Genomic DNA, 43,292 nt, shown 5'->3' with positions numbered 1-43,292 from the left:
AACGCGCCCTCAACCACCAGACCCCCATCGAGGCCCTGAAAAAATGGCACGCCTCACACCCCAAGCTCTTCACAAAACGTGTGAATGATCTCCCGGGGCTTGACAGTTAACCACAAACAAACCGTCACCAAAGGGAATAATGCGATACCCGTCCCCGGTACCGCTGAAATTCACCGATTTATCAATAATACTGGTGGCGGCCTGGAATTTAAAACTCAAAAACCATTTCACAGCCGTGACCGCCGCACCCGTGGCTGGTTCTTTATCCGTCCAGGCGCCGTTCACCTGCCACTGTATGGAGGTGTTGGCGGGCTTGCGCACCGAGCCCGCCACCCAGGTATGACCCGGTGGCAGGGTCAACACACCTTCGGTCTCAAAAGGGCTGTTGATGCGGGTGTTGAAGTAGGTGGTCCAGCGGACCACATCGAAGGGCTCGAGGTCGTAGGTGCTGTTGATGGCACTGGACGTGCTGGGGGCGATCACCTGCCCGCCGAGCTCCAAGTAGCTACCCAACTTCGAGGTCACCTGGCTCTGTGCCACCGCCCAAGCGATGAGGCCAAAGGTGGCCACGCCCCCCCAGCCAACGCAGTACGTTGATTATCTTTTTTCTTGACTGCGCCATGTACAACCTCAGATCAAACCCGCACACCCAAGTGCAATATTTGAATTATTCCAAGGGGCTGTCGTGAGCGGTTAACGGCGCAAGACCGGATGCGGCACTATTTGACAAATAGACCAGATCACTCCAATACTCTTATTGACGTGCGAATTTGGTTGATTTTTGTTTTATCTCTTGGCGAAGAGAGTTTTGCAACCTTGCCCTTATTGATCGTTCGATCATTCAGCCCAAAGACTCAACGCCGCAGCGATTGGCTCTCGTTGGCGCGACGTAACAGGGCAAGTGCGTTGTACGTTCAAGCCGCACGCAGGCTCTGCAGTTTGTACAACATGCCGCCCATCATCCCTTCAACCGGAAATCGGCTGATACGCACCGCATTGCCTTGGTTGCCGCCCAGCACGTTCACCTGCTCGCCCCCCTGAGCAAAGCCCATAAAGATGCCCACATGGCCACCATCCACCCCCAGGCCGGTGCGCCGGAACACGGCAATGTGCCCGGGCTTGGCGTCCTTATATGCCACGGTATTGCGCCATTGCGTCCACGAGCGCGCCCAAGCCGTGTTGGTGCCGTCCAGGCCCACCTGTTCCACGCACCAGTTCATGAAGCAAGAGCACCAAGCAGTTTCATCGCGTGAGGACGCAATCCCCTTCAGGTCGTCCACGCTGGCCAGATACTCTTGGATGCGCGGGTGGTTTTCTGCCGGGCCAGGCATCTCGCGCACCCCAATCTCCCTCATGGCCACCTCCAACCACAACGAATGGGGCGCCGCGCCTGTGGGCATCAGGTACTTAAGGCTGCACCAGCCCGCCCGGCCGTCGTCGGCCTTCACCTTCGCCCAGGTGCCAGAGTCATCCAACTCCAGCACCTCCAGCGTCTGGCCCTGATTCAGCAGACCCAGGCTTTCATGGGCGGTGCCCGCCTGCTGGCGCAAGTGCAGCAAAGCGGCCTTGACGATGGTGGTGGGGTAGCTCACAGCAGTCTCCTCAAGTATCTTGGAATGACCGCACTCTGCCCGGCGTGCGGGCGGCGCGCATCCCATGTCTTGAGGAGGCTGCGAGGGCGTGTCAGTTGGTCACTGTCCCCACACACGGCCCAAAGCCGATGGCCACCGCGCCCTCGCGCTGGCAGCGGCCGCGCAGCGTGATGCTGTCGCCGTCTTGCAAGAAGACACGGGTTTCGCCGTTGGGCAGGCTGAGAGCCTGCTTGCCGCCTTGGGTCAGCTCCAGCAGGGAGCCGCCTTGTTCAGGCTTGGGGCCGCTTTGGGTGCCCGAGCCCAGCAGGTCGCCGGGCTGCAGGTTGCAGCCGTTGCTGCTGTGGTGGGTCAGCATCTGCGCCACCGTCCAGTAGGCGTCGGCGAAGTTGCTTTGCATCAGGCGGTGCGGCGCTTGGCTCGCTTTTCGCATTGCCGCTGTTTGCAGGTGAACTTCCAGCTCGATTTGCAGACCGCCTTGGGCGCGGTTGGCGGGGCTGTCCAAGTAGGGCAGCGGCTGCGGGTCAGTCGCCGGGTGCTCAAAAGCGGCGCGGAAGGGAGCAAGGGCTTCTTGCGTGACGATCCACGGCGAGATGGTGGATGCGAAGTTCTTGGCCAAGAAGGGGCCCAAGGGCTGATATTCCCAGGCTTGCACATCGCGGGCCGACCAGTCGTTGAGCAGCACCATGCCAAACCAGTCGCCTTCGGCCTGCGCCATGCTCATGGGCTCACCCAGGGCGTTACCGGCGCCGACAAACACGCCCACTTCCAGCTCGTAGTCCAAGCGCTTGCAGGGGCCGAAGCTGGGCAGCTCGGCATCCGGGGCTTTGGTTTGGCCCAAGGGGCGGCGGAATGTTTGGCCGCTGACGCCAATGGAGGACACCCGGCCGTGATAGCCGATGGGCACCCACTTGTAGTTGGGCAGCAAGGGGTTGTCCGGGCGGAAGAGCTTGCCCACCGTGGTGGCGTGGTGAATGCCGGTGTAGAAGTCGGTGTAGTCGCCGATCTGGCAGGGCAGCGTCATCTCGGCTTGGTCTTGCGCCAGCAGCACCTGGGCCGCAGCGGCCTGCAGGGCTCGGGCGTTGGCCGACCCGGTTTGCGTGGGGTCACGCAGAGCGTCAAACAAAGCGGCTCGCAGGGCCTTGCGGGCCACCGGGCCTTGGGCCATGAAGCGGTTCAGGTCGCCCTGGGCCAAGGGGTGCAACAGGGTCTGGATGTCGGTGGGCCAGCGGCCGAGTTGAGCGGCGGCTTTGAGGTCGAGGATCTGGTCGCCAATGGCGATGCCAATGCGCCAGTCTTGTTGGCTGCCCGCACGCCTAAAGCGCCCGTAGGGCAAGTTTTGCAGCGGAAAGTCGGTGGTGCCGGTGTTGGCAGAGGCCACCCAAGCGGTGGCGGCGGTGTCGTGGGTGTGGTCGATCATGAGAGAGTCTGCGTTCAATCCAGCTTGATGTTGGCGGCCTTGATGACTTCGCCCCACTTGGCCTGCTCGCGCTGCCAGTAGGCTTTCATCTGCTCTGGCGTGCCGCCCAGGCTCTCCAAACCCAGCACTTGGAAGCGGGCCTTCACTGTGGTGTGTGCCAGAGCCTCTTGCAAAGCCTTGTTGAGTTGGGCCACCACTGGCGCGGGTGTGCCGGTGGGCACCACCAGGCCTTGCCAGGCATAGGCCTCGAAACCCTTGAGACCTTGCTCGTCCAGCGTGGGGATGTCGGCAAAGGTTTTGATGCGGGCGGGGCTGGCCACGCCCACGGCGCGCAGCTTGCCGGACAGGATGTGCGGGTAGGCCGCAGCGGTGTCCAAGAACATGAAGGGCACTTGGCCGCCGATCACGTCTTGCACGGCAGGCGCCGCGCCCCGGTAAGGCACATGGCCTGCGGCAATGCCGGTCTTCTCGCGCAGCAGGGCCATGGCCAGGTGGTGCGGGCTGCCGGTGCCGGGCGAGGCGTAGTTCAGCGTGGGCTGGTTGGCGGCCCAGAGGCGAAACTCTTTCCAGTTCTTGGCGGGCACGTTCTGTGGGTTGACCACCAGCAAGAGCGGGAAGCGGGCGATCAGGCCCACCGGCGCCAAGTCTTTCTCGGCGTTGTAGCTGAGCTTGCTGAAGAGCCAGGGGTTGGCGGCCAGGGTGCCGGTGTCAGCCGTCAGCATCACATGCCCGTCGGCCTTGGACTTGGCCACATAGTCCGCACCGATATTGGTGCCCGCACCCGGCTTGTTGTTGATGATGACGGTCTGGCCCAAGCTCTTGGCCATCTGCTCGCCCACGGTGCGGGCCACCACGTCAGAGCCACCACCGGCGGGGTAAGGCACGACCCACTCGACGGGCTTGTCGGGGTAGGCCCAGGCGGCGGTGGTGCACAGCGCCAGCAGCGCGGCGCCCAAGGTGGTGCGGCGGGAAACAACAGTCATCGAAAACTCCTTGTGGGATGGGTTGGGGCTCAAACAGCGAGGGTGTTGCTGCGAGCCAGGTGAACGGCTTGGTCCAGCACGGCACGGTCCCCGACCTGATTGGCCAGGATCAGCACCAGCTTGGCGAGAAAGAGGTCGGCCTGATCATCGCTCATGCCACGCTGGGCATGGATGAGGCTTTCATAGAAGCCATCGACCTGCGGGATGTTGGGTTGGCGGTTCAGGGTGGCGGTCATCAGTGGGCTCCTTTTGCGCCGCCGACAGCGCGCTGCAGGGCGGCTTGCACGGCCGCCGCATCAAACTGCCGCCAGCGGGCAGCCACGTGTTGGTCAGGGCGGATGAGGTAGACCGTGCCGGGCTGGGCGTCGTAGCGGGCTGCGAGAACACCCTGCGGGTCTTGCACGTCGGTGCCTACGCGCAACACGCGCACAGGGATGCGAAAGTTCAGCGGCTCGGGCAAATCGCCAAACACCAGCACGGCAAAGGGTGAGTCGCCCTCCCCCAGCACATCCAGCAGCCAAGCGGCTTGGCCGTGGCGCATCAGCGGTGCATCGGCACAGACGGTACCGGGCTGCATCAGGCCCGCAAAGGTGTCGGTATCTGGCGTGTTGAGGGGGCTGTCCAGATAAGGCGTGGGCAGAGAGAGGCGACCGCTGTTGACCATGGGCCGCGCAAAGGGCTCGGTGCGGGCCAGCTCCAACACGGCGTTGCGCAGGCGCAGCGAGGCGCGGCTCTTGGGCGTGATGAAGTCGGTCGAGCGGGTGGAGTTGGCGATGTTGTCGTCGGCCGCCAGCGAGCGCTCATGGTGATAGCTGTCCAAGAGTGACTTGGGCGCTTGGCCACTCACCACCAACTGTAGTTTCCAGGCCAGGTTGTCGCTGTCTTGCACGCCGGAGTTGGCACCGCGTGCGCCGAAGGGCGAGACCTGGTGCGCAGCGTCGCCCGCAAACAGCACGCGGCCATGGCGGAATTGGTCCATGCGGCGGCAAGCGAACTGGTAAACGGACACCCACTCCAGCTCAAAGTCCACGTTCTCACCCAGCATGGCTTTGATGCGGGGCAGCACGTTCTCGGGCTTTTTCTCTTCCACAGGGTCGGCGTCGCGCCCGAGTTGGAAGTCGATGCGCCAGACCTTATCGGCCTGCTTGTGCAGCAGCACCGACTGGCCCCGGTGAAAAGGCGGGTCGAACCAGAACCAGCGCTCGGGCTCCGTGCTCAAACGTTGGGCTCCCGAGGCCTCATTGACGGGCTGGGTGCTGGGATCCATCACCACATCCGCAATCAAGAAGCGGTCGTTGAAGACTTGGCCGCTGAAGTCGGCGCCCAGCATGCGGCGGGTGTCGCTGTTGGCACCGTCGCAGGCCACGACCCAGTCGGCCAGCATGTCAAAGCGGCCGTCGGGGGTTTCCACGGTCAGGCGCGCATGCGGATCGTCTCCGCCCACTTGCTCCAGGCCCACCACCTTGTGCTTCCAGTTCAAGGTGACATGCTCGTCGGCCTCACAAGCCGCCACCAAGGTCTCTTCCAGGTAGTACTGTTGCAGGTTGACCATGGCCGGCATGTGGTGGTGTTGCTCAGGCAAGAGGTCGAACTGATAGGCCAGGGTGTCGCCGTAGAAGACCTTGCCGATCTGCCAGCGCACACCGCGTTGCAGCAGCGGGCCATCAACGCCTAAGCGGCGCCAGATCTCCAGCGGGCGCTTGGCATAGCAAACGGCGCGCGAGCCGATGCTGACGGTGTTGTTGTCGTCCAGCAGTTGCACGGCCAAGCCACGCCGGGCGGCGTCCAACGCCAAGCTCAAGCCCACCGGCCCACCACCGATCACCACCACCCCAAAGCGTGGCGTCTGGCCCAGGCGCTGGGCCTCACTTTGGCGGTAAAGAAACTCGGCGTAGGAATAGGTCTTCAGCATGGGCTTGTCCGTGGGTCAGGCTGCGGTGCTGTGGTTGAACTCTTTGTCGTGCATCCAGGCGGCGTGCTTGGGGGCTTGCTTGGTTTGGGCCCATTCGTTGAGCATGTCCCATTTGCAGGCGTCGAGCTTGGCGTACATCTCGGGCGTGCCCACATCGGCCGCCAACTCCAGGCGGTGGCCGTTGGGGTCGAAGAAGTAGATGCTCTTGAAGATGGTGTGGTCGGTCAGGCCGATCACCTCAATGCCCGAGGCCTCCAGCCGCGCCTTGATCTCTTCGAGCTTTTGCACGCTCTCGACCTTGAACGCAATGTGCTGCACCCAAGCCGGGGTGTTGTCGTCGCGGCCCATCGGGGCTTGAGTGGGCAGTTCAAAAAACGCCAGCACATTGCCCGCACCGGCATCCAAGAAGACGTGCATGTACGGGTCTGGCGCCTTGGTGGACGGCACTTGGTTCTCCGCAATGGCCAGCACAAAGTCCATGCCCAGGTGTTTGACATACCACTCGACGGTGGCCTTGGCATCTTTGCAGCGGTAGGCCACGTGGTGGATGCGTTGAATGCTCATGGGGTTCTCCAAAAATGCCTCTCGTGAAGGCGTTCTGACTCGTCTGAATTCCTCTGTGTCTCTGTGCCTCTGTGGCGGTATTCAGAGCCTCACCCTTCCAGGGCCTGCCACATCTCAATGTCGCGCTGGGCCGTCCAGATGCGCGGGTCGGCAATGCCGCTGGCCTCGTCATAGGCACGGGTCACGTCAAAAGGCATGCAGTGGTTAAAGATGACCCAGTGGCCATAGCGGGGCTTCAGGCGCGCAAAGGTTTCTTCATAGACGGCGCGCAGGGGCTTGCCTTCGGCCGCACCGGCTTTGACGCTGGCGAACAGCTCACTGACAAAGGCTTGAGTGCCCTCTAAACCGGCCCGGACCTGGGCCTCGCCGCTCAGCGCAGCGCCCCGGCCGGGCACCAGCTTTTCAGGCTTCAGCGCTGCGATGTTGGCCAAGGTTTGAGGCCAGTCTTGGAAGTAGGCATCACCGGCATAAGGCGTGGCGTCAAACTCCACCAGGTCGCCCGAGAACAGCACTTTTTCTTGGGGCAGCCAGGCCACGGTGTCGCCCTTGGTGTGGCCGCGGCCCAGTTGCAGCAGTTGCACTTCGAGTTGGCCCAGCCACAGCGTCATCTTGCCGCTGAAGGTGATGGTGGGCCAGGTCATGCCCGGGGGCACGGACTCCACGTTTTGGAACAAGCGCGGGAAGCGGCCGATCTCGCTGGCTTTGTCTTGCTCGCCGCGCTCGACGATCAGGTCGCGCGTGTCTTGGCTGGCGATGATGTGCTCCAGGCCTTCGGCGCGGTAGCCCTCAGCCCCCAGCACGCGCACGGCGTGGTAGTGGGACATCAGCACGTACTTGATGGGCTTGTCGGTGACCTCGCGGATGCGGCGCACCACGTCTTGGGCCATGGCGGGGGTGGCCTGGGTGTCGATGACCATGACCGCATCGTCGCCAATGATGATGCCGGTGTTGGGGTCGCCCTCGGCGGTGTAAGCCCAGGCGTGCTCGGAGAGCTGCACAAAGCTGACTTTCTTTTCTTCCAGGTCGGCGTGAGAGGCAAAGGTCTTGGTGGTGGTCATGGCGGCAGCGGGGTGAGTGAGAAGCAGCGCGCTGAATTCATCTAAAGCAAATCAATTCAGCAGGAGCGAACGGGCTTGATCTTAATCAGCTTGTTCGATAATGTCTAATCAATTACGTTTAGTAAAAATACCTATGCCCTCCTCTTCCGCCCAGGACCACCCGCACGATGACAGCGCAGAGCGCGGCCCACGTGGCATCCAGAGCATTGAAGTCGGCGGGCAGTTGTTGCTGGCCCTGGCCCACCACGGCCGCCCGCTGCCGCTCAAAGACTTGGCCCGCGAGGCCGGCATGAGCCCAGCCAAAGCCCACCCTTATTTGGTGAGCTTTCAGAAGATTGGGCTGGTGGAGCAAGAGGCCGAGGGTGGCCGCTATGGCTTAGGGCCACTGGCGCTGCAGATGGGCCTGATCGGCCTGCAACAGTACGACCCGGTGCGGCTGGCCACACCCCTGATTGAAGAGCTGGCCTTTGAGACAGGCCTGACCGTGGCCATTGCGGTGTGGGGCAACCGTGGGCCAACGCTGGTGCGCATTGCCGAAGCCCCCAGCCCCGTGCATGTGAGCATGCGCCACGGTACGGTGATGAGCCTGCGCGACACGGCCTCCGGGCGCTTGTTTGCCGCCTGGCTGCCGCAGGCGCAGTGGCAACCCTTGCTGGCCTTGGAGGCTGAGCCGGTGTCTGCCAAGGACTTGGTGCCCATCTTGGCGGCCGTGCGGGCCGAAGGGCTGGCCCGGGTCGATGGCACTGCCGTGCCCGGTGTCAGCGCCATCGCCGTGCCCGTGCGCGACGGCAGCGGCCAGGTGGTGTTGGCGCTCACGGCCATTGGGCCGAGTGCCAAGGTGGACTTGGGGTTAGACAGGCCCCTGGTGGGTTTGTTGCGGGCGCAGGCCGCCAGCTTGTCGCAGCGCCTGGGCTACCGCGCCGACCAGGCGACCAAGGCCTGATCGACCGCGCCTAAGGCCGTCAGCACAGGGTCTAGCAGTTGGGCTAGGGCCTCGGCGCTCAGTGGCGCGGCAAGCGCCTGTTCCAAGTTCGAGACATGGTGCTCCAACTCAGTCAGCCCCAGATTGCCACTCACGCCTTTCAGGCGATGGGCAGCAGCTTTGAGCTCCGGAACCCCAGCCTCGGCGGCTTGGCGCAGGTCGCTGGGCCAGCGTTGCACCTGGGCTGCGAACATCACCAAGACTTTGCGCAGCACGGCCTCTTGGCCGCCACAACGGGCCAGTGCGCCCGTGCGGTCAAAGGCCGGAAGATCGGGCCAGTTGGTGGGGGGCACAGTCGGTGTGGGTGCAGGCGGCTGTGTAGGCGGAGTGAACCGCTGCACCGGCGACGGTGTGGGTGTGTTGCGTGCCACGGGAGGCAACAATGCGTCTTGGCCCGAGCGATGACGGCGCGGCAGGTGCTCGCCCAGCACTTGGGCCAATTCGCCCAAGTCCACAGGCTTGGTGATGTGGGCCACCATGCCCGCCTCCAAGCACTTGCGGCGCTGGTCTTCCAGGGCGTGGGCAGTCAGGGCGATGACGGGCATATCTGGCAGGCCATCGTGCAGCAGGCGGGTAGCTTCAAAGCCATCCATGCCCGGCATCTGCAGGTCCATCAGCACCGCGTCAAAGGCATCAGGCTGGGCTCGCAAACGGGCCACCGCCGCCTCACCACTGGGGGCGCCTGTGGCGCTGGCACCGCATTCACGCAACATGGCCAAGATGATGGTGCGATTGATCTCTACATCGTCGACCACCAATAGGCGCAGGCCTTCCAGCGCACCCGCGGTGGCCGCCGCCGCCACAACTTTGGGCGGTGTTGGCGCCACCAGCGGCCGCAGAGGTACCCGCAGCGTGAAGCAAGAGCCGGACTGGCTCTCACTTTGCACCACGATGTCGCCGTCCATTAACTCGGCCAAACGGCGGCTGATCGATAGCCCCAAGCCCGTGCCGCCATAGAGACGGGTCGTGGAGCTGTCCGCCTGCTCAAAGGGGTCGAAGATGCGTGCCAAATGCTCGGGCGCAATGCCGACGCCCGTGTCGCTGACTGAGAGGCAAAGCGTTTGGTCCTGGGCGCGCGCCTCCAAAGACACGCGCCCTTGCGGCGTGAACTTCACCGCATTGGACAAGAGGTTGACCAAGACTTGGCTGACGCGCAAGCCGTCCAAGCGCAGCCACGCAGGCACTTGCGCGTCGATGTCTATGCTCAGGGCCAAACCTTTGGCGCGCGCCCGCTCAGCCACCATATCGGCCGCATCTTCCAGCAGCACGGCCAACTCGCAGGGCTCGTCGCACACCTCCAACTTGCCGCTGTCGAGCTTGGAGTAATCCAAGATGTCATTGATGACCCCGAGCAGCAAGCGCCCCGAACGCAGAATGCGTTCGTAATCTGCGTGCTCAGGCGTCTCTACTGCAGTGCGCCGCACCCCGAGCTGGGCAATGCCGAGCACTGCATTCAGGGGCGTGCGAATCTCATGGCTCATATTGGCCAAGAACTCGCTCTTGGCTTGAGCCAGGCGCTCTGCCTCCTCTTTGGCCAGTGCCAGCTCGCGCTGCAAGGTCTTGAGCGAGGTCACATCCGTGCCCAGGTTCAGCACCGCAAAGGGTTGGCGATCAGCGCCCAGCAAGGGCACCGAGGTGATCAGGTAATCCAGGGGCCGCCCGGAAGGGTCGGGGATCACCCGCTCAAAGGTCTGCTCGCCCTCGCCGCCCAGCACCTTGCCGTCCCAATGGCGCATATCGGCCATCATGGCCGGTGGCAGGAAGTCACCTGCAGGACGCCCCAGCACGCGCTCACGGGCCAAGCCGATGGCCGTCTCAAAGCGCTTGTTGACCAAGGTGTAGCGTCCTTCTCGGTCGCGTATCGACAGCGTGATGGGCAAGGCCTCAATCACGTCTTCCATGCGTTTTTGTTCGCGCAGCAGTTGCTGGGTTCGGTCTTGCACCAGCGCCTCAAGCTGCTGCTGTTGATTGCGCAAAGCCGCTTCAGCGTTGACCCGCGCGGTAATGTCGTGGCCGAAACACACCACGCTGGGCACTTCGCCCAGCAGCATGTTGTCCAGCTTCATGTCCCACCAGATGTCCATGCCCTGCACGTCGTGGGTCTTCCAGGTGAACTGCCGTGGGCCTTCGTCCCGCGTCAAATTGACCAAGCGCATGGACTCCTCTGGCGTGTAAGGAGGCTCCGGGTACATCAGTCGGACATCAAAATCGTCCAAACTCTTGCAGCCGTGACGCTCTAAGACCTGGGCGTTGGCATAGCGGATGTTCCCGCTGTCCCTATCCAAGATCAACACCGCATTGAGCGAGTTATCGAGCAGCGCCCGCATGCGCGCCTCACTCAGTGCCAACTGCCGTGACGCGGATTGCTCGGCATGAAGAGTGGCTTCCAGCAGGCGTTTGGAGTTGTCCAGAGAGCCGATCATCTGCATGAACTGGCTGCCATAACGCGACACCATCCAGCCCACACAAAGGCAGGCGGTGATGTGGACGGCCCCGTAACCGGCCATGCGCTGGGGGTCCAGTTGGGCCATGCCTCCGGTATGCCCCAGGATGCTGGCCACCCACAGGGCCAGCAAATAGCTCACCGCAGCCAGGGTCAACCAACGGGCCATGTGAGGCCCGACCAAGAAGCCACCAATGGCAATCAAGGCCGAAAACGCCGTGAGGCTGGTGGAGGCCATGCCCCAGTCCATGGTCCAGGCGTAGACCATCAGAACCGCCATGGCTGACCAGCACAAGAAGAGCGCCCCGGCTGCCGCAGACCGGTAGCGTGCCAAGCCAGCGGAAACCGCTGCGATGCCCACCACTGCGAGGCAGGCCACCAAACGGCTGCTGCGGTCGTCCGGGCTGGCGCTAGGGTGGGTGAAGATGAACAGCAATTGAACGACGGCGGCCAGCACTGGCAAGCCCAGCACCAGCCCTGCAATGCGCATGATCGACCGATCCAGGCGCGATTTCAGCGCCTGGAGGCCATCGACCCCGGACGCTGCAGCGTCCTCTACGCGGGAGGTGGTCGACTCCTGATCGCTGATGCTCACACGTACTGCCCCAACTTCTGAACAATGCGTTGCAGATAATCTTGCAACTCTCGCCCCTGATCTAGTGCCTTGAGCACGTCTTCGCCGTGCTCTCGGATGATGCCGCTGACTTGGTCTTCTTGCGAGGCCGTTAACCCCAAGTGCAGAAAACTGGCCTCAACCTGCTCATTCAGGCGTTGCGCCAGTTGCTGCACTTCCATGCGCTGTGCATGGCTGCGTGCTTGGATGTCGGTCAGGGCATCTCGGGTCATGGTAACGAGTTTGCGGATTTCGTCCAGATCCCGTGCAGTGGCCCCGGCATCCAGCGCCGTGACCAGCGACAAGGCGCCCTCCACCAATAACGCAATGTTATCGATGGCGCGGCCCATGCGTTCAGATTCTGCGCGGTCCATGCTGCCTTCAGGGCGGTTCATGGCCAAATTGCGGACGAACACCAACACTTCACCGTAGACAAAGCCTGTGTGCGGACCGAGTGCATGAATGCCGCGGCTTTGGGTTTGCAGGTGGTCCAGCAATGTGGCCTCCAGCGCGGTGCACTCGCCCCTCGCATTCAGGTTGACAACCCGCTGGCGGCCACGTACCCGCACGCAGCCATCCCAGGCCCAGCGCGCCAGCGCCGCCAAGATCGCCTGAGCCAGAGCCGCGTGGCTCTTGCATTGATTGGCATCGCGCTGAAACTCCAGCACGACGCCTGCTTCGCCCATCATGTCGGCGGTGGAGAGCACCGCATTCATGGCCTCATCCAGCTGCCCGCTCAGCTCGCGGCGCGTGGCATGCTGCTGTAGCACCCGTACGATCTTGGCGCTCAGCTCGGCCGGGTCAAAGGGTTTGGCGAGATAGTCATCGCCCCCCACGCGATAGCCCTGAAGGCGCTCGTCGATGCTGGTACGCGCCGAGTGAAAGATCACCGGCACATCGGCCGTCTCCTTCAGGCGACGGCACACCTCATAGCCGTCGATGCCAGGCATCTCGACATCCAAAAGCACCAAGTCCACCGCTTGGGTGGTGGTCAGCGCCAAGGCACGCTCACCATCGGTGGCGTGAAGGATCTCGTAGTCCTGCTCCAGTGTCGCGGTGAGCATGTGCAAAGTCAGCTCATCGTCGTCCACCAGCAGAATGCGCGAGCGGTTTTCCATGTTTTAGGCTCCCTCTTAAACAAGAGCCCTGGCACTCAACCCATTGACGGTGGGCTGAGCGACACACCAGACGATAGGCGTGCCACCCCTTCTGTGCTGAAGGCTCACCGGGATATCGGCGAGCTTTCTTTGTTTCTTGAAAAACCTCTCGAATCAGGGGGCCACCCGATGACATCCCGTCACAGGGTCAGCGGGGCCATCAGCCCCGCTTAGGCCTCAGGCCGTCGCGCCGCCCTGGGTTTGGGTGAGTTGGCGCTCGATCAGGGCCGTCATATTGGCCATGGAGATCAGGTGTGCATGCAGCACGCCGGCCAGGCCTGAGCGGTGCAACTCCAGCGCTTCAGCGTCGCTCAGTTTGTTGAAACGCTCTTCGTCCAGCGCCAAGAAGCCATCCACCCGCAGGGGGGAGCCGTCCGGCAAGGTGGCGTCAAAGCGCTTCTCTTGCAGCAGCTTGAGCTCCATCAAGCGCTGGCCGGCAAAGCGGGTGCGCTCGACCTCAGCCTCCACGCGCTCGACAAAATCGCGCGCGTTGTTCAGCAGTTCGGTAGGCTCGCCCTGCTCGTCGAACAAAGCGCGGCCTTCGGTCTGGGACCAGCCATCAAAGCTCTGATCAATGCACACGGCCATTTGGTCTTCACTGACCCGCGCCATGGTGAAGGGGTAAGCACGCATCAGCGCTGGGGTGTAGCGGGCTGTCCAGCGCGTATCGGCGCCCTCGCCTGCCAAGAACAGGTTTTGGCCCTGCTTCAAGCCGAACACCGCCACAGGCGCCACCAACTCATTGCCCTTTTCATCCTTGCCCGCGCGCAGGAAGAAGATGGGGAATTCTTTGGCTGCATCACCAAACTCGGCCAGCGTCACAAACATCGAGTTTAGCTGCTTGACGCGGGTCAGGCTGTTGGCGCGCTCGCTGAGCTTGAGCGTGCGGTGGCCCACGCGGTCCAGTGCGATGGGTTGTGTATGCAGTTCTGGATTGATCATTCGTCGTCGTCCTCAGGGGTGGTTCTGGTGGCCAAGACCTTGTCCACGCGTTTGCCGTCGAGGTCCACGACCTCGAAGCGCCACACGCCCCACTCCACCGCGTCGGTGGTTTGGGGCAAGCGGCCCAGCAGCAGCATGATCATGCCGGCCAAAGTGTTGTATCGCCCTCGGTCTTCTTCGGGCAACTCTTTGATATTGAGCCGATCCTTCAGCTCGGGGACCGGAATCATGCCATCGACCAGCCAACTGCCGTCGGCGCGCTGCACCGCCCAGGCGTCTTCGTCGGTGTCGGTGCCAAATTCGCCGGTGATGGCTTCCAGCACATCGCGCACCGTGATCACGCCCTGCACGGCACCATATTCATCCACTACAAACACCAACTCTGCGCCCGAGGTGCGGAAGTGCTCCAATAGTTCCATGCCCGACAGGGTCTCGGGCACAAAGACCGGGGCTTGCAGGTGGTCCGCCAGCTTGACCGTCTGGCCACTGGCCATGGGCCGCAACAGGCTGTGCGCGGCCACCACCCCGATGACATCGTCCAGACCACCGCGACACACCGGGTAGCGTGAGTGCTCGTCCTCGGCCACGACGGTCAGCATCTCTTCCACAGTCGCCTCGGCATCCAACCAAGCGATCTCCGCGCGGGGAATCATCATGGAGCCGATCTGGCGGTCGTCCAGACGGAACACGTTGCGCACCATCTGATGCTCTTGGGCTTCAATGACCCCGGCGTCCAGGCCTTCTTCCAGGCTGGCGGCGATCTCTTCTTCAGTCACGCTGCGATTGCCACCCGCCTTGATGCCCAGCAAGCGCAACATGCCTTCGGTGCAAGCGGCCAGCACAAACACCAAGGGGCGGGTCAGGGCAGACAACCATTGCATGGGCGGCGCCACCAAGCGCGCCACCGTCTCGGGGTGCATTTGGCCCAGGCGCTTGGGCACCAGTTCACCAAAGATGATGCTGAGCACGGTAATGACCATCACCACCAAGGCGGTGGCAGATAGATCTGCCACATGAACGGTTGCCTGCAAAGTGGCCTGCAACCACTCAGAGACAGTGTCCTTAAACGCCGCCTCACCGACGATGCCGTTCAGCATCGTGATGGTGGTGATGCCAATCTGCACCGTGGAGAGAAACTTGGTCGGGTTGTCATGCAACTCGATGGCCGCACGGGCACCGTGCTCTCCGGACTCCAACATCACCTGAAGCCGCGCTTTGCGGCTGGCCGACAGGGCCATTTCAGACATGGCAAACACGCCATTGAGCAGAATCAGGAAGACTAAAAGCAGTATGTCCATGCGCAGCAGCGCCTGTTACCAGCGCCGCAAATGTGTCGAAACGGGGTGCGAGCGTAGCAGAATCGCACGATGCACTACTTTGTTGGCGATCTCCAGGGCTGTTGTGATGCGTTTGAACAGCTGCTGGCGACCTTGGATTTTTCTCCCTCTCGCGACCACGTTCATGTCTTGGGCGATCTGGTCAACCGCGGCCCAGCCTCCCTGCAAGTGCTGCAAAAGCTGCAGCGCTTGGGCGCCAGTGCCACCTGGCTTTTAGGCAACCACGACCTGAGCCTGCTGGCCGTGGCCGCGGGTGTGCGAAAGCCCGGCCGCAAGGACACGCTGGATGACATCCTGAACCACCCTCAGCGCGAGGCCTGGCTAGACTGGTTGGTGCAGAGAGGCCGTTTGGCCGACTGGACCCAAGGCTGGCTCACCGTACACGCGGGCGTCAACCCGGCTTGGACGACTGAGCAAACCTTGGCCCTGGCCGCCGAGGTCGAAGCCGTGTTGCGCGGCCCTGGTCGGGCCGACTTTTTGGCGCAGATGTTCGGTAACGAGCCGCCACTCTGGAAGCCCAGCCTGACCGGCGTGCCGCGCTGGCGCTTCATCGTCAACACGCTGACGCGCATGCGTTTTTGCAACGCCGAGGGCCGCATGGAGTTCGACACCAAAGAGGGCGCCGACCAAGCGCCCGAGGGCTACAAGCCTTGGTTCGAGCATGCTCAGCGCGCCACGGCGGGCCAGCCCATCGCCTTCGGCCATTGGTCCACCTTGGGCCTAATGAACCGCCCCGACCTGCTGGCCCTGGACACCGGCTGCGTTTGGGGGGGCCAGTTGACCGCCGTTCGGGTGGATGGCGGACGGCGCGAAGTGACCCAAGTGCAATGCGCCCAAGAACAAGCCCCAGGATGAGCCATAATGCGGCCCTTCTCTCCAGCCCGCCAGGGCTGCGACGAGACCCCAAGGAAGCGTGGCCGAGTGGTTTAAGGCTCTAGTCTTGAAAACTAGCGTAGGGGAAACCTTACCGTGAGTTCGAATCTCACCGCTTCCGCCAAACCCTGCCCGTTTTGACACGCTTCAGGGCGCGGCGCTGTAGATCAGCAGCCCCCACACCACCACATAAGCGCCAGCGGCAGCCATGAGCAAGCCACCGGGATGAGGCGCGCTGCGTCGCACCAACATCCAGCCCAGCCAAGGGAAAAGCTGCTGGGCATGCACCCCCAGGAAGTGCGCCGGCCGCGCATCGGCCTGCCCCCAATGCCAGCCCACCAGGGGCCAACCCATGCCAGCCGGTGGTTGTTGCGCGCCCAAGATGAAGCCGCTCGCGGTGGCCAGCACAAAGGTCAGCGCCAAGCCCAGCACGGCAGCCTGCACCAGGGTACCGCTGCCCAGGCCACAGTGGCGCAGCAGCATCCAAGCCAGCACGGCTTGGGTGGCCGTCAGCCCCACGGCGGCCAACGCCATCAAGCCGAACATCAGGGCATGGAAAGGCGTCGCCACGTTGTGGTGAGACCCTTGGCCCCATGCGGCCTGTAGGCTGATGTAGGCCACCTCGAAAGCGGACGTCAGCACAAGCGCCCAAGCCACAGCCCGCACAGATGACGAAGTACGAACGGCGCTCGGCAACAGACCCACGCACCATGCCGTCGTGGCCGCAAAAAGGGCTGTGGAGAGCATGAACTTCAAGGGCTTGGCCCAGATCGCCACCTCGCGGTAGATGCGCTCATCCGCCCATAGCAACACGGTGGTGGGCAAGGCCAGCAGCAGCATGAAGAGCGCATATCGAGTCAGCAGCGGCTGATTGATCAACAGGTCTTGGTAAAGCCTGCGCACGGCCAAGGGCAAGTCACTGGCGAGAGGGGACAGATGAGGCACGTCGCGCTTCCAATGTTGACAGTGTCAACTAGGATGCACTAAAGTTGTAGACACTGTCAACTTCGTTGTGGCAACAGCTTTCTGCGCTGCGGCCACCTCTCCATGAGCAAGACATCGTCGCCCACCACCTCGCTCAGGGAGGCCTGCGTACTCGCCGCACGCGAGGTGATCGCAGAAAGCGGGGTCGAAGGCCTGAGCATGCGCGATGTGGCCCGAACCTTGGGCATCTCCCACCAAGCCCCTTATCGCCACTTTGAAAGCCGTGATCACCTGCTGGCCGAAGTCATGCGCCGGTGTTTCGCCGACTTTGCGGCATACCTTGGCGTGCAGACCTCCGGGCAAGAAGGTGATGCCAAGCTGGAGGCCATGGGCCATGCTTACTTGGATTACGCCCAGCACAAGCCATTGGAATATCGATTGATGTTCGGCACGCCCTGGCCCGAGCCCGCCCAGCACCCTGAGCTGGTTGAGCACGCGGTTCGCGCCTTTAACCTGCTGCGCGACACCCTCCGCGCCCTGCCCGGCGCCCAGCATCAGCCCTCTGGCCATGCGGACCATCAAGCCATGTTCATTTGGTCGGCCCTGCACGGCATGGCCAGCATCAGCCAGGCCCATGTCATGCAACACCTGCAACTTGCGCCCGGGGTAGAAGTCGGTCTGCGTGCCGACCTGATGGCGCGCATGGCCTTGGGCTTGGGATACAACAGCCGAAGCACAGGTGAATGAGCACGCATGGCCTGCGCTTGCTGGGCGCCCTGCTGATCAGCCTCACTTTGGGCGCCTGTTCAGCCTTCAACTACACCGAAGCGGACAGCCCCCTGGCGCAGCCTTCGGTTCCGGCGCTCACGCCTCGGCCCAAAGTCGCCTTGGTGCTCGGTAGTGGAGGTCCAAGAGGCTATGCCCACATCGGCGTGCTTAAGGTCTTGGAGGAGGCCTGCCTGGACATTGACCTGATGGTGGGCTCCAGCGTGGGCTCGCTCATCGGCGCCTTTTGGGCTTGGGGCCACGACGCCCCAGCCTTGGAGGCCATTGCTCGCAGCGGCGGCCCCTTGACGCTGTTTGATGTGTCTCCCTTTGCGGACCGAGGCTGGATTCACGGCCAACGCCTGCAAGACTTTGTAAACCAGCGACTCGGCGATGCCAGCCTGGAGCAATTGCCGCGTCGCTTGATTGTGGTGGCAACGCGCCGAGCGGACAAGCAGCCCGTTTTCTTCAGCCAAGGCAATGCAGGCGTTGCTGTGCGCGCGTCGAGCGCAGTGCCAGGCGTGTTGTCGCCCGTTGGCATTCAGGGTGAGGAGTACGAGGACGCGGACGAATCTCTGCCCGTGGCCGTGTTGGCCGCTCGCCAAGCGGGTGCCCAATTTGTCATCGCCGTCGATGTGTCGGCACGGGCGGGCAAAGCGCCGGCAGACACTCCTGCAGCCCAACTTGCCAGAGATGCCAAGCGCCGCGCTCGCATTGACCCAGAAACCCAACAGGCAGACTTTCTGATTCACCCTGATATGGACTACGCAGCCGCGCCCAGTGAGCGCTACTTCAAGCAAGCGCAAGTGGCCGGCGAAGTCAGCGCGAGGGCATTGCTGCCAGGCTTGCTGGCACGTCTCCAGCAAGCTCAACTGAGCCCAACCTCCTCAGCGTGTCGGCCCTCTTCCCCGCGCTCCTGATTTTCCCGGCCCCACCCCACCGCGAAAGGCTCAACCCTGACGGGCGTGGGCCGATATCCCAGACAGAACCCCTGCCGACTGTGATGGATCGGCACCGCGCGCGCTGCGCACCTCTTTTCTGTTTGGGCCTACATGTCACGACTTCTAGATCATTTGGCCGACTTGGCGGGCCACCGCGACCGCGACGCCCTGGATGAAGCCGTGCTGGGCTTGATCGACGAGCTGATCTGCCCTCAGTACCTGGCCATCCACCGCACGGTGGGCAGCCTGGAAGCCCCGCGCTGGCTGACGCATGTGTTCAAGCGCCATCACGGCGAGCCACACCGATCCTATGACGCCTCCCGAGACGCTGGGCCCACCGTGCCGCTAGAAAGCCTGCCCTATCACCTGGCTTGCTTACAGTCGGGCGAGATCGTTCGCATGTCGGAGGCTCCAGCCCATTGGCTCTACCCTTTGCAGACTGATGGCGAGATTGTGGGGGTGCTGGAGGTCTGGCAGGTCAATGCCCCGACACAAGAAGAGTCGCGCATTCTGGGCGCCATCCGGCGCTACTACCGTCACCTTCGGGGCTTGCTGGACGAGAACGAACGCGATGCGCTGACCGGCTTGTTGAATCGCAAATCTTTTGACGAGACCTTTGTCCGAGCGGCCATGCAACTGGGCCACGATGTGCCCGCGCCGCAGTTCAAGGCCGACGAGCGGCGGCGCGCGCTGCGCAACACCCGCTATTGGTTGGGCGTCGTGGATATCGACAACTTCAAGCGCATCAACGACGAGTTTGGTCACCTGATGGGCGATGAGGTCTTGCTGCTCTTGGGCCAAATCATGCGCCACTGCTTCCGCCATGAGGAGCACTTGTATCGCTTTGGTGGAGAGGAGTTCTTGGTGCTGCTCAGCGGTGACCGACCTGCCGACGCGCGCCAGGCTCTGGAGCGGCTGCGCACCACCGTTGAGAACTATGCTTTCCCACGCGTCGGCTCATTGACCGTCAGCATTGGCTACACCGAACTGCGCAGCGCAGACACGCCAAGCGCCGCCTTTGAGCGCGCCGATCAGGCCGTCTACCAAGCCAAACGTGATGGGCGCAATTGCAGCGTGGACTTCGACAGGCTGGAACTTGAGCAGCCCCTGGCCGAACCCGCGAACACCGGGATGGTGGAATTCTTCTGAGGCTGGCCGTGCAGGGCCTCAGGCCATGCAGGTGCGGTTCTTGCCCGTGCGCTTGGCCTCGTAAAGCGCCTCGTCGGCCCGCTCCAGCGCATCACCCAGCGCCTCGCTGAAGCGGTAGGCCGTCACCCCTGCGGAGAACGTGACCAACACGTCCTTGCCTTCGTGCATGAACAGGCTGGCGCTCATCTGACGCTGCAGCCGCGTCAAGGTCTTCTGGGCTTCTTCAACGGGGGTCGAGGGCAAGAGCACCACGAACTCTTCGCCCCCAAAGCGGGCCACGATGTCGATGGGCCGCAGCGCATCGCGCACATACTGGGCCAGTGCAATCAAGGCCTGGTCGCCTGCGGCATGGCCCAGGCTGTCGTTGAGCTTTTTGAAGTTATCGATGTCGAGCAGGCCCACTGACAACTCACCGCCTTCGCGGCGCATGCGTGCCTGCTCGACCTCAAAGGCTTGCATCATGCCGCGCCGGTTGGCGATTTGGGTCAGGGCGTCAGTGGCCACCTCGTCAGACAGGCGGCGCAGCTCGGTTTCGAGCTCACGCACCCGCTCTTCCAGCTCGACGGCGCGAGCATGCTCGCCGTTCAAGCGTTCGCGGGTGCTGCTGACCAGGCCGTGCACTTCGCGGCCTTCGTCGAGCATCTCACGCACCACCCCGGCCAAGCTCTCCAAGGAGTCGGCTTGTTCAATGGTGCTCATGTATCGCTGCATGCCGTCGCTCAGACGGCCCGTGTGTTGGTCCAGCTCACCCAGCTCATGCAGCATGCGCCGAATCAACTCTTTCAGGGCCAGGCGGGCACTGTTGCGCTCCTGGCGCACATCGCGTTGCCGCAAGCGCGCCTCGGCCAGCAAGCTGCTGGCGGACTGGACGGCCCGGGCATTGGGCCGCTCGTCCAGGCGCTGGCGCAGGCTGTTGAGTTGGCCTTGCACCCAGCTGTCGTCTTCGGCCAGCTCCGCCAAGCTACCGGCCAGCTCTTGGCTGAGCAGATGCACTTGATCCAGCAAGTGATGGCGGTGTGAAAGCAATCGGCCGGCCTTGTCACACACCTCGGCCACGGCGCGGGCCAGCGGCGCAGTGGCACCGTGCTGAGCAATTTGGTCAGCCAATGCGGCCAATTCGTCGGCCAAGGCCACCGCACGTGGTTGGTCAGAAGGCAGGGCCAAGCGCACGGTGTGCTGCAACGGGTGCAGCACTTGCGGCCAAGACGTCGGCACGGCGGCTGCCGTGGATGGCGCCGCCTCGGGCATCTGTGCAATTGGGGCATGCTCCGCCGAGTCAGCCACCGGCTCCACGGGCATGTCGCCATCGTCCCAGGAATGAACCAGTTGCCGCAGCCTATGGGTCAGACGTTGCACGTCGCTGCGGTTGGCATCCAATACGCGTTGCAGGCTGTCTTTCTTGCGCGCCAAAGTCCATTGCTTGCCACCGCGCTCCAGGCCTTTGGCCATGCGGTCAATGACTTGGGCCAAGGCTTGGGCTTGGTGGGCTGAGGTCTCTCCGGCACGCTCCAAGACCCGCGAAGCCTCATTCCAATCGCCTTGTAGCAAGTGCTTGAGCAGTTCATCACGCGCCTCGGCGGCCTCCACCAGCCGCGCGGCCATGCGCTCCATCAGCGGCTTAGCTTGGGCAGGCAGGCTGGCTTGGGCACGGCCGTGTCCAGACTCTTCAGCCCAGGCTTGGGCATAGTTTTCGGGCGTGGGCTCTTGGCGGGCGAGGGCCAATCGGCGCAACGCGGCTTTGGCAATTTGCGCCGGGGTGAGTTCAGAGGAGGCGGTCATGGTCGAGCCGGGACATGGGTGTCGCTCGATATCGGCAGTCGGGGCTCAAACTGAACCGGCCTGATGTGGACAGACGGTGTCAGGCGCCAGCGCTGGTGATTTGTGCACGCTCGTCGGCCTCGTCCATACCGACTTCGACGCTGGCAATCCAAGGACCTTTGGGCGCCATGGACATGCGGCGCACCCAGTCGCCGATTTGATCGCCCGGGATAGGGCGGCTGAACATAAAGCCTTGCATGATGCTGCAGCCCTGCCGGTGCAACACTTCTTGCTGGCTGAGCGACCCCACGCCTTCAGCGATCACCCTCAGGCCTAGCGCACGCGCCAAAGCCACGATGGTGCGAATGACGGCCGTGCCCTTGCGGGTGACCACCAAGTCATTCACAAAGGAGCGGTCAATCTTGACCTCGGTGATGGGCAAGGTGGTGAGCCGTGACAGCGAGGAATAGCCGGTGCCAAAGTCGTCCACCGAGATCTGCACGCCAATCTCATTGAGCCGCTGCAGCGTGGGCAAGATGCTTTGCAAATCCTTCATCAGGGAATCTTCGGTGATCTCCAGCAGGATCATGCGGTGCGGGATGTCATGCGGCTCCACCGCAGCGCGCACCAACTCAACCAAATCATTGCGCAAGAACATGCGGTTGGGCATGTTGACGGCAATCGACTCGTTGAAGCCGAAATCATCTTTCCAGACCCGCGCTTGACGGGCCGCCTCACGCAGCGCCCATTCAGACAGCGGCACGATCAGGCCGGTTTCTTCGGCCAAGGGGATGAAGTCGCCCGGCGGCACCAACTGCTCGCCACGCTTCCAGCGCATCAGGGCTTCAACACCCACCATCTTGGCGGTGGCTACATCGACTTTGGGCTGGTAGTAGAGCACCAACTCATTGCGCTCAATGGCCTTGTGCAGCGCGGTTTCAAGCTCCAGCTTCTCGCGACCACGGCCGGCCAGTTGCGGCGTGTAGAGCATCATGCCGTTGCGGCCGCTGGACTTGGCCGCATACATGGCCACGTCGGCATTGCGCATCAGGTCGTGCACATTGGTGCCGTCGCGCGGATAGAGCGCGATGCCTACCGACGCTGTGGCAAAGCACTCTTGGCCTGCCACGTAGATGGGCACGCGCAGGGCCTCCAAGACGCGCTGGGCCACGCGCTCGGCATCGCGCTCGTCGTTGACCTCGGGCAGCAACGCCACAAACTCATCACCGCCCAGGCGCCCTACGGCCTCCAAGGCACGGTGGCTGCGGGTACCGACGGATTCCACCAGGCCGTCAAAAATCTGGTCGGAGTGGCGCACGCAGCTGCGCAGGCGCAAGGCCACTTCAATCAAAAGCTCGTCTCCGGCGGCATGGCCCAAGGTGTCGTTGATGTTTTTGAACCGATCCAGGTCGATCATCAACAGCGCCACTTGGTGGCTCATGCGGCGGGCTTGTTCCAAAGCCCGCTCGGTACGCCACATCAGTTGACGCCGGTTCGGCAAGGCGGTGAGCGAATCGTTATTGGCCAGGCGCCGGATGCTGTCTTCGGCTTGGCGCCTATCCGTCACGTCTTGAACGATGCCGGTGTAGCCCGTGCATTGACCGTACTCGCCAAACTCAGCTTCCGCTTCCACATGGATGATGCGGAAGCGCCCGTCTGGCAGGTTCATGGGAACATCGGTGTTGATCACCGTGACCTGGCGCAGCAGCATGCGGGTTTGGCGCAACAGGCCCCGACGGTCTACCGGCGGCACCATGTGCAGCAAGGCACGCAGCCCCAATCGCTCGTCGGGGGCGCAACCAAAAACCCGCAGGCCTTCTTCTGACAGGTCCAGCCCATGGCCCACACCCAAGGCCGGGTCGTACCACCAATCAAAGCTGCCCATGCGGGCCAAGTCTTGGGCGCGAGCTAACTTGGCTTTGCTGCGCACCAGCTCTTGGTGGGTGCGTGCAGCACGCAGCATGTAGCGCAGGCGCCCGGCCAACAGACTCCATTGGTTGGATTTGACGAAAAAGTCGGTGGCACCGGCCTGATAGGCCCGGTTGACAGAAGTTTCGTCGTCCAAGCCTGTGAGCATCAGCACGGGAACGTTTTCGAACCCGTACATCTCGCGCAGTTGGCGGCAGGTCTCAAAGCCATCTAGGCCTGGCATGCGGGCGTCCAAGACCACCAGATCAGGCGTCCAGTGGCGCAGCATACGCAGCGCACTCTCACCGCCCGTTGCTTCGGTCACTTCAAAGCCATGCTGGCTCAGCGCTGCAGACACCAACAAGAGGTTGACGTCATCGTCATCAACAAGCAGCACCTTCGGGTGCTCGGGCACTCCGTTCGCGTTGGTGCTGTAGGGATGCGTCATGCCGAGGTGGGACCTAACAGTCTCGCAGCTGCGGCTCGAACACGGGCCGCCTCTTGCTTGAACTCAACCATGTCAGCGGGAATGCCGCCGAGCTCTTGGCGCCGCACGGCATGCTCGATGCGCTCGCACAGGCGCGAGAACTTGAGTGCCCCCACACTGGCAGAGGCAGACTTCAGGCTGTGGGCCGCACGGGAAAGATCATCATGCTGCTCTGCAGCAAAAGCAGTCGAGGCCGACTCCACTTGCTTGTCCAGCGAGCGCAGATAGGTCTCCAAGACTTTGCGCAAGAACAGGTCGCCGCCTGTCGGGTCGAGCGAACGCAACTGGTTCAAGCTCGCGGCGTCGAGCACCGATTCTTCGGTAGGCGCGTCGGAGACAGGGGTGACGTTGAAGAGGTCAAGCATGGTCTGAGAAGCAGGGTCAGGCCGCAACGCAAACACGCAGGCACTGATGAAGACGATGCAGCATCCCCTTCCCTCAGCGCCCATGTGATGCACTCTGACGGCGCAATATACATCGACACAAGGTGAGAGCATCGGGCTAACGTCCATCGGCGTCAAGCCCGATAAGCAGGGTTGCGACCCGGCATCACTGCTCTTTGCCGTTTCTCAAGAACCACAGCCAGGGAGGCTGGCATCCTTACAATGAAGCTCATGCGTCTGCCCACCCGTGATCGTGCAGCAGGGACCGACTCGCCCAAGGGCCAGGTCGTGGGCTCACTGTCTGCGATTGCAGGGCTGTGGGCGACGCCGGCGTCAGCACAGGCTTTGGCGGCTCCTGCCGAGACAAGCGCCTGGGGCCTGTTGATGTGGCTGGGCTTTGGCGTCGCCTGCGCGGTAGCAGGCGCCTTGTGGGCGCAGCACCGCACACGCCCACAGCACCAGCAAGCGCAGGGCGATGTCGAGTCGCTCATGGCTTTGAGCGAACACGCCATTTGGCGCACCGATGCCCAACACCACCTGCTGATGTGGCGCCCGAGCTCGGAGGCCATCGGGCCGACGTGGCAGTTGTCCAACCAGCAAGGCCAGTCGCTGCCCAACCTGTTTGTGCTGGAAGACAGCCCGGAGGACGCGTTGGCCCTTCGCATGGCGGCCGGCGGCGCGCTCGGCCCTTTGCGCGCAATGCTCAAGGCGGATGGCTCGCGCTGGCTGTTGCGCGCGCAGGCCAGGCTGGATGCGCATGGGCGCGTCTTGGGCTATCTGGGCACCGCCCAACCTTTGGCCCCGGCCTTGCAAGCCCGGCAAGACAAGGTGCTGCTCTCTCGTCTGTGGGGCGTGATGGCGCAGCCGACCTTCTTGTTGCAGGCCGAAGCTCAGGGCTGGACGGTCCGTCAGCTCAGCCCCGCCGCCCAACAACTGGTGGGCGGCGAGCCCGGCGCGCTGCTGGGGCAGGCCTGGGAAACGGTCCGCAAAGGCCTGCCTCCGGACATGGCACAGGCTGTTGAGCGTCTGGAGCCGGGGGCCGTGGTGACCGTGGCCGGCTGGCAAGCCCGCTTGGTGGATGTTGACGCCGGCCCCGATTTGCCGGCCTCGCGATTGTTGTGCCTGAGCACCGAAGCAAAGCCTCAAGCGCAAGAGGACCAAGAGTCTTTTGTGTATTCCATCTCGCACGACCTTCGAGCGCCCATTCGCGTGGTCGAGGGCTTCTCGCGCATTCTCAAAGAAGACTACGGTCGCTTCTTGGACCGCATCGGCAACGACCACCTCGACCGGGTGCTGGCGGCCGCCGCGCGCATGAACAGCATGATCGACGCGCTCTTGGCGCTGTCGCGCCTGCAGTCCCAGCCCTTGGCCCGCAAGCCGGTGGACCTGTCGCAACTGGCCACCTACATTCTGGAAGACCTGCGCCGCGACCAACCCGAACGCGCCGCCGAGGTGCTGATCGAGCCGGGCATCATCGTGCAAGGCGACCCGACCTTGCTGCGCGTGGCGCTGGAGAACCTGCTGGGCAATGCCTGGAAGTACAGCAGCAAGTGCTCGCAGACCCGCATTGAGTTCAAGCGCGAGCTCACCGAGGGCCACAACACCTTGGTGGTGGCCGACAACGGCGCCGGTTTTGACATGCGTTTCGCCGACCGCCTGTTCGGCGTCTTCCAGCGCCTGCACAGCGCCAAAGACTTCCAAGGCACGGGCGTGGGCTTGGCCTCGGTGCGGCGCATCATCCGTCGCCACGGGGGCGACATCTGGGCCGAGTCCGAGGTCGGCCAGGGCGCCCGCTTCTACTTCACACTGTAGAGGCCTGCCGCAGGGTCTGCATCACCGGCCGGCGCAGCACCTCGCGCAGGCTCCACCAGCCCGCCAAGCCGGCCAGCACCGCACCGGCCAACATGCCCGCCAGCGGCACCCAGGGCGAGGCCGTCCAGGTGAACTCAAACACCCAGCGCGCCAAGCCCGCACCCACACCCATGGCCGCCGCACTGGCCAAGCCACCGGCCAGTGCGCCCAGCCCCATTAACTCGGCCCTCTGCACCTGGCCCAACAGTTGAGACGACGCCCCGCAGGCCCGCATGATGGCGGCTTCGCGAATGCGCGCGTCGCGCGTAGCACTGATGGTGGCCAACAGCACCATCAAGCCCGTGGCCACGGTGAAGGCAAACAAAACCTCCACCGCCCGGATGACTTGGTTGAGCACGTTCTGCACCTGGGCCACCGAAGCCGACACATCGACCACCGTGACGTTGGGAAACTGCCGCCCGATCTGGCTGTCAAAACCCGCGCTGCTTGGCGCCCTAAAGGCCGTCATGTACGTGGTCGGGACACCGGGCATTTCGGCCTGCGGGAACATCACAAAGAAGTTGGCGCGCATGGAGCCCCAATCGACCTTGCGAATGCTGTTGATGCGGCCTTCTTGGGTTTGCCCGCCCACATCAAAGCTGAGCACATCGCCCAGGCCCACACCCAGGCGCTCGGCCAAGCCCTCTTCAATGCTCAGGCCAGAGGCATCGGGCGCAGCCCACTGGCCCTTGACCAACACGTTATGGGCCGGCATCTGGGCGGCATGGCTGAGGTTGAGCTCGCGGTCAATGGTGCGACGAGCTTCTGGGTTAGAGGCGTACTTGGGGCCGGTGGGCGCACCGTTGACGGCCACGAGGCGGCCTCGGATCATGGGGTACCAATCATGGCCCGTCACCCCAGCCCCCTTGAGCAAGGCCTGGAAGGCCTCGGCCTGGTCGGGCTGGATATTGATGACAAAGCGATTGGGTGCATCGGGCGGCGTGGCCTTGCGCCATGAGTCCACCAAGTCGGTGCGCAGCAGCACCAGCAGCGCCAAGGCCATCAAGCCCACCGCCAGCGAGGCCACTTGCAACACTGCCAGGCCCGGCCGCGCCGCCACTTGGCGGGTGGCCAGCAGCAGCCAGCGCGGCGCCGTGGTTTCAGACACCAGCTTGCGCAGCACCAACACGGCACCCCAAGCCACCAGCGCAAATACGCCCAGCGCCAGCGCGAAGCCGCCCACCGTCAGCGCGCCCATCTTGGGGTCGCGGGCCACGGTCATCAGCAAAGCCCCTAGCGCCACCGCACCGGCAGAGATGGCGGCCAGCGACGCGGGGCGGATTTGGCCCACATCGCGGCGCATCACCCGCAAGGCTGGCACCTTGGCCAACTGCAAGACAGTGGGCAGGCCAAAGCCCATCAGCAAGGCCACGCCCACACCCAAGCCCAGGTAAGCCGCACGGCCGCTGGGCCAGGGCAGATCGGTGGGCACCAGGGTGCCTAGCAAGCCGATGAAGGCGAAATGCACGGCAGCACCCGCCAACACGCCCAAGCCACTGGCCACCAGCGCCAGCAGCGCAAACTCCAGCACAAAGGCCCAGGCCATGCTGCGCTGGCTCAGGCCCAGCACCCGCAGCATGGCGCAGTCGTCCAAGCGCTTGATCGCAAAGTCGCGCGCCGCCACCGCCACCGCCACCGCCGCCAGCAAGGCCGAGAGCAAGGCGACAAGGTTCAAGAATTTCTCAGCGCGCTCCAAGGTCTGGCGCATCTCAGGCCGGCCGTTCTCCAGGTTTTCCACCCGCACGCCCTTGAGGTTCTTGTTCTGGACTTCGGCCTTGACCCATTGTTCATAGCGCTCCACGGACGCCTTGGAGCCTGAAGCCACCACCGCCAAACGGTAGGTCACGCGACTGGCCGGTTGCACCAAACCGGTGGCCGCCAAGTCTTGGCGGTGCATCATCACCCGAGGTGCAAAGCTCATAAAGCCCGAGCCACGGTCGGGCTCTTGGCTCAGCACCCCGGCAATGCGCAGACGTGCATCGCCCAACCACAAGCCATCGCCCACCTGCAGGCCTAGGCTTGGCAGCACAGCAGCTTCCACCCACACCGCCCCGACCGCCGGGCCATGGCGAGTGAGCGTGGGCTCGGCCTGCCCTGCAGCCTGCACCTTGAGGGCACCGCGCAGTGGGTAAGCCCCGTCCACCGCCTTGAGCGCCACCAGCCGGGTGGCACCACCCTGCTCGTCGCCGGCCCGCGCCATGCTGGGGAAGCTGGCATGCTGGGTCAAGGCTAAACCCGCGGCTTGAGCGCGCTGCACAAAGCCTTCGGGTAAGGGCTGGTCGCTGCTGATCACCAAGTCGCCGCCCAGGAGCTGCGCCGCATCCCGCTGCAGGCCCAGTTGCAGGCGGTCGGCAAAAAAGCCCACCGCCGTCAGCGCAGCCACCGCCAACATCACCGCCACCAAAACCAAGCGCAACTCGCCCGCCCGAAAGTCCAGCACGGTTTGCCGCCAGGCCAACTGCCAAGGGTGAGGTGGACGGCGCGAGGGAGAGGTTGACGAAGCAGCGGACATGGGTGGTCAGTGGGTGCAGGAAACTGGACGATAGCTGAAGGCGCAAGCGTCTGTGGCACAGAGGTCTATTGCCATCATCACGGTGCTCGATTCCATGCAAGCGTTTTGAACGATGCGCCCAAGCCTTGGGTCAACAATCCGCTGCATGGCTCACACAACATTTCCCCCGCTCTATATCTCTCATGGTTCGCCCATGACGTCGCTAGAGGCCTCGGCCGCCAAGACGGCTTGGGAGCATTTGGCCCAGCGCTTGGCAAACAGCGCGGCCAAGCCCACTGCCGTACTGGTCATCTCGGCCCACACGCTGAAGCGTGAGCCCGTGCTGCTGGCCGCCGACCACCACGAAGCGGTGCATGACTTCTCCGGCTTCCCCGAAGAGTTGTACGCCTTGCGCTACCCCGCGCCGGGCGCGCCCGCTTTGGCGCAGCGCGTCGCCGGCCTGATCCAGAGCGCCGGGCTGCCCGTCCACACACTGGCAGAAGGCGGGATGGACCATGGCATTTGGACGCCGCTGCGCACTCTCTTCCCGCTGGGCGATGTGCCGGTGCTGCCCCTGGGCTGGCCACCGCATTGGAGCCCGAGTCAGCTTTTTGCACTGGGTCAGGCCCTGGCGCCCTTGGTCGACGAGGGCGTGCTGATCATCGGCAGCGGCGCCATCACCCATAACCTACGCTTATGGGCGGGTGGGCATGGCGACGTGGATGCGCCGGAGTTCCCAGAGAGTGCCGCTTTTCGGACCTGGATGGTCGAGCGCAGCGCTGCGGCGGACTGGCCAGCCTTGCTGGACTATCGCCGCCAAGCCCCCCATGCGGCGTACATGCACCCGACGGATGAACACCTGCTGCCTTTCTTTGTGGCGGCCGGTGCCGCAGGTTCAAATCCGGTCGGGCAGCGCTTGCACGAGAGTGTGACCTGGGGCCACCTAGGCATGGATCTCTACGCCTTTGGGCCGCAAGGCCTTCAGCTTCAGCCCTTGTAACGGCCCACCAAAAAGCGCAGGGCCGCCCCGTAGCCCTGCACGCCCAGGCCCGCGATCACGCCATCCGCAATGCCCGAGATGTAGGAGTGGTGGCGAAACTCCTCGCGCCGATGCACATTGCTGATGTGCACTTCCACCAGCGGAATGGCCACGCCTGACAGCGCATCACGCAAGGCCACGCTGGTGTGGGTCAGTCCGCCGGGGTTGATGACGATGGCGGTGGTGCCGTCGCCCCGCGCCGCATGGATGCGGTCAATCAAAGCCCCTTCGTGGTTGCTTTGAAAAGCATCGGCCTCCACACCCAGACTCTCGGCCTCAGCCTTGAAGCGCTGTTCCACGTCGGCCAAGGTGTCGGCGCCGTAGATGTGCGGCTCCCGCGTACCCAGGAGGTTGAGGTTGGGGCCGTTGAGAAGCAGGACTTTCATGATGCGGCGGACTTTGTGGAGAAAGAGGTGAGGATTGTGCCGCGCCCCAGGCAGCGCGCTGGCTGCGCCGCTGCACTGCACAACGCCACCCAATTTGTGATCAGTAGTCACCTCTGATCGCGAGCTACTTCGCGATTTTTATTTGTACATAACCGTACACCTCGCCTGCGGTTTATATTTTGTGATCACAAATTGAATGATGGGCTTATCATTCGGGCATTCCATAGCCCGCCAGATGCCCATGACCACCTCCTTAGAGCGCTTTTTGGCCGACCACCGCATCCACGAAGTGGAATGCGTGATCCCCGACATGACCGGCATTGCCCGCGGCAAGATCCTGCCGCGTGACCTCTTCTTGGCCAGCGGCGAGATGCGCATCCCCAAAAGCGTGCTGCTCAACACCGTCAACGGCCAGCAACCCGACAACGGGCCCTTTGTGGGCGACACCGACCCGGACATGGTGTGCAAGCCCGATGCCGCCACCATCCGCGTCGTGCCCTGGGCTGCCGAGCCGGTGGCGGTGGTGATCCACGACTGTGTGGAGTGGGACGGCCGCCCGGTGCAGCTCAGCCCCCGCGCCGTGCTGCGCCGGGTGCTGGCCTTGTATGAGCAACGCGGCTGGCAGCCGGTGGTGGCCCCCGAGATGGAGTTCTATTTGGTGGCCCGCCAGCAAAACCCGCACGAGCCGCTGCAGCCGCCGCTGGGCCGCACTGGCAAGCCCGAGGTGGGGCGGCAGAGTTACTCCATCGACGCCGTCAACGACTTCGACCCCTTCTTCATGGAGCTGTCCAATTTTTGCGAGGTGCACCAGTTGGGCGTGGAGACGCTGATCCATGAAGCCGGCCCGGGCCAAATGGAGATCAACTTCAGCCACGGTGACCCGCTGGAACTGGCTGACCGGGTCTTCCTCTTCAAGCGTGCCGTGCGCGAAACCGCGCTGCGCCACGGCGTGTTTGCCACCTTCATGGCCAAGCCCATGGAGGGTGAGCCCGGCAGCGCCATGCACATCCACCAAAGCATTGTGGACAGCCGCAGCGGCAGCAATGTCTTCAGCCGCGAAGACGGCCAGGCCAGCGATCTGTTCCACCACTTCATCGCGGGGCTGCAGACCTACATCCCGCAGGTGATGCCCATGTTCGCGCCCTACGTCAATTCCTACCGGCGCTTGGCACCCTATATGTCAGCGCCCATCAACGTGCGCTGGGGTTATGACAACCGCACCTGCGGCATTCGCATTCCCAAATCCGGCCCCGAGGCGCGACGCGTGGAGAACCGCGTGCCCGGCGTAGACGCCAACCCATACCTGGCCATGGCCGCCACCTTGGCCTGCGGCTGGCTGGGCCTGCGCGACAAGCTGCAGCCCAGCGAGCCCACACTCGACAGCGCCTGGAATGTGAGCCATGAGCTGCCGCGCCACCTGGAAGACGCCATCGAAGCCATGCGCGCCTGCGAGCCCATGAAAGAGGTGCTGGGCGGCTCTTTCGTGGATGCCTTCTGTGCCGTCAAGGAGCTGGAGTACGCCACCTACAACCGCGTGATCTCGTCGTGGGAGCGCGAGCATTTGCTGCTGTTGGTGTGAGTGCGAGGGAGAAGGAGTCACCATGTCCGAGTTGAGTTTTCATGGCATCGCCCCCGCCCGCATCCAAGCCCTGCTGGCGCAGGAGCGGGCCACTTATGCCCAGCGCAACCCGCGCTCGCAAGCCTTGGCCGCAGCGGCCAGCCAGCACCTGATGTTTGGTGTACCCCTGCACTGGATGAGCGACTGGGGCACGCCCTTTGCACTGCATGTGGACCATGCCCAAGGCGCGCGCCTGCACGACGTAGATGGCCATAGCCTGGTGGACTTTTGCCTGGGCGACACCGGCGCCATGTTCGGCCACTCGCCCCCGGTGGTGGCCCAAGCCCTGAGCCAGCGCGCCTCCCGAGGCCTGACCGCCATGCTGCCCGGTGAAGACGCCGCCGCCGTGGGCGCCTTGCTGGCCCAGCGCTTTGGCCTGCCTACCTGGCAGTTCGCCATGACGGCCACCGACGCCAACCGCTTTGTGCTGCGCTGGTGCCGCGCCGCCACAGGCCGCAAGGTCTTGCTGGTCTTCAATGGCTGCTACCACGGCACCGTGGACGATGTGTTTGTCGACCTGGTGAATGGCCAGCCCCAACAACGCGACAGCCTGCTGGGCCAGGTGCAAGACCTGACCACCACCACCCGCGTGGTCGAGTTCAATGACTTGGCCGGCCTGCAAGCCGCACTAGCCCCCGGCGATGTGGCCTGCGTTCTGGCCGAGCCGGTGATGACCAATATCGGCATGGTGCTGCCCGAGCCCGGCTTTTGGGAGGCCGCCCAAGCGCTGATCCGCCGCCACGGCAGCCTCTTGGTGATGGACGAAACCCACACCATCAGCTCCGGCCCCGGCGGCTATGCCCGCGCCCATGGCCTGCAGCCTGACGCCGTGGTGGTGGGCAAGCCCTTGGGCGGCGGCATGCCGTGTGCGGCCTATGGCTTCAGCGCCACTTTGGCCGCACAGGCCGAAGCCGCCAAACGCCAGGCGCCGCCGGGGCATTCCGGCATCGGCACCACCTTGACCGCCAACCTGCTGGCCATGGCCGCCATGCGCGCCACCCTGACCCACCTGATGACGCCCGAGGTTTATGCGCCCATGCTCAAGCGGGCCGCTACTTTGGCCGAAGGGCTCAAGCAGGTGATCAGCCGCCACGGCCTGCCGTGGTGCGTGACGCATGTCGGCGCGCGAGCGGAGTTTCAGTTCTGTGCCACCGCGCCCCGCAACGGCAGCGAGGCCGGTGCCGCCATGGATGCTGAACTCGAGCACGCCCTGCACTTGGCGTTGCTGAACCGGGGCGTGTTGATCACCCCCTTTCACAACATGATGCTGGTCTGCCCCGACACCACCGACGCCGATGTCGCTTGTTTGCTGCAGGCCATGGACGAGGTGCTGTCGCTGTTGAAGGCCCCTGCGGCATGAGCCCAACGCCAGAGCAAGACCTGCCCAGCACCACACAGCAAGACGAGGTCTACACGCGGCTGCGCCAGTGGATCACCGTGGGCCGCTTCTTGCCAGGGGAGCGCCTGAAGATCCGCAATGTGGCGGCAGACCTGGGCGTGGGCCACATGCCCGTGCGGGCGGCCCTGCAACGCCTGGCGGCGGAAGGCGCTTTGGTCAACGTCCCCAACGCCGGGGTCACGGTGCCGCGGCTGTCCGTGGCCGAGTTTGATGACCTGCTGCAGATGCGCATGCTGCTGGAGGGCGAAGCCGCCGAGCGCGGCGCGCTGCGGCTCTCAGCGGCCGAGCGCGAACGGCTGCAAGCTTTGTGTGCGGACATGGCAGCTGCTCTGCAGCGCGGAGATGTCACCGGCTATCTCGGCCCCAATGAAGACTTCCATGTGCTGCTCTACCAAGCCGCAGGCTCCCCCACTTTGTTCAGCCTGATCGACACCTTGTGGCTCAAGGCCGGCCCCATCTCCAACCAGTTGTTCGACAGCCCAGACGCGACTGAGGTTCTTAACGAAGCTCATGAGGCACTGCTCAGAGCCTTGGCCAAGGGCGACAGCGCGGGTGTGCGGCGGGCCGTCGAGCGCGATATCTTTGTGGCGGGGCAGTTCTTGAGGGAGCGTTTGCGGCTGGTGGGGTGATCGTTGCTCGAACTGCTGATGCTTGTTGAGGGCTGAACGTCGCACGGTAGTGGCGTCGCAAGGCGGTGGCGTGAAGGCCTCCGCTCATGTCACCCGGCCTGCGGCCTCCTTCTTTACTTCGCTGCGCCCTTCACGCCACCACCTCGCGAATCACCGCTGAGTGCTTGCCACGCGGTAACAGTCGAGAGTCTGGCCCACGAATGAGCTGGTGCCTGTGATCGCGCTGCCGTTGAAGAGCTGGACGACGGACGACGAGTGGGCAGGCCGAGTCGCGCAGCGAAGTAAAGGAGGAGAGACGGGCGCAGCCCGGATCGGGGGACATGAGCGGAGGGACTCGGCCTGCACGCTCGGCACGCGCTAACCCTGAAAAGCCATGAAGGGCCGTCAGCTCAATCCCGCTCGATCCGCGCCCAAGCTGAGTGGTTGTGGATGGATTCGAAGTTCTCGACATCCACGCGGTAGCGGCCAATGCGCGGCTCTGCGTTCAAGCGCAGCGCCACGTCGCGTACCAAGTCTTCAACGAATTTGGGGTTTTCGTAGGCGCGCTCGGTCACCCACTTTTCGTCGGGCCGCTTGAGCATGGACCAGATCTCACTGGAAGCCGACTCTTCGGCAAAGCGCACCAACTCTTGCCATTCCAGGGCGCCTGCAACCGGGTCCTTGAAGGCCACGCGGATGGTTACCAAAGAGCGTTGATTGTGCGCACCGTAATCCGATATCTCCTTGGAGCACGGGCACAGGCTTTTGACCGGCACGCCCACCTCGGCCCAGATCACGGTCTGGCCCTGGCGCCGCTCAGCGATCCAGGCGCCCTGGTAGTCCAACAGACTCTCCCGGCCAGTGACCGGCGCACGCTTGCGCAAGAAGAACGAGAAGCGGGCCTCGATGCGGCCTTCATCGGCATGCAGATTTTCCAACATGACCGCCAATTCGGCACTCAATCGGCCGGCATCCATGGGCTCGTGCTGGGCGTCCAGCCAAGCCACGAAGCGCGACATGTGGGTGCCCTTTTGCTCGGCAGGCAAGGCCACGTCCAGAGACCACAAGGCCGCCGTCGATTGCGCCGCTCCTGCCACTTTTAGCGTCAGCGGGTAGCGCACATCCTTCACGCCCACGCGCTGAATGACCAAGTGGCGCACGTCGTGCTCGCTCTGGGTGTCGGGGATGTGAAGGCTATTCGCTTGAGGATTCATGACTGCAATAAAAAGGCGCTGCGGCGGGCAGAGAGCCGCAAGGATCGCACGTAAGGCTTATGCCGCGCCCAAGAGGGGACTCTAAAACGAGGCCCTCAGGCGGCGGCAGGCTTCACCAGCGAGAGGGGCACGATGCCAAATCGCTTGCTGACGGCTTGTTCAATGCCTTCGGCGTTCAGGCCACACAGGGCCAGCAGTTTGGCCGGGTCGCCGTGTTCGATGAATTCATCCGGCAAGCCCATCTGCAGCACAGGCACGTTCAGACCGGCCGCCGCCAGAACCTCCATGACACCGCTGCCCGCGCCACCCGTGATGCAACCCTCTTCAAGGGTCACCAGGGCTTCATGGCTGCGGGCCATCTGCAGCACCAAGTCTTGATCCAAGGGCTTGGCAAACCGCATGTTGACGACCGTGGCGTCCAGGCGTTCAGCGGCCTGCAGGGCCGGGTAAAGCAAAGTGCCAAAAGCCAAGATGGCCACGCGCTTGCCTTGGCGGCGCACTTCGCCCTTGCCCCAAGGCAGCGTGGTGAGTTCAGCCTCGACGGCCACACCGGCACCGGCGCCACGCGGGTAGCGCACGGCGACGGGATGGTCTTGGTGGAAGGCTGTGCTCAAGGCCTGGCGGCATTCGCGCTCATCTGCCGGCGTCAGCAGGCTCATGTTCGGAATGCAGCGGATGTAGGCAATGTCATAGGCCCCGGCGTGGGTGGCGCCGTCAGCGCCCACCAAGCCAGCGCGGTCCAGCGCAAACACCACCGGCAGGCTCTGCAATGCCACATCATGGATGAGCTGGTCGTAGCCGCGCTGCAAGAAGGTGGAGTAGATGGCGAGCACGGGCTTCAGGCCTTCGCAGGCCAAGCCAGCGGCGAAAGTCACCGCGTGTTGCTCGGCAATGCCGACATCGTGATAGCGCTTGGGGAAGCGCTTCTCAAACTCGACCATGCCCGAGCCTTCGCGCATGGCCGGGGTGATGCCCACCAGGCGCTCATCGGCCGCAGCCATGTCGCACAGCCAGTTGCCAAAGACCTGCGTGAAGGTAGGCTTGGCGGGTGCTGTTGCCTTTTGCAGTCCCACGGCCGGGTCAAACTTGCCGGGGCCGTGATAGTTGATCGGGTCATCTTCGGCCAACTGGTAGCCGTAGCCTTTTTTGGTGACCACATGCAGGAACTGCGGGCCCTTCGCCGTGCGCAGATTTTCGAGCGTGGGCACGAGGGAGTCGAGGTCGTGGCCGTCAATCGGGCCGACATAGTTGAAGCCGAATTCTTCAAAAATGGTGCCGGGCACGACCATGCCCTTGGTGTGCTCCTCAAAGCGCTTGGCAAACTCGTAGAGCGGCGTGTTGCGCAACACGCTCTTGGCGCCCTCACGCGCTGCCGCATAGAACTTGCCGCTCATCAGGCGCGCCAGATAGCGGTTCAGCGCACCGACGGGTGGCGAGATGGACATGTCGTTGTCATTCAAGATGACCAACATGTCCGGTAAACCGGCACCGCCCGCATAGCCGCCGTGGTTGAGGGCTTCAAAGGCCATGCCGCCGGTCAGGGCGCCATCTCCAATGACCGCCACGCAGCGGCGATCTTCGCCCTTGAGCTTGGCGGCGTGGGCCATGCCCAGCGCGGCGGAGATCGAGGTAGAGGAGTGGCCGGTGCCGAAGGTGTCGTACTCGCTCTCGGCGCGCCTCGGAAAGCCACTGATGCCGTGCATTTGCTTGAGCGTGGCCATGGCTTCGCGCCGCCCCGTCAAGATCTTGTGCGGATAGGACTGATGACCCACATCCCACACGATGCGATCGCGCGGCGTGTTGAACACATGATGCAAAGCAATCGTCAACTCCACCGTGCCCAGGTTGGACGACAAATGCCCGCCGGTGCGGCTGACCGTGTGCAACAGGAAGTCGCGCAACTCATTGGCCAGCGTCTTGAGCTGTGCTCGGCTCAGCGAGCGCAACTCACTGGGCGCATTGATGGTTTGCAGCAGCGGATGGGTCATGGCAGTGGCATCCGGTTAAGAGGGGTGAAGTCAAACAAAGACATGGTTTTAGCTTTGTCGATCCACCACCTTGTCGGCCAAACAGGCCAGGTGATCAGTAGAGCTTAAGTGGCAGCGCGCCAAAGCCGCGTGGGCCTCATCGCGAAGGGCCAAGGCATAACGCTGAGCGGCCTCTAAGCCCAACACCGAGACATAGGTCGGCTTATTATTGTCAGCGTCTTTGCCGGCGGTCTTGCCCAGCATGTCAGAGGGTTGTGTGACATCAAGAATGTCATCCACCACTTGGAAGGCTAGGCCCAGCGCTGCGCCGTATTGCGCCAAAGCATCCCAGGTTTGCGCATCGACCGGACCACAGGCCGCGCCCATTAACACGCTGGCTTGCAGCAAGGCGCCAGTCTTGCGGCGATGCATGTCACGCAGCGAGGCTTCATCCAGCATGCGGCCCACACTGGCTAGGTCAATCGCTTGCCCACCCGCCATGCCTTGGTGGCCTGCGGCGCGGGCCAGCAGACTGACCAGGCGGGCTTGCAAAGCGGGCTCAACGCCGTCATCGGGTGTCAGCACTTCAAAGGCCAAGGCCTGCATGGCGTCGCCCGCCAACATGGCACGAGCCTCACCAAACTCCACATGCACCGTAGGCTTGCCCCGACGCAGGGCGTCGTCGTCCATACAGGGCATGTCGTCATGCACCAAGGAATAGGCGTGAATCAACTCCACGGCCACGGCGGCCCGCATGGCGGCCTCACGCTGTCCCTCGACGGCCTTGGCAGCCGCCAGCACCAAGAGTGGGCGTAGGCGTTTACCGCCATCCAGCACGGCATAGCGCATGGCCACGCCCAATGCCGCAGGGGTGTCTGCAGGGACCCAAGCTTCCAGCGCTTGTTCAACGGCCAGCAGTTCGGCGTTGGACCACGCCTCGAAATTGACATCATTCATGGGCTTGTCCAGGGCTTGAGCTGCCCTTCCTCCAGGACCTTGACTTGTTGTTCCACCGCTGCCAAGCGCACCTTACAAAACTCGAGCAACTCCGCGCTGCGCTGGTAACTCACCAAGAGTTGGTCGAGTGGCATCTGGCCCGCCTCCATACGCTGGACCAAGCCATCGAGCTCGGCCAAAGCCTCTTCATAGCTAGCGGGCTCTGCAGCAGCGGGGTTGGAAGCGGAGGATGCCTTGCGCATTTCGACAGGTGAAAATCAAAATGGGATTGTAGTCAATGGTGATATGGGGTACCTCCCCCAAAGGGAGTAAAGGCGCCCTTTGCGCTCCGAATTCGCAACACCCAAAGCCCTGCATTGGCCGCAATGCAACAGCTTGGGGCTAGAATTCGATCTTTAGCCTTCCCTTTGGGAGGGCTTTTTCGTCACAAACCCATCCGCGGGGCCACCGGGTGGGGGGTTTTTAGACATGTTTTTTGGAGATCCTGGGGATCATGTCGAACCTGAGCATCACGCTGGAAGCTCTGGAGCGCAAGCGCTCTCAACTCTCGGTTTCTACTTATTTTGATGAGGACCTGCTTCGTAGGGAGCAAGAACTCATCTTTCAGCACGGACCGCGCTATCTGGCGCACGAATTGTCCGTCCCCGAACTCGGCGACTACTACGCCCTTCCCCAAGAGGGCGAAGGGCGTATGCTCGTGCGCACGCCCAAAGGCATCGAGTTGGTCTCCAACGTCTGCCGACACCGCCAAGCGGTGATGCTGCGTGGCCGGGGCAACACCAAGAGCAGCATCGTCTGCCCGCTGCACCGCTGGACCTATGACTTGCAAGGTCAGTTGATCGGCGCGCCGCACTTCGACCATGACCCGTGTCTGCACCTGAACAACTATCGGGTGAAGACCTGGAATGGCATGGTCTTTGAGGACAACGGGCGGGACATCGCGGCGGATTTGGCGCATCTTGGCCCCCGGGCCAGCCTCGATTTTTCAGGCTATGTGCTCGATCACGTCGAGATGCATGAGTGCCAGTACAACTGGAAGACCTTCATCGAGGTCTATCTGGAGGACTATCACGTCGGCCCCTTCCACCCTGGCCTCGGTCAATTCGTGACCTGCGCCGACCTGAAGTGGGAGTTCGGCAAGCATCACTCGGTGCAAACCGTGGGTGTACAAAATGCGCTCAAGCGGCCGGGCTCACCGGTGTATCAGCGCTGGCATGACGCACTGATGAAGTACCGCGAAGGCGTTCCACCTGCCCACGGTGCCATCTGGCTGACCTACTACCCGAACATCATGATCGAGTGGTATCCGCATGTGCTGACGGTGTCGACCTTGTACCCGCAAGGGCCGCAAAAGACGCTGAACGTGGTGGAGTTCTACTACCCCGAGGACATCGCCGCCTTTGAGCGCGAGTTCGTGGAAGCGCAGCGGGCGGCCTATATGGAGACCTGCATCGAAGACGATGAGATCGCTGAGCGCATGGATCAAGGCCGCAAAGCCTTGCACGAGCGTGGTGACGACGAAGCCGGGCCTTATCAGAGCCCGATGGAAGACGGCATGAAGCACTTCCACGAGTGGTATCGGCATGTCATGGGCATTGGCCGCTCGCCCTGGTGACGTGACAAGGGCTTCAGCAGCCCTTGTGCAAAGCTGAACGGCCAAGCCGCTGCAAGCCCACCTCAGAGCGAGGTGCCGAAGTACTTCTGGCGCATTTGCGCCCAGAAGCCGGGGTGATGCAACACATACACCTTGTGCGCCTTCTGGGGCACTGTCCAGGTCGCCTTGGTGCCATGGTGAAAGGTCGCAGTATCGCCAGGCTTGAGCGTGAACTTTCGCCCCAGATACTCAACATGCACCTCACCGTCGAGCAAGTGCACGGTCTCATCCAGGCCGAAGGTCCACTCAAAGGTCGTCGGTCCATCGCAAGCCCATTGACCCACGATCGTCTTGCCATCTGGAGACCGAGCAGTCTCTGTCGCGCGAAAATTGGGGGTGCCGGACTTCACCCAAGTGGGATCAACGGCAAAGGGCGTCATCACCTTTTGAACCGCCTCAGACGAGGCCTCGCCCAACCTTGCGACAGAGCGTGCGGCTTGCACCCCCCCCATCACCAGCAAGGCAGCGACAGCCCCCGCCATGGCACTTAAAAGCAACTTCTTGGTCATGGCGAGATTATCTGCAGGCTTCCCTATGCCCCAAGGATCAGCCCCCAGTGAGAGCGTGATATTGATCACCAACGCTCTCGAATCAAAGCACCCTGACTCTCTTGAATAAGAGCGAACAGGGTGAGCAGTTTGGGCTCATCAGAAATGGGCGCCTTCAAGCAGCCAGCCAATACGTGACAAATTCGTGATTAGCCCGCCGTCAGTTTGGATACCTTTGTTGCATCCGCTCACTCGGGTGTCCACACTGACTGAACGTCTAGACACATCAAGGGCCATGAGAGTTTGAAGCTCGCCTGGCCCAAACTCTCACCTCCGTTTCGCCATGGGCTTTTCCCCTCGCCAGCGCGCCATTGGATCCATAGCCGCCATTGTTTTGGTCGGCCTGCTTGTCGTTTGGTGGACTCAATCCAGCAGTACCGGCGTCTTCAAGAGCGAGACCGAGCTCACTGGCCACAACGCCGCCACGCCGATCGATGCGCAAACATCACCCCAATCCACCCCTGCAGCCCTTGCAACGGCAGGTTCCTCCCCGTGGTTGGCGACCGACAAAGGGGCTGCTTCAGCGTATCCAGGGCCCTTGCCTGCCACTTTGGAATTGCAACTGCTGCACGCCTCGTTGTCTGCTTTACAGAACAATGGCGCCAACTTGGGTGCGCCCATGCGTTCTCGGCATGTGGTTCAAGTGACGGACCCTCGAACGGCCGATGAATTGATGCGCTGGGGACGACAACAAGGCTTTGCAATGTCTTTTGATCGTTTTTATCTTCACGGAGGTATCGAGGCAAAGATGCTGTTCTTCGACAAACACATCGTGCCCGACGCTCAACGCATTCAGCAAGACGGCTTGGCCATCTTGAGCGCTCTCACCGGCATGGATACCGCCGAATACGGCACCTGGATTGGCGAAATCAATCGCTCTTGAACCAGCCTCACAGTCCTCCTCTACTCGTCTGATTTGATCCCGCGAAGGTTGACAACATGAAGTACCACGGCATTGCCCCTGCCCTTCTCAGCGCCACACTCTTGAGTGCTGGTTTGCTGCTGAGCACCTCTAGCTTTGCAGACTCACGCCCGAAGGCGGGCTTGGTGAACTATGAAACGGCTCAAGTCCATCCGGTCGATCTGACCCCAGACCGCAACACTTTGCTGGTGGTCAACACGGCCGCCAATGCGCTCGAAGTATTTGATGTCAACACGGGCCAGAGAACAACGATCCCCGTCGGTTTGGACCCCGTCAGTGTGCGCGCGCGCTCCAACAACGAAGCCTGGGTGGTCAACCAAGTCTCCGACTCCATCAGCATCGTTGATCTCCAAACGGGCAGAGTGACAGCGACGCTCAAGACAGACAATGAGCCCGCAGACGTTGTGTTCGCTGCTGGCAAGGCCTATGTGTCTTGCTCAGACACCAACACGGTCATGATCTTCACGCTGTCAAACTTGGCGCTGAGCCCGCGCAAGATTTTCGTGGTTGGCGAAGAGCCCCGGGCATTGGCGGTCAACGCCAGTGGTTCAGAAGTCTATGTCGCGATCTTTGAAAGCGGCAACGGCACCACGGCTTTGGATGGTCGAGCCACCGTCAGTGCGACGGGCGTTCAATCGCCACTGCCGCGCAACGTCGTCAATCGCCCTGAGGGCCCTTGGAAGGGCGTGAATCCGCCCCCCAACTCCGGCAACGGGTTCAAGCCCGCCCTGCCCCCTGGCCTCAAACCGTATCCGGTGGGCCTGATCGTCAGGCAAGATGATGCAGGGCGCTGGAAAGATGACAACAACGGCGATTGGACGCGTTTAGTCTCCGGCGACTTGGCTCGCCTATCCAGCCGAATTGTGGGCTGGAAGCTTCCTGACAATGATGTCGCCATCATCAGCACAGGCAACGACTCTTTGATTGGATACAAGAGTCGCTTGATGAACATCAATATGGCCCTTGATGTGAACCCTGTGACGGGCCAAGTGGCTGTGGTGGGCACCGACGCCATCAATCAGGTGCGCTACGAGCCGAATCTGAATGGCAAGTTCGTTCAAATGAAGATGGCTCGGTTTTTGCCCGCGGGCGCAGCCAGCCTGACGGACTTGAATCCGCACCTGACCTACCAATCGGCGACGATCCCCGCCGCACAGCGCGCCCTCTCCTTGGGTGACCCCAGGGGCATCAAGTGGCGCGCCGACGGGCAAAGTGCCTGGGTCACAGGCATGGGCTCAGACAATGTCGTCATTGTCGACGCCAACGGCGGTCGCCTCGGACAGATCTCGGTCGGGGAAGGTCCCACAGGCTTAGCCCTGGACGAAACGCGTAGCCGGGCCTACGTGCTAAACCGCTTCTCTGCCTCGATCTCGGTCATTGATCTCCAAAGCCGTGTGGAGCAAATGCGCATTTCTTTCTATGACCCCACGCCAGAGGTCATCAAGAAAGGTCGGCCGCTGCTCTACAGCACCAAGTTTTCAGGCACCGGCCATACCTCTTGTGCCAGCTGCCACGTCGATGCCAAGACCGATCGTCTCGCCTGGGATCTCGGCGACCCCACAGGCAAGTTCATCTCGGTCAAGGACATCGACATCAATGCGGGACTGCCCACCGGCACACCGGTCTCCGTTCATCCCATGAAAGGCCCCATGCTCACGCAAACCTTTCAAGACATCATGAGCTTCAGATCCCTGCACTGGCGAGGCGACAAGCAAACGCTGAACGAGTTTGCGGATGTCTATGTGCTGCTGATGGGCGCAGATGCCGCACCCACAGCGACTCAGATGACTGACTTCGGTAACTTCTTGTCCACGGTTCACCTGCCTCCGAACCCCTTCCGCAATATGGATGACACCCGCAAGACCACGGTCTCGCTGCCAGACACGCGAAGCTTCACTGCCATCAGCAGCACCCAACTGCTGGAGCTGCGTGGCCAAGGAACCGGTGGTCGGGTCAACTGCCTACAGTGCCACATGCAGCAAGGCAAGGCGCCTCGCAATGACGGTACGGCACGCCTGCAAGGTCAATCGTTCGTCCCGCCCGCCTTCGCACCGTTCTATAAGCGCGTTGGCTTCTGGCCCAACGACCCGAATCACACCTCTACCACGGGTTTCGGCTTTCAACATGATGGCGCCGAGCACATGGACTTGGCTGTCACCGCCAATACGGGCACCACGTTCCAGCAAGCCGCTTTGGCTGAACTCCTCTCATTGGAAGGCCCGACCAGTGGGCTGCTCGGTGGAGAGAAGCGCCTAGACACACACGCTGGCGTCGGCACACAGCTTCACCTGTCGGGCGCCATCAGCGCCTCGCAGACGACCCAACTCAATCAGATGATCAGCATTGCCGCAAATAGCCCGCATGCCTCCTTGATCTTCCGCCGGGTACAGAACGGTGTTCAGAAGGGGGGTTATCTGGTGCGAGGCTCTCAAACCAGCTTCCAAGGTAAC

Annotated in this window: 36 protein-coding genes and 1 tRNA gene; 14 read left to right on the top strand and 23 right to left on the bottom strand. The window is 63.0% G+C overall.

What is annotated here, in order from left to right; all coding sequences use genetic code 11:
• Window positions 1–69: 69 nt before the first annotated feature.
• The 8 genes from ACIQ3Q_RS15695 to ACIQ3Q_RS15660 form a co-directional block, all read right to left on the bottom strand.
• Window positions 70–570 carry a hypothetical protein gene (locus tag ACIQ3Q_RS15695; protein ID WP_396270109.1) on the bottom strand — a complete coding sequence of 167 codons (501 nt, stop codon included), beginning with the start codon at window positions 568–570 and terminating at the stop codon, window positions 70–72.
• A 344-nt stretch (window positions 571–914) separates the two neighbouring features.
• Window positions 915–1,592 carry a TIGR02594 family protein gene (locus ACIQ3Q_RS15690; protein WP_396270108.1) on the bottom strand — a complete coding sequence of 226 codons (678 nt, stop codon included), beginning with the start codon at window positions 1,590–1,592 and terminating at the stop codon, window positions 915–917.
• A 91-nt stretch (window positions 1,593–1,683) separates the two neighbouring features.
• Window positions 1,684–3,009 carry a fumarylacetoacetase gene (gene fahA, locus ACIQ3Q_RS15685; RefSeq protein ID WP_396270107.1) on the bottom strand — a complete coding sequence of 442 codons (1,326 nt, stop codon included), beginning with the start codon at window positions 3,007–3,009 and terminating at the stop codon, window positions 1,684–1,686.
• Between the two features lie 14 nt (window positions 3,010–3,023).
• Complete coding sequence (locus ACIQ3Q_RS15680; protein ID WP_396270106.1) at window positions 3,024–3,992, bottom strand: Bug family tripartite tricarboxylate transporter substrate binding protein; 969 nt, start codon at window positions 3,990–3,992, stop codon at window positions 3,024–3,026.
• A gap of 29 nt (window positions 3,993–4,021) precedes the next feature.
• Complete coding sequence (locus ACIQ3Q_RS15675) at window positions 4,022–4,228, bottom strand: DUF2783 domain-containing protein (protein ID WP_396270105.1); 207 nt, start codon at window positions 4,226–4,228, stop codon at window positions 4,022–4,024.
• Window positions 4,228–5,904, bottom strand: a complete 1,677-nt coding sequence (locus tag ACIQ3Q_RS15670) for an FAD-dependent oxidoreductase (protein ID WP_396270104.1) — start codon at window positions 5,902–5,904, stop codon at window positions 4,228–4,230. Before ACIQ3Q_RS15670 ends, ACIQ3Q_RS15675 begins: the two co-directional genes overlap by 1 nt.
• A 15-nt stretch (window positions 5,905–5,919) precedes the next feature.
• A complete protein-coding gene (locus ACIQ3Q_RS15665; RefSeq protein WP_396270103.1) occupies window positions 5,920–6,468 on the bottom strand; it encodes a VOC family protein in 549 nt (182 codons plus the stop codon).
• A gap of 89 nt (window positions 6,469–6,557) precedes the next feature.
• Entirely contained in the window at window positions 6,558–7,526 is a 969-nt protein-coding gene (locus ACIQ3Q_RS15660) for an MBL fold metallo-hydrolase (protein WP_396270102.1), read from the bottom strand.
• Window positions 7,527–7,659: 133 nt separating this feature from the next.
• Here ACIQ3Q_RS15660 and ACIQ3Q_RS15655 point away from each other — a divergent pair, with 133 nt between their 5' ends.
• Window positions 7,660–8,469 (top strand): IclR family transcriptional regulator, encoded by an 810-nt coding sequence (locus ACIQ3Q_RS15655; protein ID WP_396270101.1) that lies wholly within the window; start codon window positions 7,660–7,662, stop codon window positions 8,467–8,469.
• Here ACIQ3Q_RS15655 and ACIQ3Q_RS15650 read toward each other — a convergent pair.
• The 4 genes from ACIQ3Q_RS15650 to ACIQ3Q_RS15635 form a co-directional block, all read right to left on the bottom strand.
• The gene (locus ACIQ3Q_RS15650; RefSeq protein WP_396270100.1) at window positions 8,439–11,546 is read right to left on the bottom strand and encodes an ATP-binding protein; all 3,108 of its coding nucleotides are present in this window, start codon (window positions 11,544–11,546) and stop codon (window positions 8,439–8,441) included. The genes ACIQ3Q_RS15655 and ACIQ3Q_RS15650 overlap by 31 nt on opposite strands.
• A complete protein-coding gene (locus ACIQ3Q_RS15645) occupies window positions 11,543–12,682 on the bottom strand; it encodes a PleD family two-component system response regulator (RefSeq protein ID WP_396270099.1) in 1,140 nt (379 codons plus the stop codon). Before ACIQ3Q_RS15645 ends, ACIQ3Q_RS15650 begins: the two co-directional genes overlap by 4 nt.
• Window positions 12,683–12,898: 216 nt before the next feature.
• Window positions 12,899–13,663, bottom strand: a complete 765-nt coding sequence (locus ACIQ3Q_RS15640) for a SapC family protein (protein WP_396270097.1) — start codon at window positions 13,661–13,663, stop codon at window positions 12,899–12,901.
• Window positions 13,660–14,961: a hemolysin family protein gene (locus ACIQ3Q_RS15635; RefSeq protein WP_396270096.1), complete on the bottom strand. Its 1,302-nt coding sequence runs from the start codon at window positions 14,959–14,961 to the stop codon at window positions 13,660–13,662. The genes ACIQ3Q_RS15640 and ACIQ3Q_RS15635 overlap by 4 nt, the downstream gene beginning before the upstream one ends.
• Before the next feature lie 69 nt (window positions 14,962–15,030).
• Here ACIQ3Q_RS15635 and ACIQ3Q_RS15630 point away from each other — a divergent pair, with 69 nt between their 5' ends.
• Both ACIQ3Q_RS15630 and ACIQ3Q_RS15625 read left to right on the top strand, forming a co-directional pair.
• Window positions 15,031–15,855 carry a symmetrical bis(5'-nucleosyl)-tetraphosphatase gene (locus tag ACIQ3Q_RS15630; protein ID WP_396270095.1) on the top strand — a complete coding sequence of 275 codons (825 nt, stop codon included), beginning with the start codon at window positions 15,031–15,033 and terminating at the stop codon, window positions 15,853–15,855.
• 52 nt (window positions 15,856–15,907) lie between these two features.
• Window positions 15,908–15,997 (top strand) — tRNA-Ser (locus ACIQ3Q_RS15625).
• Window positions 15,998–16,020: 23 nt separating this feature from the next.
• On the opposite strand, the gene ACIQ3Q_RS15620 is transcribed toward ACIQ3Q_RS15625, so the two are convergent.
• Window positions 16,021–16,818, bottom strand: a complete 798-nt coding sequence (locus tag ACIQ3Q_RS15620; RefSeq protein WP_396270094.1) for a hypothetical protein — start codon at window positions 16,816–16,818, stop codon at window positions 16,021–16,023.
• 102 nt (window positions 16,819–16,920) lie between these two features.
• Here ACIQ3Q_RS15620 and ACIQ3Q_RS15615 point away from each other — a divergent pair, with 102 nt between their 5' ends.
• The 3 genes from ACIQ3Q_RS15615 (at window position 16,921) to ACIQ3Q_RS15605 (ending at window position 19,652) form a co-directional block, all read left to right on the top strand.
• Window positions 16,921–17,544, top strand: a complete 624-nt coding sequence (locus ACIQ3Q_RS15615; protein WP_396270093.1) for a TetR/AcrR family transcriptional regulator — start codon at window positions 16,921–16,923, stop codon at window positions 17,542–17,544.
• A complete protein-coding gene (locus tag ACIQ3Q_RS15610; RefSeq protein WP_396270092.1) occupies window positions 17,541–18,482 on the top strand; it encodes a patatin-like phospholipase family protein in 942 nt (313 codons plus the stop codon). The genes ACIQ3Q_RS15615 and ACIQ3Q_RS15610 overlap by 4 nt, the downstream gene beginning before the upstream one ends.
• Before the next feature lie 132 nt (window positions 18,483–18,614).
• Window positions 18,615–19,652 carry a GGDEF domain-containing protein gene (locus tag ACIQ3Q_RS15605; RefSeq protein WP_396270091.1) on the top strand — a complete coding sequence of 346 codons (1,038 nt, stop codon included), beginning with the start codon at window positions 18,615–18,617 and terminating at the stop codon, window positions 19,650–19,652.
• 18 nt (window positions 19,653–19,670) lie between these two features.
• Here the strand turns inward: ACIQ3Q_RS15605 and ACIQ3Q_RS15600 are convergent, their stop codons facing one another.
• From ACIQ3Q_RS15600 to ACIQ3Q_RS15590, 3 genes are all read right to left on the bottom strand, one after another.
• Window positions 19,671–21,431: a diguanylate cyclase gene (locus ACIQ3Q_RS15600; RefSeq protein WP_396270090.1), complete on the bottom strand. Its 1,761-nt coding sequence runs from the start codon at window positions 21,429–21,431 to the stop codon at window positions 19,671–19,673.
• Window positions 21,432–21,510: 79 nt separating this feature from the next.
• Entirely contained in the window at window positions 21,511–23,766 is a 2,256-nt protein-coding gene (locus ACIQ3Q_RS15595) for a putative bifunctional diguanylate cyclase/phosphodiesterase (protein ID WP_396270089.1), read from the bottom strand.
• Window positions 23,763–24,170 carry an Hpt domain-containing protein gene (locus ACIQ3Q_RS15590; protein ID WP_396270088.1) on the bottom strand — a complete coding sequence of 136 codons (408 nt, stop codon included), beginning with the start codon at window positions 24,168–24,170 and terminating at the stop codon, window positions 23,763–23,765. The genes ACIQ3Q_RS15595 and ACIQ3Q_RS15590 overlap by 4 nt, the downstream gene beginning before the upstream one ends.
• Before the next feature lie 249 nt (window positions 24,171–24,419).
• On the opposite strand from ACIQ3Q_RS15590, the gene ACIQ3Q_RS15585 reads away from it, so the two are divergent.
• The gene (locus ACIQ3Q_RS15585) at window positions 24,420–26,000 is read left to right on the top strand and encodes an ATP-binding protein (protein WP_396270087.1); all 1,581 of its coding nucleotides are present in this window, start codon (window positions 24,420–24,422) and stop codon (window positions 25,998–26,000) included.
• Here the strand turns inward: ACIQ3Q_RS15585 and ACIQ3Q_RS15580 are convergent.
• Window positions 25,990–28,551 carry an ABC transporter permease gene (locus ACIQ3Q_RS15580; protein ID WP_396270086.1) on the bottom strand — a complete coding sequence of 854 codons (2,562 nt, stop codon included), beginning with the start codon at window positions 28,549–28,551 and terminating at the stop codon, window positions 25,990–25,992. The two genes, ACIQ3Q_RS15585 and ACIQ3Q_RS15580, sit on opposite strands and share 11 nt — an antisense overlap.
• 112 nt (window positions 28,552–28,663) lie before the next feature.
• Between ACIQ3Q_RS15580 and ACIQ3Q_RS15575 the strand changes: the two genes are divergently transcribed.
• Entirely contained in the window at window positions 28,664–29,530 is an 867-nt protein-coding gene (locus ACIQ3Q_RS15575) for a dioxygenase (protein ID WP_396270085.1), read from the top strand.
• On the opposite strand, the gene aroQ is transcribed toward ACIQ3Q_RS15575, so the two are convergent.
• Window positions 29,518–29,955 (bottom strand): type II 3-dehydroquinate dehydratase, encoded by a 438-nt coding sequence (gene aroQ / locus ACIQ3Q_RS15570; RefSeq protein WP_396270084.1) that lies wholly within the window; start codon window positions 29,953–29,955, stop codon window positions 29,518–29,520. The genes ACIQ3Q_RS15575 and aroQ overlap by 13 nt on opposite strands.
• Window positions 29,956–30,196: 241 nt before the next feature.
• On the opposite strand from aroQ, the gene ACIQ3Q_RS15565 reads away from it, so the two are divergent.
• The 3 genes from ACIQ3Q_RS15565 to ACIQ3Q_RS15555 are packed head-to-tail and all read left to right on the top strand — an operon-like array spanning window position 30,197 to window position 33,601.
• Window positions 30,197–31,534, top strand: a complete 1,338-nt coding sequence (locus ACIQ3Q_RS15565; protein WP_396270110.1) for a glutamine synthetase family protein — start codon at window positions 30,197–30,199, stop codon at window positions 31,532–31,534.
• A gap of 22 nt (window positions 31,535–31,556) precedes the next feature.
• Window positions 31,557–32,933 carry an aspartate aminotransferase family protein gene (locus tag ACIQ3Q_RS15560; protein WP_396270083.1) on the top strand — a complete coding sequence of 459 codons (1,377 nt, stop codon included), beginning with the start codon at window positions 31,557–31,559 and terminating at the stop codon, window positions 32,931–32,933.
• Window positions 32,930–33,601, top strand: a complete 672-nt coding sequence (locus ACIQ3Q_RS15555) for a GntR family transcriptional regulator (protein WP_396270082.1) — start codon at window positions 32,930–32,932, stop codon at window positions 33,599–33,601. The genes ACIQ3Q_RS15560 and ACIQ3Q_RS15555 overlap by 4 nt, the downstream gene beginning before the upstream one ends.
• Window positions 33,602–33,990: 389 nt before the next feature.
• Here the strand turns inward: ACIQ3Q_RS15555 and folE2 are convergent, their stop codons facing one another.
• From folE2 to xseB, 4 genes are all read right to left on the bottom strand, one after another.
• Window positions 33,991–34,794 (bottom strand): GTP cyclohydrolase FolE2, encoded by an 804-nt coding sequence (gene folE2 / locus ACIQ3Q_RS15550; RefSeq protein WP_396270080.1) that lies wholly within the window; start codon window positions 34,792–34,794, stop codon window positions 33,991–33,993.
• Between the two features lie 95 nt (window positions 34,795–34,889).
• Window positions 34,890–36,782, bottom strand: coding sequence for a 1-deoxy-D-xylulose-5-phosphate synthase (gene dxs, locus ACIQ3Q_RS15545; protein WP_396270079.1), 1,893 nt, complete (start codon window positions 36,780–36,782; stop codon window positions 34,890–34,892).
• A gap of 48 nt (window positions 36,783–36,830) precedes the next feature.
• Window positions 36,831–37,718 (bottom strand): polyprenyl synthetase family protein, encoded by an 888-nt coding sequence (locus tag ACIQ3Q_RS15540; protein WP_396270078.1) that lies wholly within the window; start codon window positions 37,716–37,718, stop codon window positions 36,831–36,833.
• Entirely contained in the window at window positions 37,715–37,960 is a 246-nt protein-coding gene (gene xseB, locus ACIQ3Q_RS15535) for an exodeoxyribonuclease VII small subunit (protein ID WP_396270077.1), read from the bottom strand. The genes ACIQ3Q_RS15540 and xseB overlap by 4 nt, the downstream gene beginning before the upstream one ends.
• Before the next feature lie 251 nt (window positions 37,961–38,211).
• On the opposite strand from xseB, the gene ACIQ3Q_RS15530 reads away from it, so the two are divergent.
• Complete coding sequence (locus tag ACIQ3Q_RS15530) at window positions 38,212–39,333, top strand: aromatic ring-hydroxylating dioxygenase subunit alpha (RefSeq protein WP_396270076.1); 1,122 nt, start codon at window positions 38,212–38,214, stop codon at window positions 39,331–39,333.
• 62 nt (window positions 39,334–39,395) lie between these two features.
• On the opposite strand, the gene ACIQ3Q_RS15525 is transcribed toward ACIQ3Q_RS15530, so the two are convergent.
• The gene (locus ACIQ3Q_RS15525; protein ID WP_396270074.1) at window positions 39,396–39,881 is read right to left on the bottom strand and encodes a cupin domain-containing protein; all 486 of its coding nucleotides are present in this window, start codon (window positions 39,879–39,881) and stop codon (window positions 39,396–39,398) included.
• A gap of 589 nt (window positions 39,882–40,470) precedes the next feature.
• Here ACIQ3Q_RS15525 and ACIQ3Q_RS15520 point away from each other — a divergent pair.
• Together ACIQ3Q_RS15520 and ACIQ3Q_RS15515 are read left to right on the top strand one after the other, a co-directional pair.
• A complete protein-coding gene (locus ACIQ3Q_RS15520) occupies window positions 40,471–40,803 on the top strand; it encodes a hypothetical protein (protein WP_396270073.1) in 333 nt (110 codons plus the stop codon).
• 56 nt (window positions 40,804–40,859) lie between these two features.
• On the top strand, window positions 40,860–43,292 hold a 2,433-nt coding region (locus ACIQ3Q_RS15515), incomplete at its 3' end, for a YncE family protein (protein WP_396270072.1).

It is taken from the genome of Ideonella sp., assembly GCF_044358605.1.
Classification (GTDB): domain Bacteria; phylum Pseudomonadota; class Gammaproteobacteria; order Burkholderiales; family Burkholderiaceae_C; genus Ideonella.
Note: the sequence above shows the minus strand (reverse complement) of the source record. Positions and strands in the feature narration are given on the sequence as shown.

Excerpts from the sequence above, each read along its gene's own strand:
- fahA (WP_396270107.1), bottom strand. The coding sequence starts at position 3,009 with ATGATCGACCACACCCACGACACCGCCGCCACCGCTTGGGTGGCCTCT.
- ACIQ3Q_RS15680 (WP_396270106.1), bottom strand. The coding sequence starts at position 3,992 with ATGACTGTTGTTTCCCGCCGCACCACCTTGGGCGCCGCGCTGCTGGCG.
- ACIQ3Q_RS15675 (WP_396270105.1), bottom strand. The coding sequence starts at position 4,228 with ATGACCGCCACCCTGAACCGCCAACCCAACATCCCGCAGGTCGATGGC.
- ACIQ3Q_RS15670 (WP_396270104.1), bottom strand. The coding sequence starts at position 5,904 with ATGCTGAAGACCTATTCCTACGCCGAGTTTCTTTACCGCCAAAGTGAG.
- ACIQ3Q_RS15665 (WP_396270103.1), bottom strand. The coding sequence starts at position 6,468 with ATGAGCATTCAACGCATCCACCACGTGGCCTACCGCTGCAAAGATGCC.
- ACIQ3Q_RS15660 (WP_396270102.1), bottom strand. The coding sequence starts at position 7,526 with ATGACCACCACCAAGACCTTTGCCTCTCACGCCGACCTGGAAGAAAAG.
- ACIQ3Q_RS15655 (WP_396270101.1), top strand. The coding sequence starts at position 7,660 with ATGCCCTCCTCTTCCGCCCAGGACCACCCGCACGATGACAGCGCAGAG.
- ACIQ3Q_RS15645 (WP_396270099.1), bottom strand. The coding sequence starts at position 12,682 with ATGGAAAACCGCTCGCGCATTCTGCTGGTGGACGACGATGAGCTGACT.
- ACIQ3Q_RS15640 (WP_396270097.1), bottom strand. The coding sequence starts at position 13,663 with ATGATCAATCCAGAACTGCATACACAACCCATCGCACTGGACCGCGTG.
- ACIQ3Q_RS15635 (WP_396270096.1), bottom strand. The coding sequence starts at position 14,961 with ATGGACATACTGCTTTTAGTCTTCCTGATTCTGCTCAATGGCGTGTTT.
- ACIQ3Q_RS15630 (WP_396270095.1), top strand. The coding sequence starts at position 15,031 with ATGCACTACTTTGTTGGCGATCTCCAGGGCTGTTGTGATGCGTTTGAA.
- ACIQ3Q_RS15615 (WP_396270093.1), top strand. The coding sequence starts at position 16,921 with ATGAGCAAGACATCGTCGCCCACCACCTCGCTCAGGGAGGCCTGCGTA.
- ACIQ3Q_RS15610 (WP_396270092.1), top strand. The coding sequence starts at position 17,541 with ATGAGCACGCATGGCCTGCGCTTGCTGGGCGCCCTGCTGATCAGCCTC.
- ACIQ3Q_RS15605 (WP_396270091.1), top strand. The coding sequence starts at position 18,615 with ATGTCACGACTTCTAGATCATTTGGCCGACTTGGCGGGCCACCGCGAC.
- ACIQ3Q_RS15600 (WP_396270090.1), bottom strand. The coding sequence starts at position 21,431 with ATGACCGCCTCCTCTGAACTCACCCCGGCGCAAATTGCCAAAGCCGCG.
- ACIQ3Q_RS15595 (WP_396270089.1), bottom strand. The coding sequence starts at position 23,766 with ATGACGCATCCCTACAGCACCAACGCGAACGGAGTGCCCGAGCACCCG.
- ACIQ3Q_RS15590 (WP_396270088.1), bottom strand. The coding sequence starts at position 24,170 with ATGCTTGACCTCTTCAACGTCACCCCTGTCTCCGACGCGCCTACCGAA.
- ACIQ3Q_RS15585 (WP_396270087.1), top strand. The coding sequence starts at position 24,420 with ATGCGTCTGCCCACCCGTGATCGTGCAGCAGGGACCGACTCGCCCAAG.
- ACIQ3Q_RS15580 (WP_396270086.1), bottom strand. The coding sequence starts at position 28,551 with ATGTCCGCTGCTTCGTCAACCTCTCCCTCGCGCCGTCCACCTCACCCT.
- ACIQ3Q_RS15575 (WP_396270085.1), top strand. The coding sequence starts at position 28,664 with ATGCGCCCAAGCCTTGGGTCAACAATCCGCTGCATGGCTCACACAACA.
- aroQ (WP_396270084.1), bottom strand. The coding sequence starts at position 29,955 with ATGAAAGTCCTGCTTCTCAACGGCCCCAACCTCAACCTCCTGGGTACG.
- ACIQ3Q_RS15565 (WP_396270110.1), top strand. The coding sequence starts at position 30,197 with ATGACCACCTCCTTAGAGCGCTTTTTGGCCGACCACCGCATCCACGAA.
- ACIQ3Q_RS15560 (WP_396270083.1), top strand. The coding sequence starts at position 31,557 with ATGTCCGAGTTGAGTTTTCATGGCATCGCCCCCGCCCGCATCCAAGCC.
- ACIQ3Q_RS15555 (WP_396270082.1), top strand. The coding sequence starts at position 32,930 with ATGAGCCCAACGCCAGAGCAAGACCTGCCCAGCACCACACAGCAAGAC.
- folE2 (WP_396270080.1), bottom strand. The coding sequence starts at position 34,794 with ATGAATCCTCAAGCGAATAGCCTTCACATCCCCGACACCCAGAGCGAG.
- dxs (WP_396270079.1), bottom strand. The coding sequence starts at position 36,782 with ATGACCCATCCGCTGCTGCAAACCATCAATGCGCCCAGTGAGTTGCGC.
- ACIQ3Q_RS15540 (WP_396270078.1), bottom strand. The coding sequence starts at position 37,718 with ATGAATGATGTCAATTTCGAGGCGTGGTCCAACGCCGAACTGCTGGCC.
- xseB (WP_396270077.1), bottom strand. The coding sequence starts at position 37,960 with ATGCGCAAGGCATCCTCCGCTTCCAACCCCGCTGCTGCAGAGCCCGCT.
- ACIQ3Q_RS15530 (WP_396270076.1), top strand. The coding sequence starts at position 38,212 with ATGTCGAACCTGAGCATCACGCTGGAAGCTCTGGAGCGCAAGCGCTCT.
- ACIQ3Q_RS15525 (WP_396270074.1), bottom strand. The coding sequence starts at position 39,881 with ATGACCAAGAAGTTGCTTTTAAGTGCCATGGCGGGGGCTGTCGCTGCC.